This is a genomic window from Sphingomonas humi (genome assembly GCF_039536725.1).
Taxonomy (GTDB): domain Bacteria; phylum Pseudomonadota; class Alphaproteobacteria; order Sphingomonadales; family Sphingomonadaceae; genus Sphingomicrobium; species Sphingomicrobium humi.
On record NZ_BAAAZD010000002.1, the window covers coordinates 784,539 to 839,924 of the forward strand.

The window sequence follows — 55,386 nt, forward strand, 5'->3', positions numbered from 1 at the left end:
GGAAGGTTGGTCGCTGCACCGCCCGGATCGGCCTCAAGCGATTCCGCGCCTTTGTCGGGCATGATGAGAAGCGGAGGGCTGGAATATCCGTCGAGGATTTCATCGAGCCGCGCAGAGAGGGCTGCATCGACGATGATCGCGTCGAGATCGCTCGCCTCGATCATGGCGCGGGTACGGCCGGCCGGAAAATTCGGATTGAGCGGGACGAAGCTGCCGCCCGCGAACAGTGCTGCAAGAACGCCGACATAGGCTTCGCGGTTACGGGAAGCGAAAATGCCGATGCGCCGCGCCGGGCGTCCGAGCCGCGCGACGATGTTGGAGGCCAAGCAACGGGCGAGCCGTTCGACCTCGCCATACGTCAGCGTTTCGCCCTTGATGACGAGGCACGGCGCGCAGGGGGTTTGCGCGGCGGAACGCAGGAAGCCGCTGCGAAGCGACCGCCCGTCCTCGCGATCGATACGCGTCACCGCGCCTGGTTCTCGGTCACGTAATCGCGGATGTCCTGGACGCTGAGGAGACTGACCATCGTGTCTTCATCGATGGTCGTGCCGGTCTGCGCTTCGAGTGCCAGCATCAGATTGACGTGCGCCAGGCTGCTCCATTCGGGAATGTCGCCATAGGCCAGGTCGTCGGTGATGCTGGCCGGATCGATCTTCAGGACAGATGCGATCAAGGCGTCGACGGGCCGGTCCATTCTTCCAGATTCCTGTTCTTCAGTAGATGCAAGCAAGGTCGGTATCGAGATAGCTCATGCCCGTGAAGCCCGCGCTGCACGATGAGAGACTGTCGACCTTGTTGAGATAGAGCGGCCAGGGCACCGAACCGCGCAGATAGCCGGCCTTCTTGAGGGTCTGTGCCGGGCCGCGGTCGTGCGCCGCGATGATGGTGGTCACCAGCGTTCCGCCCTCGGCGAGGCAATGGCCTGCGACGGCGCGCGCCAGAATGGCAAGGTCGGCCGAGATGCTTGCGCGGTAGACGACCCGCCACCGCTGGCGATCGTCACGATTCCTCCACACGAGTGCGGCGGCGCGCCATTTCCCTTGCTCGCCGAGCAGCAGCGAGGTCGTCACGATGTCCGGACAGCGGCCGAGCAGCCAGTCCAGATGCTCCTGCGAATAGAGGACCGTGCAGCCCGTTGCCGACGGCGCTGCGAATAATGGTTCGAGGTCCGGCGCGACGCAGGGCACGATATGGACCTCGGAAGGGATAGTAGTCGTTGCCAACGCGATGCGCCCCACGATGCCGCGGCTGAGCCTGGGCAGGAAGCCGAGCCTTTCCTCGACCCGCTCCAGCAGCGCCGAGGTCCGCAGCGGCCGATGATAGAAGAGCGCGGCGTCGTCGACGGTCAAAGTGGTGGCAAGCGCCGGAAGGATGGCGTGCGTATCGTCGCTCCCTCCGACATTGCCCACCTGCGGAAAGAGCTTGCGGGCCTCGGCAAGGAGGCGGACCCCGACGCCTGGGCTGCGCTTGGGATCTTGAAGCAGCCAGTCACAAGTCCAGAAGAAATCGCTGGTGTCGCCGGCCGATTGCAATCGTGCGGGGATCAGTCCGATGAAGCCGCGGACTTCTCCCTTGTTCAGCCAAACGATCCCGCGTTCCTTGTCCTTTGCGAAGTCCGGATCGAAATACTTCCAGGCAATATGCGCGCGATCCTTGCCGAGCCTTGCGAAGAAAGCGTGGACGAGGTCGGGATCGACCTGGCTGAGCGGAAGGATGGCCATTCGCCTATCGAAGCCAGCGCAAGCCGAGCGCAAGCAGCTTGTTGACGAGATAGTCATATTGCAGCCCGTCCACCGCGACGACGTTGCGCCCTGCGAAGCGCGCGTGGCTGAGGTGATGCGCCCCTTGCGCGCGCCATGCCTTGCTTCGGTCGAACAACCTGTCGCGAACGAGTGTCTCACGATAGGTTTCGAGCGAGAGTTCCTCCACCCTTAGTGCCGCGAGATTGCTTCCGTAGGTCGTGCTTCCATCCTGCGCGAGCCGGTGGAGGTGCCCGTCGAGTTCAATGAAAGCGCCCCCGTTGCGCGCATATTTCGGATCACGCGATATCGGGTTGGCGGGATGTGTGACGAACGGGGAATCGAGGCTTTCCGCGCTGAAAAGATGAAGCTCTTGCGCATCGTTGCTGGTGAACAGCCACCAGCGGCCTTCGCGGCGGACGATCGTGCTGTCGTACCAGGCGCCTTCCAAAAGTAGCTTGTGCCTAGTGAGCCCGCCGGGGAAGCGATCGAAGCGGTAGAGCGCTACCTCCTTCTGGCTGCCGGTTTCCGGGAGCATGTAGAGGTCGTCGCCGTCGGCAAACACCTGCGGATAGGAAAGGTGATGCGGTGCGGAGAGGACCGGGCCGAGATCCTCGAACGCCGACAGATCGCGGGTGCGGCGGGCGGCGATGTGGCCCAGGCGTCCCGTCTCCTGCACCTCGTGGAAGAGGTAAAGCCAGCCATCGTGGACGAACAGGAAGGGGTCGGCCTGGGTATGGACAGAGCGGGGCCGCCAGCGGATCGTGCGGCTGCTGAACAGCGCCAGCTCCTTCGCCCCGGAGATGTGCAGCGGATCGTCACCGGTTTCGAGAACCGCCATGTTCCAGACCCTGCCGCGCATCTAGCGGAGCTTCCGTGCAGGCTGATGGTCAGGGCTCATCGGCGGCGTTCTGCGGCCTGCCAGCGCGGTCCGCAATGGCGAAAGTGAGCCGGGCCGATCGCTGCCTCCCCGCCGATGCCACCTGCCCAGCTTGCCCTTGTGCGGGGGTTGGGCCAGACGGCGCTGATGCACGTGCCTGCGGTGTCGGTCCTGATCATCGTCCACAACCGCGCCCATACGATCGGGGCGGCGGTGCGCAGTGTGCTGGGACAGACGTTCGGCGATTTCGAGCTGGTAGTGATCGACGATGGTTCGACCGACGGGACGGCGGCGACGGTGGAGCAGTTCGCCGATCCCCGGCTGCGGCTGGTGCGGGGGCCGCAAAACCAGGGCATTCCGCTCGCTCGCAACCGCGCGCTCGGCGCGGCGCGGGGACGCTATATCGCGTGGCTCGACAGCGACGACCTTTGTCATCCCGAGCGGCTGGCGGTGCAGTTCGATCATCTCGAGCGGCACCCCGCGACCGCCATGATTGGCAGCGCCGCGCGCAAGATCCGCGTCGACGGCAGCCTGATGAAAGGTGGCCGGGTGCCGTTTCGCACGCATGAGGAAATCCGTGCGCTGCTGCTGTTCCGGTCGGCGTTCCAGCAGAGCAGTATCTTCGGCCGGGCCGAGGCCTTGCGCGCGGTGCCCTACGATCCTGCTTTTCCGGTGTGCGAGGACGTCGACATGTTCGCGCGCTTCACCGAGCAGTATCGCGCGGAGAACCTTCCGCAATTCCTGATCGCGCGGCGGATCCATTCGGGCCAGACAATCCGCAGCAACGTTGCGCGGATCATCGACCGGCAGATGACGATCAGCGGCCGCGCGCTCGCCCGGCTCGGGCTCGAGCATGACGAGGAGGAACTGCGCCGCCACGTTATCCTCGGCGGGTCGTTCGACAACCAGATCAGCGATGCGCTGATCGACTGGTCGGAAGGCTGGTTCGAACGCATCCGCGCCGCCAACGCGCGCACCCGCCTCTATGACGAGCGGGCGCTGAAGGCGGTGTTCGACCTCATCGTCATGAAGGCCGCGTTGCGCCGGTTCGGCAAGGAGCCGGCAAGGATCGGACGCTTCGCCCGGTTCGTCGCGCGGCACCCGGGCGGGCTGCTGGCACTCGCCAAAGACGCCGCCCTCCCCTTCGTGCCGATCAAGGGCCGCCCCTCCGCCGCGGGCCTGCGCCCGCTGCTCAAGGCATGACGGACAGGCGCCGCATCGCCTTTCTGTACGTCGGGGGCGTGCACCACGTGTTTCACACCCTGCCCGTGGCCTGTGCGCTTGCCCGGCGCGAGAACGTCGAGATCACCGCTTTCTGCGCCGATGCGGCGATCGAGGCGACGGTGCGGCAGGTGCTGGACGACTTTCCGGGCGCGACGGTTCGTGTCGAACGGCTGAAGCGGCCCGCGCTGCTCGACCGGCTCGGCAAGCCGAGCCTCACCAAGCTGCCGATGCTGTGGCGCAGCCGGGGCATGCTGGCGGGCATGGACGCATTGGTCACGGCCGAATGCACGTCGATTGCGCTGAAGCGGATGGGGGTCACCCGTCCGTTGTTTGTCTGCCAGCCGCATGGCGCGGGGGACCGGGCCGTTTCGTTCGAGCCGCGCTTCCGCCGCTTCGACCGGGTGCTGGTCGCCGGGCCCAAGACGGCGCGGCGGATGGTCGACAGCGGGGTCGAAGCGCGCCGGGTGCGCGAGGTCGGTTATGCCAAGGCCGAATATCTCGCCGCCCGCGCCCGCCTGCTGCCCCGCCCGTTCGATAACGAGCGGCCAATCGTCCTCTACAATCCGCATTTCCGGTCCGCCTTGTCGTCGCTGGACCGGGCGGAGGAGATCGTCCGGGCGATCCGCGAGGGGACCGACCTCAACCTGATCGTCGCTCCGCACATCCGGGTGTTCGAAGGCGCTTCGGACAGTGAACTTCGGCGCTGGCAGTCGCTGGTCGTTCCGGGGCGGGTGCTGGTCGATACGGGCTCGCCGCGGATGATTGACATGAGCCACGTGGCGGTGGCCGACCTGTATCTCGGCGATGTGTCGAGCCAGGTTTACGAGTATCTCTTGCTGAAGCCCCGCCCCTGCCTGTTCGTCAACGCGCATGACGTCGCGTGGGAGGACGACCCCGATTATGCCTTCTGGTATTTGGGCGACGTGGTGCGTCCGGAGGAGGTCGTGCGCGGGATGGCCGATGCCCTCGCCCATCCCGATCGCTATCGGGAAAAGCAGGTCGCGGCCGTCGCGGAGACGTTCGGGCCGCTCGAGGGGTCGGCCGAGCGCGCTGCCGATGCCATCCTTGCCAGCCTTGGCGAGCCGCGATGAAGCGCTGGTTCGAAGACCAGGCGATGCGCTCCATCCTGCGCAACACCTCGTTTCTCGGCCTGTCCAAGGGCACAGCGGCGGTGGCGAGCCTGGCCGTGCTGGCGCTTGCCGCACGCGACCTTGGGCCCACCGGCGTCGGTTTCCTGCTGCTGGTGCACAGCTACGCGATGGCCGCGAGCAGCCTCACCCACTTCCAGTCGTGGCAAGTGATCGTCCGCTACGGCAGCCGCCCGCTTGCCGAGGGCGACTCCGAGCCGTTCCGCCGGGCGGTGTCCTTCGCGCTGGGGCTGGACCTGCTGACCGGGATCGGCGGCATGCTGCTGGCGATGGCGCTGCTGCCGTTGCTGGCCGGCTGGTTCGGAATCCCGGAGGACCTGCGCACGCCGGCGCTGATCTACTGCCTGCTGATCCCGACCATGGCGTCGGGCGCGGCCAATGGCGTGCTTCGCGCGCTGGACCGGTTCGACCTCATCGCGTGGCAGTCGCCGATCGATGCCTATGCCCGGCTGGTGCTGGTGGTCGGCGCCTACCTGATTGACGCGCCGCTGCTCGTCTATCTGGTGATCTGGGCGAGCACCGACCTGCTTGGCGACCTCTACCTGTGGAGCGCGGCCGTCCGCGAGCTGCGCAAGCGCGGGTTGCTGAAGGGGCTGTGGCCGACCCTCCGGCCAGCCGGGCTCGACGGGGGGTGGCGGTTCGCCGTTGCGGTGAACCTCACGGCGTCGGTCAACAGCGCCTGGGGGCCGGTCGCGCGCCTGCTGGTCGGCGGACTGCTGAGCCCCGCAGCAACCGGCCTCTACCGGGTCGCGAGCAGCCTGATCGACGCAGTACAGAGCCCGATCGACCTGATGGCCAAGGCGGTGCATCCCGAACTGATGCGGCAGGACCCTTCGTCGGCGCGGCCGTGGCGACTGATGCTCCGGACGATGGTGCTCGGCACCCTGGTGGCGCTGTTGGCGTGGGGGCTGATCAGCCTGTTCGGGAAGCAATTGCTGGTCCTGGTGTTCGGTCCGCAGTTCGCGCCGGCCGCGCCGTTGCTGTCGGTGCTGCTGATCCTGCCGGTGATCGCCACCCTCGCCTTCCCGTTGCCGGCGATGTTCTACAGCCTCGGCAGGCCGGGCGGGCCGCTGGTCGCCAATATCCTGGGCGCCCTGGTGTTCGTCGGAAGCCTGCCTTTCCTGACCGGGACCTATGACCTGATGGGCGCCGGCATGGCACTGGTGCTGGGACGGCTGGTATCCTTGCTGGTGATGGGTGCGCAGCTGTTTTTCCTTTATCATCAGCAGCCACGAGCCAAGGTCGGGGTGGAAGCGGAACGCCAGCTCGGCTAGGGGCGGCATCATGCTCAAGACCCCTGATCCCGCCCTCGCCCACGAGCCCAGGCTCAAACCCTTCGACTGGTCCGATCCGTTCGGGCTGGAGGAGCAACTGACCGAGGACGAGCGCCTCGTCCGCGACACCGCGGAAGGCTATGCCCAGGAAAAGCTGCAGCCGCGGGTGACCGAGGCCTATCTGAATGAAAGCTTCGACCGCGAGATCCTGCGCGAGATGGGCCAGCTCGGCCTCATCGGGGCGACCATTCCGCAGCAATATGGCGGCGCCGGCCTCGGCTATGTCGCTTATGGCCTGATTGCGCGGGCGGTGGAGCGGGTCGACAGCGGCTATCGTTCGGCGATGAGCGTGCAGAGCTCGCTCGTCATGTATCCGATCTTTGCCTACGGTTCCGAAGAACAGCGCCGCAAATATCTGCCGGGCCTGGCGTCGGGCGAACTGGTCGGCTGCTTCGGCCTGACCGAGCCGGACGCGGGCTCGGACCCGGGCGGGATGCGCACCACCGCGAAGAAGACCGACACCGGTTACTCGTTGTCGGGCGCCAAGATGTGGATCACCAACAGCCCGATCGCCGACGTCTTCGTGGTGTGGGCCAAGTCCGAAGCGCATGGCGGCAAGATCCGCGGCTTCGTGCTCGAAAAGGGCATGCCGGGCCTGTCGGCGCCGCAGGTGAAGCAGAAGCTGTCGCTACGCGCGTCGATCACCGGCGAGATCGTGATGGATGGGGTCGAGGTCGGCGAGGATGCGCTGCTTCCCAACGTCGAGGGGTTGAAGGGGCCGTTCGGCTGCCTCAACCGCGCCCGCTACGGCATCGGCTGGGGCTCGATGGGTGCGGCCGAGGCCTGCTTCCACGCCGCGCGGCAATATACGCTCGATCGCCACCAGTTCGGGCGGCCGCTGGCGGCGACCCAGCTGGTGCAGCTCAAGCTGGCCAACATGGTGACCGAGATCACGCTTGGCCTGCAGGCGGCGCTGCGCGTCGGACGGCGGCTGGAGGATGGCGAGCTGATCCCCGAGACGATCAGCCTGATCAAGCGCAACAATGTCGGCAAGGCGCTCGACATCGCCCGGATCGCCCGCGACATGCACGGCGGCAACGGGATCAGCGCCGAATATCAGGTCATCCGCCACGCGCTGAACCTGGAGACGGTCAACACCTACGAGGGCACGCACGACGTCCATGCGCTGATCCTCGGGCGGGCGATCACGGGGCTGAGCGCCTTCTGACGGGTCCCGGAAAGGCACAGGGCTGGCGTGTCGCGACCCGCCCCTGTTGCCTTTTCATGGCATCGCCACTCTTCTTGCCGGGGCGGCCCTGACTTCGCCGGCTGTAATCGATTCGGAAGAGTGGAAGCGTTCTATGCTGGTGCAGTCGAGTGCCGGAGATGAGAAGGATGACGGCTCGGCCTCGCAACTGACGCGGCGCGGACGCGACCTTGGCCCGCTTGAACTCGGGTTCGGGATCGCACTTGCCGTCGCCCTTCATGTCCTGGTCTTCCCCGTCGAGACCGCCGATGTCCGGGACTATCTGATCCCCTGGTTGCGGCACACCGATCAGGTCGGTCTCGATTACCTGCGTCAGCCGTTCACCGATTATGCTCCGTTCTACGAGCATCTGTACGCTTTGCTGTCGCTGTTTCCGGGCGACGCGGTGATCCGGGCCAAGATTTTCTACATCTGCTTCGAGGTGGCCGGTGCCTTCCTCGTGACGTTGGTCGTACCGCGGGACAGCCGGCGCCGAGCGTTCGTCGCTGCACTCCTGCTGCCGACGGTCATCCACAATGCGGCGGCGACCGGACAGTCGGACGCGATCTACACCGTTTTCCTGCTGCTATCGTTACTGGCGTCGATGCGCCGCCGGCCCGTCTTTGCCATGCTGGCCTTTTCTGTGGCGCTGAGCATCAAGTTCCAAAGCCTGCTCTACCTGCCGTTCCTTGCCCTGCTCTTCTTCAGGAAGCGGCAGCCCTGGTGGACCTTCAGCCTGCTGCCGGCGGGGTACGTCCTGTTCAGCATTCCGATGTTCCTTGCGTCGCGCCCAATCCAGGACCTGATCAACGTCTATACGAACCAGGCAGCCAAGAATGGCGGGCTTTCGTCCAACGCGCCCAATTTCTGGCTTCTAGGCAATGCGCTGCCCGACACCCAAATTGCGCTGCTGATCGGGCTTCCCGCGGCCGCGCTGACAGTCCTCGCGTGCGTCATCTGGATGTCTCGAAAGAGACTTGTCGACAGCAAGGAAGGGATGTTGCTCGCCGCGACGACGCTGATGTTCCTGTCGACGTGGATCGCGCCCAAGATGCTCGATCACTTCTTCTATCCGGCGCAGATACTGTTGCTGTGCCTGTGTTTCTACAACGGCCGCTATCTCGTCGTCCTCGGCCTGGCGCAACTGGCGTCGCTGCTTTCCTACGTTCCGTTTATCATGGTCAGCTACGACAGGTTCAATCCCTTCTTCGGCGAAACCGGTTACATGCAGAGCCATTTCGGCTTCGGTTGGGGAATCTTCGCGCTTGCCGGCGCGGTGCCGATGACGATGGTCGTCGTCATCTTGCTGCGCTGGTGCGCGAACTATCGCGGTGAAGGCGAACCGCAACTGTCCTGAAGCGGGGCCGTCGCGGGATGCCCTGTTGCATCCGCCAGGATAGTTTCGCATCCCCGGTGTCGCATGATTAGTGGGGGCGCGTAAACGAGATGGCCGTGATGACCTGGAGCCGTGGCCTGCTGGCCGAGCCGCGGCGTGCCCGCACCTTGCTGATCCTGTTCGTCCTGCTTGGCGTGTCGTTGCGGCTGGCGTGGGCGATCTTCCGCCCCGATAGCGGCGCGTCGGGAGAGGCAGCCTTCGTTGCCGAGGCGCTCGCCGACGGCCGCGGCTTTGCCGATGCGTATGCCCGGGGCCAAGGCCCGACTGCCCACCTTAGTCCGATCAGCCCGTTGATCGCCGGCGGGGTCTATGCGCTGTTCGGGGTGCGCAGCGCGCTGTCAGAATCGCTTCTGACCCTGTGGTCGGTCGGGCTGGTCTTTGGCGCTTTCCTGCTGCTGTATCGCGCGTTCGGCCGCATCGGCCTGTCGACGCGGGCGCGGCTGATCGCGATCCTGTTCCTGTGCGTGGCACCGACCTATATCGCGCAGGAGGCCGTCGACTTCCGGATCTGGGAAGGCGGTCTTGCCATTTTCCTGGCCGCCCTGTTCTTCGATCGGGCAATGAAGCTTGCCACGGGTCCCGTCGACCGGGGACAGTTGATCATTCTGGGCGCGGTTGCGGCGCTGCTGTTCTTCGTCAATCCGCCGCTCGGGCTTGGCGCCGGCCTGTGCGGCCTGGTGCTGGCGGTGCGGCGGTTCACCTTGCGCGACACGCTGCTGGTCTGCGTGTCGGGGCTGGTCTGCCTGGCAGCGCTGGTCGGGCCGTGGGCCTATCGCAATTATCAGGTGTTCGGCGAATTCGTGCCGCTTCGGAGCAATGCCGGGCTCGAACTCGCGCTGGCCAATCATCAGGCGGCGGTTGACGGCGCCGACCAGGGCCAGGTGTTCGAGCAGCGGCTGAAGGACATCCACCCGACGCAGACCGCCGCCGCCTTTGCCAAGATGAAGGCTGCCGGCGGCGAGGTGCCTTATGCCCGCAAGCTCGGGCAGGAAACCAAGGCATGGATGGCCAGCAACAAGGCTGGAGTGGCGAAGCTCGCGTTGCGGCACCTCAGGCAGATCGTCATTCCCGATCCCTGGCAGTTCGCGAACCGCGCCAAGACGTTGCGGGCGGCGGTTGCCGGGCTGGCGGGCGTGCTGGGGCTTATCGGGCTGGCGCTGGGGTTGCTGAGCGACCGGCGCGCCTGGCTTTATCCGGTGGCGCTGCTCGTGGTTCCGGCGCTTGCGCTGTCCTTCTTCCAGCCGGTGTCGCGCTACACCTACCTGTTCTTCCCGTTCTTCGCCTTTGCAGGCGGCTATCTGATCGATCGCTGTTGGTTGGCGGTGATGGGGCGGAGGTCCGGGCGGGAGAGCGGCAATCCGATGGACGCGCCGCTCTCCCCGGGGTCGGTCGCCTAGGCGTCCGGCGCGCCGCCGCTGCCCATTCCGAGCTGCTCCATGTCGGCGGCATCGGGACGCTTGTCGAAGACGGCGTCGATCAGGCCGAAGGCCTTGGCCTCGTCGGCCTCGAGGAAGCTGTCGCGGTCCATTGCCTTCTCGATGTCGGCAAGGTCCTTGCCGGTATACTTCGCATAGAGCGAGTTGAGGCGGGTGCGCATGCGCAGAATCTCGCGCGCCTGGATCTCGATGTCGGACGCCATGCCCTGCGCGCCGCCCGACGGCTGGTGGACCATGATCCGGCTGTTGGTCAGCGCCACGCGCATGCCGGGCTCTCCGGCGGCGAGCAGGAAGCTCCCCATCGAGGCGGCCTGGCCGATGCAGACGGTGCCGACGCGCGGACGGATGTACTGCATCGTGTCGTGGATCGCGAGGCCGCTGGTGACCACGCCGCCCGGCGAGTTGATGTACATGAAGATGTCCTTCTTCGGGTTCTCGGACTCGAGGAAGAGCAGCTGGGCGACGATCAGCGAGGACATGTGATCCTCGATCGGGCCGGTGATGAAGACGATCCGCTCCCGCAGCAGCCGCGAATAGATGTCGAAGCTGCGCTCGCCCCGGTTCGACTGCTCGATGACGATCGGTACGAGCCCGGAGATGATGTCCTGATGATCCATGGGAGAAACTTTTCGTCCTGTCGTTTGTGACTGCCGACTACATCGGCGGGTGGGCGGATAAGTTCAAGGCCGGACCTGCCCTGCCCCACGCACCACATATTTGAAGCTGGTGAGCTGCTCGGGCCCGACGGGGCCGCGGGCGTGGAGTTTGCCGGTGGCGATGCCGATCTCCGCGCCGAAGCCGAATTCGCCGCCGTCGGCATACTGGGTCGAGGCGTTCCACAGGACGATGGCGCTGTCGACCGTATCGAGAAAGGCTTCGGCGACGGCGCGATCCTCGGTGACGATCGCTTCGGTATGGCCGGTGCCGTAGCGGGCGATGTGCGAAGCTGCTTCGTGCCAGTCGCTTACGGTGCGGATGCTGAGGATTGGTGCGAGATATTCGGTGCGCCAGTCGTCCTCGGTCGCGAGGCGCATCGGGACGACTGCCGCGGCCTCGGCGTCGCCGCGCAGTTCGCATCCTTCGAGCGCCTCGGCGATGGCGGGGAGCATCGGCAGCGCGGCGCGATCGATGAGCAGGGTCTCGGTCGAGCCGCAGACCGACACCCGGCGCAGCTTGGCGTTGTGGACGATGGCGGCGGCCATGACGGGATCGGCCGCGTGATGCACATAGGTGTGACAGACGCCCTCGAGATGTCCGAGCACGGGCACCCGCGCCTCGGCCTGGATGCGCTCGACGAGACTGCGCCCGCCGCGGGGAATGAGGAGATCGAGCGTACCATCGAGGCCCGCGAGGAGGTCACCGACGAGGGCGCGGTCGGCCGTCGGCACGATCTGCACCGTGGCTGGCGGCAAGCCGGCTTCGGCAAGGCCGCGGACAAGCGCGGAGTGGATCGCCCGGCTGCTTGCGAAGCAGTCCGAGCCGGGGCGAAGGATCACCGCATTGCCAGAGCGGACGCAGATGGCGGCGGCGTCAGCGGTGACGTTGGGGCGGGCTTCGTAGATCATGCCGATGACCCCGATCGGGGTCCGCACGCGGGCGATGTCGAGACCGTTCGGCCGCTGCCAGCGCGCGATCTCGGCGCCTACCGGGTCGGGAAGGCCAGCCACCGCCTCGACCCCTGCGGCGATTGCCTCGACTCGTTCGGCGTCGAGGCGCAGCCGGTCGTGATGCTGCGTCGCGGCAGCGAGGTCGGAGGCATTTGCGGCGAGGATGGAGGACGAGTCCGCGCGAAGGTGCGTGGCCATCGCGCGGATGGCGGCGGTGCGCTGCTCGGCGCTGGCCGCGCGCAGGGCTTCGGCACCGTCGCGGGCCGCGCGGCCGAGGTGGTGCATGTCGGGCGAGAGGTTCATCGCAGCACCATGTCGTCGCGGTGGATCAGGGCATCGCCGCGCGAATAACCGAGCCGTGCGGTGATCTCATCCCCGCGCGCGCCGAGCAGTCGCCGCGCCTCGTCCGCGTCGTAGCGGCTGAGGCCACGTGCGATCTCCTCCCCATCCGGGTCACGGACGGAGAGGCAGTCGCCGCGGGCGAAAGCTCCCTCGGCGGCAGTGACGCCCGAGGGAAGGAGGCTGCTTCCGCGGCGGAGCGCGGCGGCGGCGCCGGCATCGATGACGAGCGAGCCGATCGGCGCAAGCGTTCCGGCGATCCACGCCTTGTAGGCGCGCGCGGGCGATCCATCGGCAGCGATACGGGTCCGGCGCGCTTCGCCCGAAAGGAGGCGGCGAAGGGCGCCAGGCTCGGTCCCGCTTCCGATCAGGGTGGCGCAGCCGGCGGCGGCGGCAATCCGCGCGGCCTCGAGCTTGGTGCGCATCCCGCCGGTCCCCGGCCCGCTGCCGGAGGCGCCGCCGGCGAGGGCAATGATCGCGGGCGTGACGGCGGCGACGTCGGGAACATGGGCCGCATCGGGATCGCGGCGAGGGTCGGCGGTATAGAGGCCATCGACGTCGGACAGCAAGACGAGCAGGTCGGCCCCGGCAAGCTGGGCGACGCGTGCGGACAGGCGGTCATTGTCGCCGACCCTGAGTTCGGCGGTGGCCGTGCTGTCATTTTCATTGATGATCGGAACCGCGCCCGCCTTCAGCAGCGCGGCGATGGTGGAGCGGGCATTTAGAAAGGCGCGGCGGTCTTCGGTGTCGTGAGCGGTCAGGAGCAGCTGGGCGGTGCAAAGGTCGTGAGATGCGAAGGCCGTTTCCCACGCCTGCATGAGGAAGGGCTGGCCGGCGGCGGCCGCAGCCTGTTTGTGATCGAGGCGGGGCGAGCGCGACAGGCCGAGCCGGCCAAGCCCCAGTGCGACCGCGCCCGAGCTGACGAGGATGACCTCGGTCCCGTCACGGCGAAGGGCGGCGACGTCGGCCGCAATATCGGACAGGAAGGCGGTGCGCGGCCCCTCCCCGCTCGTCACCAGTGCCGAGCCGAGCTTTATCACCAGCCGCCGGACGGGCGGCCCGGCCATCAGTCCCGTTCGCTCGGCGCCGGGTGGGACAGATAGGCAAGGCGGCGGATCTCGCGCCGTCCGTGAGTCACGGTGTCGAGGATCAGGCCGGCCAGGAAGGACAGCACCGCGATGATCACCATGCCGGTCACCAGGATCGCGGTCGGGAAGCGCGGCACCAGCCCGGTGTCGAGGTAGGTCAGGACCAGTGGCACCGACAGGATCAGCGCGGCGGCCAGCAGCAGCGCGCCGATCGAGCCGAAGAACAGCCACGGCTTTTCGGTCCGGAACAGGTTCAGCATGACCTTGAGGATGCGCCAGCCGTCGCGATAGGTCGACAGCTTGGACGTCGAGCCTTCGGGGCGGGCACCATAAGCGGTGGCCACTTCGCCCACCGGCATCCTCAGTTCGAGCGCGTGTACGCTCATCTCCGTCTCGATCTCGAACCCGGCGGAAAGCACCGGGAAGCTCTTCGCAAAACGGCGCGAGAAGACGCGGTAGCCGCTGAAGACGTCGGTGAAGCTGCGCCCGAACATGCTGGAGAGGAGGCCGGTGAAGAGGCGGTTGCCGAGCACGTGACCGCCGCGATACGCTTCGGCCGCCTCATGCTGGCGGGTGCCGACCACCATGTCGAGCTGCTCCCTGACGAGGAGGTCGACCATCGCGGGCGCGGCAAGCGGATCATAGGTGAGGTCGCCGTCGGCCATCACGTAGACGTCGGCTTCGATGTCGGCGAACATCCGGCGGACGACGTTGCCCTTGCCCTGCTGGCGTTCGGTCCGGACGACGGCGCCGGTCGCCCGGGCGATCTCTACCGTGCGATCCTTGCTGTTGTTGTCGTAGACGTAGATGGTCGCGTTCGGCAGCGCGGCGCGGAAACCGGCGATCGTCGGCGCGATGGCCGCTTCCTCATTGTAGCAGGGAAGCAGGACGGCGACGCGTACCCCGTCGCTGAAAGGGACGGAGCGCGGGGCGGAGATGGCTTCGCTGATCATGCCGCTTGTACAGGCGACTGAGCCCGTCTGGTCAATCTCCTTTCATCGCGCTTGTGTGCTTTCGGTACAGCCAAGCCGTTGCGCCCCCACCGGCCCCACCGTATGCCGGGCAGGTATGCGGAAGTTTAAGGGCGTCAGAAGCGATCATCCTGGGACTGCCGCCTCCTTCTGGGCGCAAGTGGCCTTTGTCGTCGCCACGCTGTCGCTGCTGTGGCCGGCGTTGCTGCACGGCAAGCCGTTCCTGTTCGCCGATTCCAGCGCCTATGTCCGGGTGGTCGATGCCGCGGTCTACAAGAGCATTGGCTATTCGAGCGCCTGGACCCGTTCGGGCGAGGTCGAGCGGCTGCAGGAGCAGGCTAAGCCCGGCGCTACCCAGCCCGCTAGGCCGGTAGCGGCAAGCGAAGAAGAGCAGCTCAACCAGAACCGCGTGCCGTTGCTGGGCAGGTCGGTCTATTACGGGATGCTCGCTTACGGCTCGGCGCTGACCGGGCAGTTCTGGCTGCTGGGCCTGATCCAGGCGGCGGCGATCGCGGCGGTCGTGCTGATGTTCCTGACCGACCTTGGCGCCGGGGAGAAGCGCAGGCGGTTATGGCTTGCCTCGCTGGTCCTGCTGTTGATCGCCGGCACGTCCACCCTGCCCTTCTTCACATCGTTCGTGATGCCCGACGTGTTTGCGGGCGTGGCCATCCTTGCGGCGACGATGCTGATCTTTTCGCCCAACCGGATGCGTGGGCGAACCCTGTTCTGGTTCCTTCTCGCGGCGGCGGCGGCGCTGTTTCATTCGAGCCATGTGCTGATCATCGGGGCGCTGGCAGTCGTCGGCGCGCTGATCACGCTCCAGCAGCGCCAGCGTAACTGGGGCCGCGTGGGCCTGGTCCTCGCTGCGGCGCTGACCGGGATCGTCGGGGAAATGATGTTCGCCAAGGGCGTCGAGGCGGCGCTCGGCACCCCGCCGATCCGGCCGCCCTTCCTCACCGCCCGGCTGATCGATGACGGTCCCGGGATGCGTTTCATCCAGGAACGGTGCGCGACCAGGCGCTTCTACGTCTGCGAATTCCGCGATCGTCTGCCGCAGGCGAGCGACATTTTCCTGTGGGATCCAGATCCGGCACGAGGGGTGTTCAATACGCTCGATCCCGCCGGCAAGCGCCGGATCGCCGAGGAGCAGGGCAGCTTCGTCCTTGCGGTCGTGCTGGCTTATCCGGGTGAGGTGCTGGCCAGCACCACGCGCTCGGCCGCCCACCAGCTCGGCCTCATGCGGCTTAGCGAATTTCGCGATATCGACCTTGGCCGCGGAGACGCGGTGTCGGCGCCGGACGCGGTGGTGACGGGCCTTCATGATGCAGGGCGGCTGGCGCCCTATGTCGACGCCTACGCCAATCTCAGCCTGGTCGTGGCGGTCCTGGCGCTGCTCGCGCTGCCGTTCCTGGTCAGGATGAAGCTGGTGGATGGCCGGGTCGCCATCATGATCGTTGCCGGCGTCCTGGTGAACGCGCTGGTGTGCGGCGGCCTGTCGACTCCGCACGACCGCTATGGTGCGCGCGTGCTGTGGGTCCTGCCGCTGCTCGCCGCTTCGGCAATGGCCAGACTGGCTCCGTCGCCACGCGGGTCACCGCGGTGGCGATCGGAGCCGATCAGCAGCCTTTAAAGGCTCAGGCCGAAGCCTTCTTCGACTTCTTGGCCGGGGCCTTCGCGCCCGCACCGTCCTTGACGGGCTCTGCCGCGACCGGGGTTTCCGGCTCGGCTTCGACCGCGCCCTTGGCGGGCTTGGCAGGCTTGGCCTTCTTGGCGGCGGGCTTCACTTCGGAAGCGGTCTCGGCAGCCTGCGCAGCGGGAGCTTCCTCGGTGGCGGCGGCAGCAGCCTTCTTGCCCTTCTTGGCCTTGGGAGCCGGAGCCGCCTCGCCATGGTCGTGGCCGCAGCCCGGACCGTGGACATGGCCTTCCTCGGCCTCGAGGTCGGCTTCGATCTCGGCGCGGGTCGCGGCGCGATCGGTGATCTCGGCCTTGGTGAAGAGGAAGTCGACGACCTTGTCCTCGTAGAGCGGGGCGCGCAGCTGGGCGGCGGCCATCGGCTCCTGCTGGATGTACTGGATGAACCGGTCGCGGTCGGCCGGGCCGTACTGCTGCGCGGCCTGGGCGATCAGGCGGTTCATCTCCTGCGAGGTGATCTCGACGCCATTGGCCTGGCCGATCTCGCTCAGCAGAAGGCCGAGGCGGACGCGGCGCTCCGCGATCTTGCGGTAATCGTCCTTGTCCTTTTCGATCTCGGCCTTGGCGGCTTCGGGATCGGCCTCGTGGCTCGCTTCATGCTCGAGCTGGGCCATGATGTTGGCGAACTCGGCTTCGACCATCGAGGGCGGAACCTCGAAGTCGTGGCTGGCGGCCAGCTGGTCGAGCAAGCGGCGCTTCATGTGGGTGCGGGTGAGGCCGTTCAGTTCCTGCGTCTGCTGGTCGCGGAGCAGGCCCTTCAGCTGGTCGAGGCTCTGGAGGCCGAGGGTCTTGGCGAACTCGTCGTCGATCACGGTTTCACCGGCGATCTTCACCGCCGTCACCTTTACGTCGAAGGTGGCGGGCTGACCCTTGAGGTTTGCGGCCGGATAATCGTCGGGGAACGAGACGTTGAGCGTGCGCTCCTCGCCGACCTTCGCGCCGATCAGCTGGTCCTCGAAGCCGGGGATCAGGGTGCCGGAGCCGATTTCGACCGCCATGTCAGTGCCGGTGCCGCCTTCGAAGGCGACGCCGTCAGCGGTCTTGCCGACGAAGTCGATCACGACCTGGTCGCCGGTTTCGGCGGCCTTGCCCTCGGGGGCATCTTCGAAGCGCTTGGCGTTGCGGGCGAACTGTTCGACCTGCGCGTCGACCGCGCTCTCGTCGGCTTCGGCGCTCAGGCGCTCGAGCTTCAGGCCGTCGAGCTGCGGGGCCGGAATGGCGGGCAGCGTCTCGAGGCGAACGGTCACCTCGGCATCCTTGCCGGCCTCATAGCCTTCCTTGAGCTCGATCGCCGGCTGCATCGCCGGGCGCAGGTTCTGTTCGGTCAGGAGCTGCTGGATGCCCTGCTGGATGGTGGTGTTGAGCGCGTCCTGGTGGAGCGCGTCGCCGTGCATCTTGCGGATGAGGTTGGCCGGAACCTTGCCGGGGCGGAAGCCGGGCATGCGCACCTGCGGGGCGATGCGCTTCACCTCGCCGGCGATCCGCTCGTCGATCTCGGCTGCCGTGAAGGTCAGCTGGTAGGCCCGCTTCAGGCCCTCATTCTCGATCTCGACATGCTGCATGGTGACGACAAATCCTGGATAAACAAGTTGAAAGGCACTTCGCCTTGGCCGGGCGGAAGTTGGTGCGGGCGAAGGGACTCGAACCCCCACATCTTGCGATACTGGTACCTAAAACCAGCGCGTCTACCAATTCCGCCACGCCCGCGCGAGCGTTCAGGGGCGGCCCTATAGCAGGCCAGCCCTGCGGGGCAAGACAGAGACAGGGACCCGAGGGCGCTCATCCGGCGTTTCACCGCACATGCAACAGCTTCCCCCCTTCCCCGACGACGCCCCCGGCTTCGAGCCGGCCCCGCCCGAGCAGCCGGCCCAGCCGAGCCAGCCCGGCCAGCCGAGCGAAACCCCGACCGAGGCTCCGCCCGCGGAAGCCCCGATCGACGTGCCGAGCCCGGCCAGCCCCGGAACCGAGACCCCGGCGACCCCGATCTCGCCCGTCTCTTAAGTCCGGGGCGCGACGCCCCCTCCGTTTCGAGCCGAGCAGGGTGGTCCATGTCGTCGAGCGCGGCATCGCTACGCTCGACCGGCCGTGACGAGCTAAATCAGTAGCGCTTCGCTCGTTCGATCAGCGCATCGACCAGCGCTTCAGCGGCGACGCCGATGATCGCGCCGGCGATGACGTCGGTCACATAATGTTTCGAGCGGATGACCTGCGCGGTGCTGGCGAGGCTTGCCAGGCCGAGCGCCGGCAGTCGCGCGCCGGGGTTGTCGCGGGCGACTGCCATGGCGACGGCGACGGCACCCGCGGTGTGTCCCGAGGGAAAGCTGTTGTAGTCGCTGTCGTGGCGCTGCCCTTCGCGAAGGACGTAGTCGCCGCGGCGCGCGGCAGCGTCTGGGCGGGTGCGATCGACCATCTGCTTGACGATGCCGCGAAGGCCCGTGGCCAGGAGATGGGCGGCAAGAATGCGGGTGCCGGTGCGCCAGAGCGGCCCATCGCGCATCACCGCGGCCGTGGCGAGGACACCGGCCGCGGCGGCATAGAGGGGCTCCTGGTCCGAGAGATCGCTGATCGCGCCGATCGCCCGGACGCCAAGCTCGCCGGTGTACGGCAGGAGAGCGTCCGCCACGGCCGCGTCCAGTTCCTCTCCCGGAGCGACGGGATCGATAGCGGGCAAGTTGTCATGATTGGTCACAGGACCGCTCAACGGTGCGGCACGTGACAATGTTGCATGAACCCTAGCGGCGGCGAACGGCGCTCCGCACCATTGCTTCGAAGTCGGGCAGCGCCTGCTGATAATAATGCGAGCGCGCGGCGTCATACATGATCATGTAAAGCTTGCCGTCGATCACCGCGCCGACCGCCCTTCCCTTGCGCCACACCTCGTCGCCATCAAGATGTTCGTAGTCCCACTGGAAGCCGCTGGTGCCGAGGAACGGGCGCGGGGCAAGGCCAAGCGTCTTGAAGTCGACCGCGCCGCCTTCGACGCGGTAAAGCGTTTCGAGCAGGCTGACGACTTCCGGTGCGGTCATGGTGGAGCGGAAGCGCGGGACCTGGCGATCGGCCTTATATTCCTGCCAGATCAGCCGCTTGTTGTCGGGCAGGCCGGTGATGAAGGTGACCCCATCAAGATACGGGCCGTTCAAAGTCCAGTCCTCTACCCAGCGCACGTCATTGAAGGAGAAGCCGCCCTGGCGGTTCCATTCGCGCGGGGAGATGACGCTCATCGCGCCGGATCCGACGTTGACCGTCTGCCCGGTGCGGACGAGGCCGTAGGGTGTCGCGAAGCCGCCAAGGCCCCCGCCCCCGGTCGAGCTGCAGGCTGACAGGCTGGCCGCGAGGGTGCCGGCGAGAAGGAAGTGTCGCATGGTGTTTCGCATCGTCGGTCAGCCCTGGATCATCTGGCGCACGAACGGCGCGTCGGGGGCGCCGGGCGCCATGGCGAGGTAGCGCTGGAGCGCGGTGCGGCCCTCGGCGGCCCTGCCCTGCTTCATCAGCATGACGCCGTGCCAGCGCCACGCATCGGCGGGGGCATCGGGATATTTGACCGCCTCTGCATAATTGAGGGCGGCCGCCTGCTGGTTCTGGATGCCGTCGCGCAGGCGGAAAATCTCACCGCGGTAGAAGAGCAGGGTGCCGTTCCAGCCGTCGCGGGCGAGGGTTTCGACGATATACTGGCTGGCGCCGGGGTCGTTCAGTTTCACCTGGTCGTCGAACAGGCTTGCGCGGATCGGGGCGATGGCCTGCAGATAGCGGTCACGCCCGCGGTCGTAGCTGCGGCCCGGGACCGTCAGTTCCTGCGCGGAGACGGCAAGGTCCTGCAGCCGTTCGCGCGGTGCGGGGTGGGTGGAGAACAGGCTGTAACCGCGGTCGACGCGCTTGCGCCGCTCCTTGGCGGACCATTCGAGCTCGGTGATGAGCTGACCCCAGGTGTCCGACATCGACATCGGCGCATAGCCTGCTTCGGCGATCAGCTTGACACCCATCGCGTCGGCCTCCGCCTCAAGCTGGCGGCTGTAGCGGAACAGGGTCAGCACCGTTCCCAGCTCGGCCAGGCGGACGAGGTCGCCCGTGTAGGTGCCGGTCGCGCCGCCCGCCATGCCCGCAACCATCGCGAGGCCGGCGAAGATGTTGGTCTTGCGCTTCATGTCACGCCAGCTGCGCAGCTGGTGCTTGAGGAGGAAGTGACTGCTTTCGTGCGCGATGACGCCGGCGAGCTGCGCTTCGTCTCGCATCCGCAGCAGAAGCCCGGAAAAGAAGACGGTGAACCCGGTCGGGAACATCATCGCGTTGAATTCGGGCACGCGCGCCAGATAGATGCGCATGTCCTTGGCCGCCGGGCCGCCGACCTTGCCGATCAGCCCCTGAAGATAGGTGTTGAGCGCGGGGTCGCGGATCAGGAGGTTGGAGCCGGCGACCTCCTCCTCCACCCGCTCCATCTGCTGCCACAGGCCCTTTTCGTCAGTGTCGACGGGCCGATATCCGGGACCGACCAGCGGCTTCAGACTGGAAGGCGCGATGCGGGCCGAGGCGGGACTGACGACGAGCGCGGCGGCACCGCCAGCTAGCATTGCCCTGCGGGAAAGATCGAGGCCGCTCATCGCGCTTTCTCCGCCGCGGCCTGCGCGCGCCTGACGTCGCGACCGGGCTTCATCCGGCCGAGCAGGCGGTCGACCAGCTGCGCGGCGCCTTCGGGCTTGCGCATGTCGCCAAGCTTGATCCCGGCCACCTGCGTTCCGGCCTGGACGACGTTGAACCACACCACTTCGCCGGTGCGCAGGTCGACGAGGCTGGCATAAGCGCTCTGTCCGCCGCCGCCGATGTTGGGCGCGCAAAAGCCGATGAAGCAGCCGGCGATCCCGAGCACCTGGAGCGCGACGCGCCCGCTGTCGGCGAAGCTGTCCTCGGCATGCATGAAGAGGGCATAGTCATAGCCCGTGGCGCGGCCGAGCTTCACCGCGTCTTCGCCAAGCGTGTAGTCGAGCCCCTTGCCCCGCTTGGTCGGAAGCTCGAGGCCGAGAAACTTGTGGAGGGCGATCGAATTGCCCACCGCCGAATGGAGCCGCTCAAGGTCGGCGACCACGTCCGGGGAGACGCCAGGAAGGGCGTTGCGGCGATCGAGCACGAGGGTCTGCCCGCCCCTTCCCGCCTGCTGCGCCTTTAGCGCGGTGATGAGGTTCGCGCGGGCCGCTTCGGTCCAGTCGGCGCGCGGCTCGGTCAGTCCGCCGGCCTTGATCGAACCGACGGTGACGTCGGGCCGCATGACCAGCAGCTTGTAGTCGCCTTGGGGCGGGGTGAACTGAAGATCGGCGATCTGGCGCGTCTGCACGCAGGCCGAAAGGCAGAGCGACATGGCGCCGAGCGCCGCCGCGAACCGCACTTGTCCTTTTTGCACTCGACCCCTCCTGGCGACACCTGCAGGTCTACGAAAAATTATCGCCTAATCAGATACTTGTATCCACTCTCGGCTAAATCGCCAGCACTTTCAACACGATGAACGCCTTATCACCCGAGGCGCTCCCGAACAGTTCCTGCCGCTTCCTTAAGGCCGCGCTAACCCTGTCTTTACGCGGTTTGGAATAGCTTGCTCCGATATGAGGCCGTTTCCGAATGGAAGTGGTGGGGAAAGGACAGTCAGATGGTGCAATCGGGAGTGGCTCGGCAAGCGGGTTCGGCAGTGGCCGATGCGCATGCCGCGCGTCTCGAAGCCGCGGGCAGTGCGACGCACGGTCATGCCGCCGATCTGGCCGGTCCGTTGGCGCCCTATCGCGCCCGCGACCTCGATGATTTCGTGCACCTGCTGTGCGCGGTCTACGGGCGCCAGCCGACCGTGGTCGAACTGGCCCTTGGCAGCGTGCCCCCGGCCGGCGTCCGCGCCTGGCTGGAAGGCGCGGCGTCGGCATTCGAGCGGGAGCGATTGTATCTCGTCCGGCTGACCGCCGCGGCCGGGCCGGTCCCGAGCACGCCGGGCGCCGCCGAGACTGAGGCGGCGCTGCTTGCCCAGCGCCATGCCCTCGAGACCCTCGCCCGCTCCGAGCGCAGCGGCTGCTCGCTGGGGGCCGCGACCGCGCTGGTCGGCGATTGGGTCAATCTTCGCCCCCTGCTCGACCGGGTCGCGCAGCGGGTCGGGGTCGACGTGCCGCCGTGCGCGCTGCCCGGCCCCGCGTCGATCGCCGAAGCCCTGGAAGCCGGCGCGTCGAGCCTGGCGGCGGAACGTGCGATCCGGTTCGGTGCCGAACAGCTGCTGCTGCAGCAGCGGGCCTTGTTCGACCTGCTCGAAGCGCGCAGCGAGGCCCGCGAAGGGCTTTAAGGTTCTTTCGCTCTTGGCGGGCTTGCTTTATCGCCGCGGGCCATGCGCTTCACCGGAACCTCCGATTACGTTGCCACCGACGACCTGAGGGTCGCGGTCAATGCCGCCGTGACCCTGCGGCGCCCCCTGCTGGTCAAGGGCGAACCCGGGACCGGCAAGACCGTCCTTGCCCACGAGATCGCCAAGGCGCTGAACGCGCCGCTGATCGAGTGGCACGTCAAGTCGACCACCCGCGCCCATCAGGGCCTCTACGAATATGATGCGGTGGCGCGGCTGCGCGACGGCCAGCTCGGTGAGGAGCGGGTCCATGACATCCGCAACTACATCAAGCGCGGCAAATTGTGGGATGCCTTCACCGCGCCGCAGCTGCCGGTGCTGCTGATCGACGAGATCGACAAGGCCGACATCGAGTTCCCGAACGACCTCCTCCAGGAGCTCGATCGGATGGAATTCCATGTCTACGAGACGGGCGAGACGGTGAAGGCCAAGGAGCGGCCGATCGTCGTCATCACGTCGAACAACGAAAAGGAACTGCCCGACGCGTTCCTTCGCCGCTGCTTCTTCCACTACATCGCCTTTCCCGACCGGGCGACGATGGAGAAGATCGTCGAGGTGCATTTCCCCGGGATCAGCAAGATCCTGCTGGGCAAGGCGCTGGAGCTGTTCTTCGACGTGCGCGACGTTCCGGGCATCAAGAAGAAGCCCTCGACCAGCGAATTGCTCGACTGGCTGAAACTGCTGCTACACGAGGACATGCCGCTCGACGTGCTGCAGGAGCGCGATCCCACCAAGGCGATCCCGCCGCTCCACGGCGCGCTGCTCAAGAACGAGCAGGACGTGATGCTGTTCGAACGCCTGGCCTTCATGGCGCGGCGCAAGGGGTAAGGCGCGCAGCCTTCGCCCTTTAGTCGTCGCGGTAGGCGATTTCGTAATTGCCCCAGCGGCGGCCGTTCACGAACAGCGGCACGAACACGTTCTTGACCGGGATGGTGCGCTCGCCCAGCTCCATGCGGTAGGTCATCAGCGTCGCCGGCTTGTCGCTTTCGATCGCCGCGCGGGTCTGTTCGTCCATGAAGATGCGGCGGTTGCGGCAATGGGCGTCGTTCCAGACGGGGTCGGGACCCGGAGCCTGGCAGCGTTCGGTCAGGTGGGTCGGAAGGAAGCCGTCCACGTTGGTGATGGCCGAACCGATGATCTTGGCATCCTTGAGCTTGAACCGATCGAGGATCGGGCGGACCTGCTCGTCGGCAAAGTCGCAGAAGCGGTTGTCATATTGCACCGGGTTGCTGCCCGGGATCGGCGTGTAGGTACGGTCGAACACGTCGTCCATGCCGATCGCCCCTTCGCGCACGCCGCGTTCCACCACTTCGGAAATCGCTCGCATCGCGTCCTGCGCGAGGATGATCATCGGCGTGTCGTCGATTTCGGCGCCGCTGTTGGCGAGCGTGTCGAGCATGGTCGCCGAGAGCATTTCGAGCTTGGACAAGCGCTGATGGGCGACGCCAAGCGCGCCGCCATTTTCGCGCGCATCCTCGGCAAAGTCGGTGAGGCTGGCCTTTACCCGGTCGACGCTGGACTGGATGAGGCTGGTCGAATGGGCGATGCCTTCGGTCTGGCGATCGACCATCCCGACGATCTCGCTCACTTCGCGCACCGTTTCGCTGATCTGGCCGAAGCCCTTCTGCGCCGCGCGGCTGCGTTCGACGCCGGTCTTGATCTCGGTCGTCACCGCGCCTGCCTCACGGGTCAGTTCGCTGATGGTGAGGCCGATCTGGCTGGTTGCCGCGCGGGTGTCGTGGGCGAGCTTCTTCACCTCGGCCGCGACCACCGCGAAGCTGCGCCCGGCGTCCCCTGCCCGCGCTGCTTCGATCGTGGCGTTGAGCGCCAGCATGTTGGTCTTGCGGGCGATCGCCTCGATGGTCGAGGAAACGCTCTGCACCTGGTTCATGGCGGACGCGAAGCCCGCCATCCGGTCACCCAGTTCGACGACCAGTTCGGTCAAGCCCTTGAAGCCGGCGATGGTCTGCTCGATCGCCTCGCGGCCGGCTTCGAGCTTGCCCTTGGCCTGTTCGGACAGAAGGCGCGCTTCGTCGGTCGAATCCGACACGCGGGCCTGGTCTGCGAGCAGCCGCGTGGTCACTTCCTCAAGGCCGTCGAGCGCCTTCAGATGGCCGCTGATACGCTGCGAGACGTCCGACACATAGCCGGCGACGTCAGAACATTCGATCGAGAGCGAACCGCAACTGCGCGCAACGGTACGGATCGCGTCTTCGGTTACCTGTTCAAGACCAGCGGTCGCCATGCGAACTCCAAGCGGTTACTTTCGTCCGCATCGGACTAGCGCCGAGGATTTACCGTTCAGTTAACCACTCCCAAAAGAAGGGCCCCCGCCTTGCAGCGAGAGCCCTTCCCTTTTGCCGAAAACGGCGAAGCTTAAGCGGCGGTCTGCAGATAGTAGAGCCACAGCTGCGCGATGCTGGCGCGCGAACCCTTGACGGCGTTCAGCGCGGCGGTGGCGCCCGCCTTGTCGCCGCTGCGGGCCAGCGCGATGCCGAGCCGCAGGTTGGCGAGATCGGCGTCGGCGCCGCCCTTGGCCAGCGCGGCACGGTAGAGGGTCACGGCCTTGGCATAATCGCCATAGCCCATGTACGCGTCACCGGTCGCCAGGGCCGGACGCGCGGTGGCTGCGCTCAGCGCGGCCTTTTCGCCGGCAGCGAGGCTGGCCTTGTCGCCCGCGACGCGGGCAGCCGCGGCGGCGGACATTTCCTTCCACTCGGTCTTGTTGCGATCGAGCTTGCCCGCGGCGAACGCTTCGTCGAGCACGGCCTTGGCCTCACCCGGAAGACCGCGGGTCAAGAGCGCGTCGACGTAGGGATAATAATCACCCTCGCCTTCGAAGCTGGACGTCGCGCGCTGGAGGCGGAACAGGTCGACCTTGTCCGGCGCGGCGAAATTGCTGCTCTGCTCGGTGATCTTGATCGCGGTGCGCCAGTTCTTGGGGCTGGGCGCGGACTTCAGGTTTTCGAACGCGAGGTCGCGGGCGATCGGCAGACGGGCCGCATAAGCGATCGACAGGGTCTGGTCGGCAACCGCCTGGTCCTTGGGCTTGCCCGCGGCCACCCACAGCTGCTGCGCCTTCTGCAGCGAAGCGACGGCTTCGGCCGACTTCTTCTGGCGGTTCTGGTTGAGGCCGAGGATGTAGAACGCCTCGCCGTCGGTCGGATTGAGCTGGACGGCTTCCTGCGCGCGGGTGGCGGCAAGCGTCGCCGCCGCCGGGTCGTTCGCACCCTTGTTGTAGCCGAGACGCCCGGCGAGCAGCGTCAAATTGGCAAGTTCGGGGCCAGTCGCGACGCCGGTGGACAGCACGCCCTCGATCGCGGTCAGCAGCGCGTCGTTGTTCTTTGCGGCGGCAAGCACCGGAAGCTGCAGGCGATAGGCGAAATAGCGATCGTTCGGCGTCTTCGCCGCGGCAAGGGCAGCCGCCGCGAGCGCCGGGACGTCGGCAGCGCGATTTTCCTTGGCTGCCTTGTCGAGCGCTGCAAGCGCCGGCTGCGCTTCCTTGGAAACGGTCACCTTGGCAGCGGGGGCGGCTTCGGCCTTCTTCTGCGCGGTGGCCACGGTCGGCATCGCCACCGCGGACAGGAGAAGAGCGGCAAACAGCGCGCGGGACTTGGTCGGCATCGTGGGGCAACTCCCTGGTTCTTGGTAGGCTTGCAACGAAGAGCGTTTAGACCGCCTCCGCCGCGCTCGCCAGCCTCAAGCCGATTCTCCGTGAACGACGTTTGAACCGGAACGATTTCAGCAAGTTAGGAGCCGGTATGGACGGGAGGCCACCCTCTTTGCTAGCCGCCCTCCACCGTGATCATCCTGCTTTCCCCCGCCAAGACCCTCGATTTCACCGCGCCGTTCGGCGAGGAACCCACCGTGCCGCGCTTCGAGCGGGAAGCAGGGAGCATCGCGCGGGCAGCGGCCAAGCTGTCCCCCGACGACCTAGCCGGCCTGATGCACATCTCCGACAAGCTCGCGGAGCTGAACGCGACGCGGTTCAAGACCTTTCGCAAGGCCGACAGCCGGCCGGCCATCCGCGCCTTCGCGGGCGATGTCTATCGCGGCTTCGACGCGGGCAGCGCGGACGAGGCCACCATCGGCTTTGCGCAGGACCACCTCCGGATCCTGTCCGGGCTTTACGGGGTGCTTCGCCCGCTTGATGCGATGAAGCCCTACCGGCTGGAAATGGGCACCGGCTGGAGCCCGAGCGGCGGGAAGCTGGTCGAGCATTGGGGACGCAAGGTCGCAAAGGCCGTGCTGGACGACGTCAAGGCGGACGGATCGGGCATTCTGATGAACCTTGCCAGCAACGAATATTTCGCGGTGGTGCAGCCGTTCGTGCCGAAGAAGGGCGTCACGCTGGTCAGCCCCGATTTCCGCGTGCGGACGGCCAAGGGCCTGCAGTTCCAGAGCTTCACCGCCAAGGTCGCGCGGGGTGCGCTGGCCCGCTGGCTGTGCGAGGAACGGATCGACAATCTTGCTGCGCTGCCGAGCTTCGACCGCGACGGCTGGGCCTATGACGAAGAGGGCAGCACGGCCGCGCGCCCGCTCTTCGTGAAGGGCTGAAGAACCCACAAATTCCTCGCGCGTATGCGCGCGCGCTGCTAGGCCTGTCGCCACAACGATAAGCACAAGCACAGGACAGCTTCTTGGCCACCTTGCCCCCGGCGGAAACCCCGCCCCAGCCGACCGACGCCATCGCCCCCATTTCGATCGTCGAGGAGATGAAGACCTCCTACCTCGACTATGCGATGTCGGTCATCGTCAGCCGCGCCTTGCCCGACGTGCGCGACGGCCTGAAGCCGGTTCACCGCCGCATCCTTTATTCGGCGAGCGAGAACGGCTTCTTCTACAACCGGCCCTACCGCAAGTCGGCGCGCATCGTCGGTGACGTGATCGGTAAATATCACCCGCACGGCGACACGGCGATCTACGATGCCCTCGCCCGGATGACTCAGGACTGGTCGATGCGCCTGCCGCTGATCGACGGCCAGGGCAACTTCGGCTCGATGGATCCCGATCCGCCCGCCGCGATGCGTTACACCGAGGCGCGGCTGGCGAAGGCGGCCGGGTTCCTGCTCGACGATCTCGACAAGGACACGGTCAACTTCCAGCCGAACTACGACGCGTCCGAGCGCGAGCCGCAGGTCCTCCCGGCGCGCTTCCCCAACCTCCTGGTCAACGGCGGCGGCGGCATCGCGGTCGGCATGGCGACCAACATTCCGCCGCACAACCTTGGCGAAGTGATCAGCGCCTGCCGCGCCTATATGGACGACCCGGCGGTCACGTCCGAACAGCTGATGGAGCATGTGAAGGGCCCGGACTTCCCGACCGGCGCCACCATCCTCGGCACCGCTGGCATCCGTTCGGCCTACACCACTGGCCGCGGATCGATCGTGGTCCGCTCCAAGTACAAGGTCGAGGAAGGCCGCGGCGACCGCAAGTCGATCGTGCTGACCGAAATCCCGTTCCAGCAGGGCAAGAATGCGCTGGTCGAGAAGATCGCCGAGGCCGCCAAGGAAAAGCGGATCGAAGGCGTTTCCGACATCCGCGACGAAAGCAATCGCGAGGGCGTCCGCGTCGTCATCGACCTGAAGCGCGACGCGACCCCGGAAGTCGTTTTGAACCAGTTGTGGCGGCATACCCCGGCGCAGGGGTCTTTCCCGGCCAACATGCTGGCGATCCGTTCGGGCCGGCCCGAGACGCTGACCCTCCGCGACTTCATCGAAAGCTTCATCCGCTTCCGCGAGGAGGTGATCACCCGCCGCTCCAAGTTCGAGCTGATGAAGGCGCGCGAGCGGGCCCATATCCTGCTCGGCCTGGTGGTCGCGGTCACCAACCTCGACGAGGTGGTGCGGATCATCCGCGGCTCCGCCTCTCCCGCCGAAGCGCGCGAGGCGCTGCTTGCGCGGGCCTGGCCGGGCGACGAGATCCGCCCCTACATCCAGCTGGTCGAAGCGGTCGAAGCGCAGGCGGTGGGCGAGGATTATCGCCTCAGCGAAGCGCAGGTGAAGGCGATTCTCGATCTGCGCCTGCACCGCCTCACCGCACTCGGCCGCGACGAGATCGGCAACGAGCTCGAGGGGCTGGCCAAGACGATCGGCGAACTGCTCGAGATCCTCGGCAACCGCGCGCGCCTCTACGAGGTGATGCGCGAGGAACTGGACGCGGTGGAGCGCGAGTTCGCGACCCCTCGCCGGACCGAGCTTGCGGCGGCGTTCGACGGGATCGACGACGAGGACCTGATCGAGCGCGAGGACATGGTCGTGACGGTGACCATGACCGGCTATATCAAGCGCACAGCGCTTTCGATCTTCCGCGAGCAGAAGCGCGGCGGCAAGGGCCGTTCGGGCATCGCCACCAAGGACGAGGATGCGGTCACCAACCTGTTCGTGACCTCGACCCACAATCCGGTGCTGTTCTTCTCGAACCTCGGCCGGGTCTACCGGATGAAGGTGTGGCGCCTGCCCGAAGGCGGACCGACCGCCAAGGGCCGCCCGATGATCAACCTCCTGCCACTGGCGGCGGGCGAGGTCATCACCACCGTTCTTCCGCTGCCCGAGAACGAGGACGACTGGAACGCGCTCCACCTGATGTTCGCGACCGCGCATGGCGCCGTCCGCCGCAACAGCATGGATGCCTTCAAGAACATCCCCACCGCCGGCAAGATCGCGATGAAGTTTGGGATCGCCGAGGAAGGCGAAGGCGAGGAAGAGGACGTATCCGACCGGCTGATCGGCGTCGCCCTCTGTTCGGAAGAGGATGACGTCCTTCTCGCGACCCGCAGTGGCAAGGCGATCCGGTTCATGTCGACTGCCATCCGCGAGTTCCAGTCGCGCTCGTCCACGGGCGTTCGCGGCGTCCGCCTGCTCGGCAACGACGAGGTCATCTCGATGTCGATCCTGCGCCGAGCAGGTACCACGCAGGAAGAGCGCGAGGCCTATCTGCGCAGTCCTAAGTGGCGCGACAACGAAGGCGCCGAGGGGATCGAGGCCGATCGCTATGCCTTCATTGCCGAGAACGAGCAGTTCATCCTGACCGTGACCGAGAATGGCTTTGGCAAACGCACCAGCGCGTACGAATATCGCCGCACCGGGCGTGGCGGCCAGGGCATCACCAACATCGACACCAGCGAGCGCAATGGCGGCGTGGTGGCGAGCTTCCCGGTCAAGCCGGGCGAGCAAATCATGCTGGCGACCGACCAGGGCAAGATGATCCGCACCACGGTGGGCTCGATCCGCATCGCCGGCCGCAACACGCAGGGCGTGATGATCTTCCGGGTCGACCCGTCCGAGCATGTCGTCTCGGTCGCCAAGATCGACGAGGAAGAGGAAGCGGTCGAACTCGAGGGTGAGACGGTTGAGCTCGCTCCCGACGACGGGGCGAACACCGCTGAGCAGGAACTCGACAAGCCGGTGGATCCGGGCGTCAGCGAGGAATGATAAGGGCGCCCCGGTGAATGCCGGGGCGCAACCCTCCCCTCGGCCATCCGTTCTCCTCCTGTCTTTCACGGAGGAGTATTCAATGCCCATTCCCAATCGTGCGCTTGTCCTGGTGGTCGACGGCCGCAAGATGCTGTTCTTCCGCAACGAAGGCGACACGAACCAGATCGACCTGCGCACCGAAGCGCATGAAGAGCGCGACGACGCCAATCACGATGGCGACCTCAAGACCGACGCGCCCGGCTCCTCGGCGAACAGCGTCGGAAGCGCCCGGTCGAGCATGGAAGAGACCGATTTCAAGCAGCAGGAAGAAGATAATTGGGTGAAGGACGTAGCCGAGAAGCTTCGCCTTCGCGCGCTCAAGGGTGATTTCGAACACCTCTGCATCGTCGCTCCGCCCAAGGCGCTCGGCGTGCTTCGCAAGGAACTCCACAAGGAGGTCGAGAAGCGCGTCGTCTGCACGATCAACAAGGAAATGAGCGGGCGTCCGATTCCCGATATCGAGGCGTTGATCGTCAATCATACCAAGGCGGAAGAACCCGCCGACGTCTGATGGCGTGAGGGTGGCCGGACGTTGCAAGTCGTTCGCAACAGGAACGGCTACCCTCCCCCGCCCGTTTGCGGGCCAAGCATTCACCCATGAGGGAGTAGACACATGGCCACGCGTAACGAGACCCGCGACCGCAGCCGTTCGACCGGCAAAAAGACCAATGGTTCGGCCAAGGATCGCAGCGCCTTCAGCTTTGGCGAGATCGAGACCGGCGCGATGCCGCTGCTCGGCGCTCTTGCTGCGGGCGCGGCGATCGGCATCGGTGCCAACTGGGCCCGCAAGTTCCTTCAGCAGACGTCCGAATCAATGATGGCCGGCAATGAATGGGATTCGATCCTGGCGCTCGAGCACAAGGCGACGCTTGCCAAGTTCGACCTGCTGCTGGCGACCGACGACGATGACATCGGAAAGCGTACCGCGCTGGTGAAGACTCTTCACTATGCGCTGAATAAGCATGCCCACCAGGAAGAGCAGGTGGTCTATCCGGCGCTGCGCCAGGCCAATGAGACGGTCGATGCCGACCATCTCGAGCATGAGCATGGCTATGTGAAGACCTACCTCTACCGGATCGAGAACATGGAAAAGGATTCGGCCGAGTTCCTGCCGACCGTGCGCGAATTCCGCCAGCTGATCGAAGAGCATGCGCGAATGGAGGAAGAGCAGGTCTATCCGCGCTTCAAGCAGTCGCTGACCGAGGAGCAGAACGCCAAGATCACCAGCCTGATGAACAAGGAAGGCATGAAAATGAACTGATCTGTTCCCGGCTGCGGCTGGGTATCAGTTCACTTCCGGAGAGCCTCGGCAGCGATGCCGGGGCTCTTCTCGTTCATGACGTCAGCCGACCAGTCGCAATTGCTCTGCAGCGGCAAGCGTGACGCCTTCTTCGCCGACGAAGCGCGCCAGCCGCGCCCCCAACTCGGCGTCGACCGCGAACCGGCCAGGCAGGAGCAAGGTCGCTTCCCGCCCCGCGCTGACCAGGACGATCAGGCGGACCACCCCGCTTCCGGTTTCGAGCCCCTTCAATTCGGCAAGGACCGGCGCGATCGCCTGTTCGTCAGGGCAGCGGATGGTCAGTTCGACGCGGCTGCGGCGGGCGAGTTCGTCGAGCGGCTGGAAGCGCTTCACGGTGACCCGCGGCTGTTCCTCGCCAGGGCGGCGGTCGAGCTCGACCGAGATCAGGCCCGACTGGCCCGCCTTGGCGGCGGCCTCTACCGCGGCGGCAGCTTCGTCGTCGAATACGGTGGCGTCATATTGCCCGCCGCCGTCGCTGAAGCGGGCCATCAGGAACCGGCGGCCTTTCTGCGAGGTGCGCCAGCGTGCTTCCTCGACGAGGCCCGCCATCAGCGCACTGCCGCGCCCGTCGGCAGGAATGACCACCGCGCCGAGATCATTCGACTGCCGCACGCGATGGGCCGCAAGCAGATGCTTGTGCTGATCGACAGGGTGGGCGGAGAAATAGAAGCCAAAGGCATCGCGCTCGGCCGCCATTCGCTCGGCCAGCGTCCAGCGTGCGTCGCGCGGCAGGCGGATCGGCACCACTTCCGCGGGGCCGTCGCCGCCGCCGCCGAACAGGCCGCCCTGCCCGCTGGTCTTTTCCTGGTGCGCGCTGGCGGCGTGGGCAAGGATGGTCTCGGCGCCGGCGTGCACCGCCGGCCGATCCGGGTTGAGGCTGTCGAGCGCACCCGCCGCCGCGAGGCTTTCAAGCTGGCGGCGGTTGAGAATCCTGGGATCGATGCGTGCAGCGAAATCCTCGAGGCTGGCGAAGGGCGCCTTGGTCCGTTCGGCGACCAGTTCCTCCATCGCCTTTTCGCCAACGCCTTTCAGCGCGCCGAGGGCGTAGCGGACCGCGCCGTCGGCCACGTCGAACGCGGCTTCGCTGGCGTTGACGTCAGGCGGCAGCAGGGTCTGCCCCATCCGCCGCAGGTCATCGACAAACAGGCAGAGCTTGTCGGTCTGGTGAATGTCGTAGCTCATCGAGGCGGCGTAGAATTCCGCCGGATGATGCGCCTTCAGCCAGGCGGTGTGATAGGCGACGAGGGCATACGCGGCGGCGTGACTCTTGTTGAAACCGTAACCGGCGAACTTGTCGATCAAGTCGAACAGTTCGTTGGCCTTTCCCGGCTTGATCGCCTGCCGCCCGCAGCCCTCGACGAAGCGGGCGCGCTGGGCGTCCATCTCGCTCTTGATCTTCTTGCCCATCGCGCGGCGCAGGAGGTCGGCTTCTCCGAGGCTGTAGCCGGCCAGCACCTGCGCGGCCTGCATCACCTGTTCCTGGTAGACGAAGATGCCGTAGGTTTCCTTCAGCACATCCTCAAGCAGGGCGTGGGGATACTGGATTTCCTGCCGGCCGTTCTTGCGGTCGCCGAACAGCGGGATGTTGTCCATCGGGCCCGGGCGGTAGAGCGACACGAGCGCGATGATGTCGCCGAAATTGGTCGGCCGCACCGCCGCGAGCGTCCGCCGCATGCCTTCGGATTCGAGCTGGAACACGCCCACGGTGTCGCCGCGCTGGAGAAGTTCGTAGACTGCGGGATCGTCCCACTTCAGCGCCGCATAATCGACCTCGATCCCGCGCTTGGCGAGGAGGCGCTGGCCTTCCTTCAGCACCGACAGGGTCTTGAGGCCGAGGAAGTCGAACTTCACCAGGCCCGCGCCCTCGACATATTTCATGTCGAACTGGGTGACCGGCATGTCCGAACGCGGATCGCGGTGAAGCGGGACCAGCTCCTGCAGCGGGCGGTCGCCGATCACCACGCCGGCGGCATGGGTCGAGCTGTGGCGCGGCAGGCCTTCGAGCTTCATCGCCAGGTCAAACAGCCGCTTGACCTGCGGCTCGTTCTTCACTTCGGCCGCCAACTCACTGACGCCGTTCAGGGAACGCTCCAGCGTCCAGGGGTCGGTGGGGTGGTTGGGGACCAGCTTCGCGAGCCGGTCGACCTGCCCGTAGCTCATCTGCAGGACGCGCCCGGTGTCCTTGAGCACGGCGCGGGCCTTGAGGCGTCCGAAGGTGATGATCTGCGCCACCTTGTCCCGGCCGTATTTGCCCTGGACGTAGCGGATGACCTTGTCGCGGTGGGTTTCGCAGAAGTCGATGTCGAAGTCGGGCATCGACACGCGTTCGGGATTGAGGAAGCGTTCAAACAGCAGGCCGAGCTCGAGCGGGTCGAGGTCAGTGATCAGCAGCGCCCAGGCGACCGCCGAGCCTGCGCCGGAACCACGCCCCGGGCCGACCGGGATGTCGTTGTTCTTCGCCCACTGGATGAAGTCGGCAACGATCAGGAAGTAACCGGCGAAACCCATGCGGGTGATGACGTCGAGTTCGAAGTCGAGCCGTTCGCGGTAGGTGGGTTTGAGATCGTCGGCATAGTCGGCGATGCGCCGTTCCAGGCCGGCGTGGGCGGCGGCGCGCAGTTCCTCGTCCTCATCCTCGCCCATGCGCGGCAGGATCGGGCGACGCTTGGGCGCGGCGACGGCGCAGCGGCGGGCGATCACGAGGGTGTTGGCAAGCGCTTCGGGCAGGTCCTCGAACAGGGTGGCCATTTCAGCCTCGCCCTTCAGCCAGGCATGCTCGCTCGAGCGCGGGCGCTCGGCCTCGTCGACATAGGCGCTGTTGGCGATGCACAGCATGGCGTCATGCGCGGCGTGGAAGCTCGGTTCGGCGTAGAGCGCCGGGTTCGTCGCGACGAGCGGGAGATCAAGGGCGTAGGCAAGATCAAGTAGCGCGCCCTCGGCCGCATCCTCGGCGGCATCGGAGCGGCGGCTGACCTCGACATAGAGGCGATCGGGGAACAGCGCTGCAAGCTTCTGGAGTGCGTCACGCGCCTTGCTCGCCTGCCCGTCGGCGAGCAGGCGGACGACCGCCCCTTCCCCGCCCGCGGTCAGCGCGATCAGTCCTTCGTGGTGACCGGCAAGGTCCGCGAGGCTGACGTGCGGGACCAGATGGTCGGGCCGCTCCATATGCGCCTTGCTGACCAAGCGGCAGAGGTTGGCGTAGCCCGCCTCGTCCTTGGCGAGGAGGACGAGCCAGTCGACGGTCTCGGCCTTGCCGCCCCATTCGGCGGGACGGGCAACGCCCAGCGTCGCGCCGACGATCGGCTGAACCCCGGCATCCATCGCCGCGTCGCTGAACGCCATGGCGGCGTAGAGGCCGTTGCGGTCGGTCAATGCCACCGCCGGAAAGCCGCGCTTCGCCGCCGTTTTCGCCAGCACCTTGGGCTCGATCGCCCCTTCCAGCATCGAGAAGGAGGAGAGGACACGAAGAGGAACGAAGACCATGGCGCGGGGTAGCAAATGGGGTGCGCCCAAGGGAAGCGGAAGGGCGCGACTTATCCCCAACTTGCTCCGCGGAAGTGGTTAGTTCGGTGCCCTCCAGCGGCCGTCCACGATGTCCCTGATTTCCGTGATCCGCCCGCGATAGGCGTCGGCGATGCAGCGATCGGTGCCGCAGCGGTCGCGGAAACCGAGGAAGCGGCTGCGGGTGCGCTCCAGCAGCGCGCGGGTCTGCCGGTCGGCGGCGCCGCGCATCGCACTACCATAAAAACCCGCCATCTGCCGGTCGAGGTCGGAAAGCTCGGTGCTGTTGCAAACCGCGATCTCCCCGCGGGTGCGGGCGCGCGCGCAGTTGAAGCTGGGACGCGGATGAGCCTCTGCCGCTGTCGCTGCTACCGGCCCGGGATCGGGTTGCGGTTCCGGTTCTGCGGGGCTGGCCGGAGCGACTGGCGGTGCCGGCGCGGGGGTGGGCTCCGGCTGCTGCCCGGCATCGGGCACCGGTGCGGCTGGCGCAGTGCTGCCGACGCGGGCGAGGGTTGCGAGCGGAACGACGATGCCCTCGGCGCCCGTCAGCGTCACTACCTGGCCGGTGCCGTCGGCGGCGGGCTGGATGCTGTAGCCGATGTTGGCGGTGAGCGTGCGGCGCCCACCGACGACGGCGAGGCCTGGCGGCAGGTCGAGCGCTGCGCTGCCGCCGCAAGTTACGCGCTCCAGCCCCGCATCCTGTTCGCGCAGGACGGGGTTGGTGACACGCAGGGTCGCGTAGCTCGGCATCTGCGCATAGGTCGCTTCGGCCGAACCGCGGGTCGCGGCGGCCTGGCGGAACAGTTCGCGCTTGATGAGGTCGTAGGTGGCGGGCGCAGCGCAGCGCGCTTCGGGTCCGCTCGCAGCGGCGGTTTCCTCCCCACCCTCATTGTCCGCGCTGTTGATGGCGTCGGACCCCGGGCCCGAGCGGGTCAACGACAGGCCGAACAGGATGGCGGCGAGAAGAACGAGACCGCCGACGATGAGTAGCCAGCGGTTCGGCCCGCTGCCGCCTGCGGAGGAATCTTGGAGCGGCCTCGAGTCGCGGCGATCGAACGGGTCCGGCCCCGCCTCGCCGCGATAACCGAGATCGGGACCACGATTTTCTTCATCCCTCGGGGAGAAGCGCGGGTCGGGACGGCGCTCGGCGCCATCGCCAGCTCCCAAGCGCGGGTTGAAGCCGCCTGGTGGCGGCGGCGAATTGGAATCGAACGGGGGACGCTGAACCATGGCCCCCGAACGCTTCAGTCGGACTTTGGTCCCAGCGGCGCGAGCCGTCCCTCGTGAAGGCGGATCACGCGGTCCATCTTCAGCGCTAGCCGCTCGTTATGCGTGGCGACCACTGCAGCGCTGCCTTCGCTGCGGACGAGGTTCAGGAATTCCGCCAGCACTACGTCGGCGGTATGCTCGTCGAGATTGCCGGTCGGCTCATCGGCGAGGATCAGGGGCGGACGATTGGCAAGCGCGCGGGCGACCGCCACCCGCTGCTGCTCGCCGCCGCTGAGCTTGGCCGGACGATGGCTGAGCCGGTGCCCGAGCCCCAGCGCCGTCAGCAAGGCGACCGCCCGCTCGCGTGCCGGTTCGGGCTCGGCGCCGCGGATCAGTTGCGGAAGGGTGACGTTCTCGATCGCGGTGAAGTCGGGCAGCAGGTGATGGAACTGGTAAACGAAGCCGAGCGCTTCCCGGCGCAGGTCGGTGCGGCCATCGGTATCGAGCGCTTCGGCCTGGCGGCCGTTGATCCGGATCGAACCCTCGAACCCGCCCTCGAGCAGGCCGACCGCCTGCAGCAGGGTCGATTTTCCTGAACCCGACGGCCCGAGCAGCGCGACGATCTCGCCCGGCTGAACGGCAAGATCGATCCCGCGCAGGACCTCGATGGTGACTTCGCCCTGCGTGAAGGAGCGCCGCAGGTCGGCGGTGGAGAGGACCGGCTCACTCATAGCGGAGCACCTGCACCGGATCGGTGCTGGCCGCTTTCCACGCGGGATAGAGCGTGGAAAGGAAGCTCAGCACGAAGGCGGTGACGACGATCACCGTGACCTCGACGGGATCGGTCTTGCTCGGGAGTTCGGACAGGAAGCGCACGCTCGGGTCCCACAGATTCTGGCCCGTCACCCACTGGATCACATTCACGATCGGCTGGCGGAAGAAGAGGAAGATCGCGCCGATGATGACCCCGAGGAGGATGCCCAGCGAGCCAATGGTGGTGCCGACGGTGACGAACACCTTCATCATGCCGCGCCGGCTGGCACCCATGGTGCGCAGGATGGCGATATCGCGGGTCTTGGCGCGGACCAGCATGATCAGGCTCGAAAGGATGTTGAACACCGCGACGAGGATGATCAGCGACAGGACGACGAACATCGCCACCCGTTCGACCTCGAGTGCTTCGAAGATGGCGGCGTTCATCTGGCGCCAGTCGACCGCCGCGCCCCTGCCCTGCACGATCTGGGAGAGCGGACCCATCTGCCGGTCGACCTTGTCGGGGTCGGCGACCTTGACCTCGACCATCCCGACCGAATCGCCGAGCATCAGCAGGGTCTGCGCATCCTCCATCGGCATGATCACGAAGGCGTTGTCGTAGTCGTATACGCCGACCTCGAAGGTGGCGGCCACGGTGTAGCTGACGATCCGGGGCACGGTTCCGACCGGAGTCGAGCGGCCTTCGGGGCTGATCAGGCTGATCTCGCCGCCCGGAAAGGTGCCGAGCTGGGTCGCGAGCCGGGTGCCGATGGCGACGCAGTTGCAGCCAGGCGTCAGGTTGGCGAGGCTGCCGCTCTTGATCCCGCCGGTGAGGACAGGGTTGGCGCGCATGTCCTCGATCCGCATCCCGCGGACCAGCACGCCTTCGACCCGGCCGTTGGCAGACGCCATCAAAGGCTGCTCGATCAGCGGCAGCGCCTGCGTGACGCCGGGGACCTTGCGGGCCCGGTCTGCGATCTGCTGCCAGCCTTCGAGCCGCCCATCATATCCCTGGAGGATAGCGTGGCCGTTGAGGCCCGCGGTCTTTTCGAACAGTTCGGCCCTGAACCCGTTCATCACGCTCATGACGATGATCAGCGCGGCAACGCCCAGCGCGACCGCGCCGAGGCTGATCATCGAGACGAGGAAGATGAACCGCTCGCCCTCGCCCTTGCCGGGAAGGAGGTAGCGCTTGGCAATGATCCGCTCATAGCGGGAGAGGATCATGCGGTCAGCCTCGAGAGCGCGCTTTCGATGCTGATCTCTTCCTTCTCGCCGGTGCGGCGGTCCTTGAGTTCGACCACGCCCGCGGCAAGTCCGCGCGGGCCCATGATGACCTGCTTTGGAAGCCCCATCAGATCCATGCCCGCAAGCTTGGCCCCGCCCCGCTCGTCGCGGTCGTCATAGAGCACCTCGACACCCGCGGCGGTGAGCTTGTCGTAAAGGTCGGAGGCGGCGGCCTGCGACGCGGCATCGTCGCCGCGCATGGTGACGAGGCCGACGGTCCACGGCGCCACCGCTTCGGGCCAAATGATCCCGGCATCGTCGTGGCTCGCTTCGATGATGGCGCCGACCAGCCGGCTGACGCCGACGCCATAGCTGCCCATGTGCGGGGCAACCGTGCCGCCATCAGGCCCGGAGACCTTGAGGCCCATGGCGTCGCTGTACTTGGTGCCGAAATAGAAAATGTGCCCGACCTCGATCCCGCGGCCGGTGCGGCGGCTGGCGTCGGGAAGCTTCGCCCAGGCATCCTCATCGTGGGTCTCGTCGGTCGCCGCGTAGGTAGTGTTGACCCGGTCGAACAGGCCTTTCAGCCCGGCCTCGTCAGCGTAGTTGAGGTCAGCCTGGCTCCAGTCGAACTGGTCGTAGGCGGCATCGTAGAAGACTTCGCTTTCGCCGGTCGGGGCAAGTACGATGAATTCGTGCGAAAGGTCGCCGCCGATCGGGCCGTTGGCCGCGCGCATCGGGACCGCCTGGATCCCCATCCGCTGGAAGGTGCGCAAATAGGCCAGCATCTGCTTGTAGTAGCTCAAACGCGCGCCCGCTTCGTCGAGGTCGAAGCTGTAGGCGTCCTTCATCAGGAATTCGCGCCCGCGCATCACGCCGAAGCGGGGGCGGACTTCGTCCCGGAACTTCCACTGGATGTGATAGAGCGTGCGCGGCAGGTCACGATAGGAACGCGTCTCAGCCGCGAACAAGGAAGTGATCATCTCCTCGTTGGTGGGGCCGTAGAGGATCTCGCGGTCGTGGCGGTCGCGGATCCGGAGCATCTCGGGGCCGTAGGCGTCATAGCGCCCGCTCTGCCGCCACAGGTCGGCGGACTGGAGCGTCGGCATCAGCAATTCGATCGCACCGGCGCGATCCTGCTCCTCGCGGACGATCTGCTCGATCTTTTTCAGGACCCGGTAGCCGAGCGGCAACCAGGCATAGATGCCGGCGGCAGTCTGGCGAACGAGCCCGGCGCGCAGCATCAGCTTGTGGCTGACGATCTGGGCGTCGGCGGGGCTCTCTTTCAGGACGGGCAGAAAGGCTTGGGAAAGACGCATGCCAGCGCCTCTAGAGGGGCCGAGATGAACAGGCAATCACAGCTCGCTGTTGCAGCTTCGACACAGGGGATGTGGAAAACCGGTCACGATGAATCGTAAGCTAATGACAAACAGCGTTAAAACAGGCAGCAATCGCCACTCCAAGCCGCGGCACTGTCCTGCCGCGTGAGGTCCAAGGGGGCTGACGAGCAATCGTCACGCGAAGGCGCCCGGGTTGCCGCAAGGTGGCCCGGGCGTTTTGCATTTCTGGCGCCAACGTCGGCCCCGCCCCAAGGCTCGACAGGCTGCATCGCCTCTGCTTGGCTGTGGTGATGCCATGGCGCCCCCGCTCCGATCCGCGCTCCCCCATCCAGGAGGGCCGCGCGAGCCTTCCGTTCTACCTTCTTGCGCCGCTGCTCGCGCTGGTGGTCTGGGGCTGGCAGCAGGATTCGACCGACGATGCGCCGCCCGAGGATTCGCCTGCCGCATCGGCGGCGGAAGCGCCCAGTTCCGATACGCCTCCGGCCGAACCCTCGGATGGACAGGCGACCGGCACCAGGGCACGCGCCAACCTCGCTTCCTATTTTTCCGATAGCGATTACCCGCCGTCCGCCATTCGCAACAACGAGCAAGGGACCGTGGCCTTCGTCCTGAGCGTCTCTCCGGCCGGGCGGGTAAGCGAATGCCGGATCGCGCAGGGCAGCGGGTCGCAGACGCTGGACATGGCGACATGCAGCATCCTGCAATCGCGGGCGCGCTTCGAACCGGCCCGCGACGACAGCGGCGAGGCCGTGGGCGACGAAGTTCGCGGACGCATCAAATGGGTACTTCCGGCCGGTTGACAGGCGGAGCAGCGGACCCTAGCTGCCGTTCCAGCGTATTAGCACGATGGAACAAAACGATCTCTCCCCCGCCCCGACTCGCGATGGCCCTGCACTCATTGCAGACCTTTGCCGCGCGCTGATGACGCCGGCGAATGCGGAGGAAATGCAGCGGCTCCTGACCGACCTGTGCACCCCGCAGGAAGTCCGCACCCTTGCCGAACGCTGGCACGTGGCGCGGCTGCTCGATGGGAGCGACCTGTCGTACCGCGACATCCACGATGCCACCGGCGTATCCACGACAACCATCGTCCGCGTCGCCCGCTTCCTCCGCCAGGAACCGCATCAGGGCTATCGCGCCGCCATCGACGCCATAGCCGGAGCCGACAGAAATGCTGATTGACGAAGACCGGCTGCACATCGCCATCCAGAAGAATGGCCGCCTCAGCGACACTAGCCGCGACCTGCTGAAGGGAGCGGGCCTGCGCCTGCAGAACGGCCGCAACGCGCTGACCGCCCGGGTCGAGAATTTCGCTGCGGACATCATGTTCGTGCGCGACGACGACATTCCGACCTTCGTCGCCGACGGTGTCTGCGAATTCGGGATCGTCGGCGGCAATGTCCTCGAGGAATTTCGCCTGAGCTCGGCCGAGCCGGCGGTCGAAGTGGTCGCCGAACTCGGCACCGCTCGCTGCTCGCTCAAGCTGGCCGCTCCCGAAGCCGCCGCCTGGGAGGGCGTGCAGAGCCTTGCCGGACAGCGCATCGCGACGTCCTATCCGCGGATCGTCGAACGCTGGCTCAAGGATCAGGGCGTGTCGGCGAGCGTGGTCAAGATGAACGGCGCGGTGGAGCTTGCGCCGCGGCTTCGGATCGCGCCGTTCATCTGCGACCTAGTGTCGACGGGCGCGACGCTCGAGGCCAATGGCCTGCGCGCGGTTGCCGACGTCTTCGACAGCGAGGCCGTGCTGATCCGCACCACGCGTGCGGTGCCCGCGGTTCGCCAGGAACTCGGCCAGGCGCTGCTCAGCCGGATCCAGGGCGTGCTGGAAACCAAGGATGCCAAGTACATCCTCCTCAACGCTGCGTCGGAATCCCTGCCTGCGATCACCAAGATCCTGCCCGGGGCCGATGCGCCGACGATCATCCCGCTGCACGGCCGGCCCGGCCACTTCGCGGTCCATGCCGTCGCCCGCGAGTCGGTTTTCTGGGAAACGCTTGAACAACTGAAGGCCGCAGGCGCTTCGGCGGTCCTGGTTCTTCCGATCGAAAAGATGATGCTGTGACTTCGCTCGTCTGGTCCGACCTCAGCGCTGCCGAGCAGGCGGCTGCCCTTGCCCGCCCGGCCGCGCGGCGCTCATCCGAGCTCGTCGCGGGCGTCGGCGCCATCATCGAGGAAGTCCGCAGCGACGGGTGGGAAGCGCTCGCCCGGATCGCCACCCGGATCGATGGCCGCCCTCCCGAGCGCGTCACGGTAGCGCCGCTCGCCTCTGCCGCGCGCTCTGCGCTCCCGAAGGAAAGCGTCGCGGCGATGGAGCTTGCCGCGCGCAACATCCGCGCCTTTCACGAAGCGAGCCGGCCGTCGGACGCCAGGGTCGAAACCATGCCCGGCCTGTCGGTCGAAAAGGCATGGCGGCCGATCGACCGTGTTGGGCTCTACGTTCCGGGTGGGGCGACCCCCCTGTTCTCGACCCTGCTGATGCTTGCGCTTCCGGCGCGGGCGGCAGGGGTGCGGGAAATCGTGGTCGTGACCCCGCCGAGCCCCGGCGGCCTTGATCCCGCCATCGCGCTTGCTGCCGAGCTGTGCGGGATCGACAGCATCTGGACCGTCGGCGGCGCTCAGGCGATCGCCGCTCTCGCCTTTGGGGCGGGCGATATCCCGGCCTGCCCCAAGATCTGCGGCCCGGGCAACGCCTGGGTGGCCGAAGCCAAGACGCAGGTCAGTGCCATGTCCGGCGGGCCGGCGATCGACATGCCGGCGGGGCCTTCGGAATTGATGGTCATCGCCGACGTCTCGGCCTCGCCTGTCACCGTGGCATCCGACCTCCTCAGCCAGGCCGAGCATGATGCCTCCGCGCAGGTGTTGCTGGTGACCGATGATCGCGGCTTCGCGTCGGCCGTGGCGGAGGAAGTGGAACGGCAGGTCGCCGCTTTGCCCCGCGCCGATCTTGCCCGCCGATCGCTCGATCATGGCCGAAGCATCATCGCCAGGGATCTTCGCGAAGCGGCTGCGATCGCCAACAGCTATGCGCCCGAGCATCTCTGCCTTGCCGTCGACGATCCCGAGCTCCTGGTCGCCGCCATCTCGAATGCCGGGGCGATCTTCGCCGGGCATGCTGCGGCAGAAAGCTTCGGCGATTATCTGGCCGGGTCCAGCCACGTGCTTCCGACCGACGGCGCGGCGCGGGCGTGGAGCGGGATCACCGTGCACAGCTTCATGAAGGCGATCAGCATCCAGCGCGTGTCGCCGGAGGCTGGTCGCGCGCTCGCCGCTCCTGCCGCCGCCCTGGCCCGGCTGGAGGCGCTCGAAGCGCACGCCCGCGCCGCCGAAGCGAGGGCAGCATGACCGATCTTGCTCGCCGACTCGCGCGTCCCGAAATCCTCGCGCTCGAACCGTTCGACCTGGGCGACCGGGAGGCGAACCCCGACGCGATCAAACTGGACGCCAATGAAAGCCCGTTCGGCCCTTTGTCCGGAGGAAGCATCGCGGCGGGGGTCAACCGCTATCCCGAGCCCCAACCGCAACGCCTGCGTGCCGCCATGGCGTCACTCTATGGCATGGAGCCCTCGCAGTTCCTCGTCACGCGCGGCGGCGACGATGCCATCGATCTCCTCTGCCGCACCTTCCTGCGCGGGCCGCAGGACAAGGTGGCGGTGACCAGCCCGAGCTTTTCCGCCTACGCCCACTTCGCCCGGCTGCAGGGGTCGGGCGTGTGCGACATCCCGCTCGATCCCGACGATTTCGGGCTCGATCCCGAGCGGGTCATCGCCGCGCTGGAGGCAGACAGGTCGGTCAAGCTGCTGTTCCTGTGCACGCCCAACAATCCGACCGGTACGGCGGTCGATCCGGCCGTCATCCTGCGGATCGTCGATGCGCTGCCGGACGTGCTGGTGCTTGCCGACGAGGCTTATCTGGAGTTCAGCGAGACGGCGAGCCTCGCCGCCGAGGCCGTGTCCCGCCCGAACCTCCTGGTCCTGAAGACCCTGTCCAAGGCCTTCGCACTGGCCGGTGCGCGGGTCGGCGGATTGATCGGCCCGGCGGAAACGCTCGAGATCATCGCTCGGGCGATGCCCCCCTACCCGCTTCCGACGCTCTCGATCGCCGCCGCGCTCGAAGCGTTGCAGCCGGCGCGCCGGGCGGTCCACCGCGAACGCATCGCCCAGCTGCTCGCCGAGCGCGAACGGGTGGCGCCACTGATCGCCTCAGCGACCCACGTGCGCAAAGTCTATCCAAGTGCGGGCAATTTTCTGTTCCTCGAGACCAGCGACACCGACCAGCTGGCGGCGCGGCTGCAGGCGGACGGCATCAAGGTGCGCTATCGCCCCAATGCGGCGCCGGGCGGCATCCGGTTGACCATCGGCACCCGCGAGGAAAATGACGCCGCGCTGGCCGCTTTCGGTGTCGCGGTGGCGAAGACGGCCGAACGCCGGGCCGAACTCGCCCGGGACACCAAGGAGACGCGGATCGCCCTTGCGATCGACCTCGACCGCGCCGAACCGCGGCGGATCGAGACCGGCATTCCCTATTACGATCACATGCTCGACCAGGTCGCGGCGCATGGCGGGTTCAGCCTCGTGCTGAACTGCGAGGGCGACCTCGAGATCGATCCGCACCACAGTATCGAGGACGTTGCGATCGCGCTCGGCCAAGGATTGAGAAACGCGCTCGGCGACAAGCGCGGGATCGGGCGCTTCGGTTTTGCGCTGCCGATGGACGAAACCGAGGCGCAGGTGCTGATCGACCTGTCGGGCCGCCCGTTCTGTAAGTTCGACGGACGCTTCGCCGCGACCCATATCGGCGATTATCCGACCGAGATGACCCCGCACGTCTTCCGTAGCCTCGCCGACAGCCTCGGTGCCGCGATCCATGTAAAGGTCGAGGGCGAGAACGACCACCACAAGGTCGAAGCCTGCTTCAAGGCGTTCGGGCGAGCCCTGCGCCAGGCGCTTGCGTTCGAGGGCAAGAGCGACGCGCTGCCAAGCACCAAGGGAATGCTGTGAGCAGCGTCACCCTGGTCGACCTTGGCTATGGCAATCTGGGTTCGCTCGAAACCGCGCTTCGCCGCCTCGGGGTCGAGGTCGGGCGAGCAAGCGACCCCGCCGCCATCGCCGCGGCCGACCGGCTCCTTCTGCCAGGCGTCGGCGCCGCCGGATTTGCGATGCAGCGGATCGCGGCGCTTGGGCTGAAGGACGCGCTGCAAGGCTTCGCGAGGCCAGCCCTCGGCATCTGCCTAGGCATGCACCTGTTGTTCGAACGCAGCGAGGAAGGCGACGTCGACGCGCTCGGTCTGCTCCCCGGCGAAGTCCGCAAGCTCCTGCCCCGCCCCTCCGTCACCGTACCGCACATGGGATGGAGCAGACTTGAGGTCACGGCGAAGGACATTGGACTAAACGACGGTGATTACGTCTATTTCGCCCACAGCTACGCCGCTCCCGACGGTCCCTCGACGATCGCGCGTGCGTTTCATGGCGAGACGGTCCCGGCGGTCGTGCGCTCGGACAACTGGACCGGCGCTCAGTTTCATCCGGAGCGGTCCGGTCCTGCGGGCGCCCGCTTCCTTTCGGCATGGCTGACATCATGATCCTTTATCCTGCGATGGACCTGATCGGCGGGCGCATCGTGCGCCTGCGCCAGGGACGCTTCGACGAGGTTACCTTCTTTGATCCGGCGCCCGCCGATGCGTTGCGCTCCTTCGCTGGTGCCGGCGCCGCCTGGGCGCATGTGGTCGACCTCGATGGCGCGAGGGTCGGCGCACCCGCACAACATGCCTTGCTTGCCGATCTCGCCCGATCGTCCCCGCTGAAGCTGCAGGTGGCGGGCGGTGTCAGAAGCGCCGACCATGTCCAGACCCTACTCGACGCCGGCGCCGCGCGGGTGGTGATCGGAAGCCTCGCGGTGCGCGATCCTGACGCCACTGCGGCGCTGCTCGAGCGCTTCGGGCCGGAACGGATCACACTAAGCCTTGATGTAAGGGTCGAGGTCGAGCCGATGGTTGCGACCCACGGCTGGCAGGAAGATAGCGGCCTCAGCCTGTGGGACGTCGCCATGCGCTACCCCGAGGCACGGCATCTATTGCTGACCGACATCGGCCGTGACGGCATGCTCGAAGGCCCCAACCATGCCCTGCTCGCGCAGGCTGTCGAGCGCCTGCCCCACCTGGCGATCCAGGCGAGCGGCGGCGTGACGTCGCTCGACGACCTGCACCAACTCACGACCGACGGCGCTATCCTCGGCCGCGCCATGTGGGAAGGCCGGCTGGACCTTGCGGAGGCGCTCGATGCCAGCCGCTAGGATCATCCCCTGCCTCGACGTCGCCGACGGCCGCGTGGTCAAGGGCGTGCAGTTTCGCGATCATCGCGACATTGGGGACATCGTCGAGCACGCCCTGCGCTACTCGGCGGAAGGCGCGGACGAGCTGGTCTTCTACGAGATCAGGGCAAGCGCGGAAGGGCGCAGCCTCGACCTGCAATGGGTCTGGGACATCGCCGACGTCATCGACATCCCCTTCTGCGTCGCCGGCGGGATCCGCGACCGCGCGACCGCCGCTGCCGTGCTGGAAGCGGGCGCAGACAAGGTCTCGGTAAACTCCCCGGCGCTGGAAAGTCCGTTGCTGATCAGTGAGCTGGCCGAGGATTTTGGCAGCCAGTGCGTGGTTGTCGGGATCGACAGCCTGAGGCACTCGGATGGCGTCTACCGGGTCAAGCAATATACCGGGGATCCTTCCGCCACGCGGGACAGTGGCCGGCTGACCGTCGATTGGGCGCGCGAGGCGGTGGAGCGCGGCGCGGGCGAGATCGTCCTCAACGCCATGGCCGAAGACGGCGTACGGCAGGGCTATGACCTCGCCCATGCCGTAGAGGTGATGGCGGCGGTCACCGTGCCGCTGATCGTCAGCGGCGGTGCGGGCAAGCCCGAGCATTTTCGCGATGCCTTTGTCACCGGGGCCAGCGGCGCGCTCGCTGCAACGGTCTTTCACGACCGGCTGATCGAGATCGGCGACCTCAAGGCGTGGCTCGTTGGCGAAGGCGTTGAGGTACGATTGTGAGCGACATCATCAATTTCGACCCAGGGGCGCTGGCCTGGGACAAGATGGACGGCCTCCTCCCCGCCGTGGTCCAGGATGCCGCCAGCGGCCAGCTATTGATGCTTGGCTACATGAACCGCGAAGCACTGGAAGCGACGTTGCGTGACCGCCTCGTCACCTTCTTCAGCCGCTCCAACCAGCGCTTGTGGCGCAAGGGCGAGACCAGTGGCAACACGCTGGCACTCGTCGGCATCGCCCGCGATTGCGACGGCGATGCGCTGCTGGTGCGTGCCACGCCTGCGGGGCCGACCTGCCACCTTGGTACCGACAGCTGTTTCGGCGACGTGCCTGCGGGCGCGGGCTGGCTTGGAACGCTGGAAGGAATCGTCGCCGCCAGGGCCGCGGCCAGTCCGGCGGAAAGCTACACCGCCATGTTGCTCAGCGAAGGGCCGTCCAAGGCCGCGCAGAAGGTGGGCGAGGAAGGCGTCGAAGTCGCGCTCGCCGCCGTCAGCCGCGACCAGCAAGGCCTGGCCGAGGAAGCCGCCGACCTCCTGTTCCACCTGCTCGTGACGCTGCGTTCGCGCGACGTTCCGCTTGCCCGGGTCGTCGAAATCCTACGCGATCGTCACGTAAGTCAATGAGAACGGGGGAAGAACAAATCCATTGACAGCGACGGAACGAAGAGAGAACACTGGCTCATAAGCGCGGTTTCGCGATCCATTTCGGAACGAAATGCGAATCACGTCGTTGCGCCCCATAAGAACAAGGGAAGAACGTGCCATGCTGGTTCTCGCCGTCCTCGCTTTCACTGCCATTCTGGGCCTCGGCCTGCTGACCATTGGCGAAACGCTCGCTGGCAACGAAGGCAAGATTCTCGCCGCTCTTCGCGGTCATTCCCTGCTCACCGAACCCGTGCTGACCACGCGGCCGGTCACCGTTCGGGTGACCTCGCGCCGGGTCAGCCAGCCGGTGTCGGCGATGCCCCGGCTGCGCGCCGCCGCTTGATGCGGCCATAGCTCAACAGGCTGAACGGGACGCTCGCCAGATAGGCGAACGATACCGCGAGGAGCGTGATCCACGGTTCGTTGATCAGTGCCGCGGCTAAAACGGCCACACCGGCGAGGCCCGCGATGCGCCAGCTGCGGCGGATCCGGAACGAGGTCCAGCTGAAGGTCGGAATGGCCGAAATCATCAGCACGGCGATGAAAAAGGTCCACGGCATCACGACCTGCCAGTCGCGGAACCATTCATTGCCGGTGATCAGCCACAGGTAGACGGGCGCGAACGCCAGTCCCGCCCCGACCGGGGCCGGAACCCCGGTATTGAAGCCGGCCGACTTGTGCGGCTGAACGTCGGCATCGATGCGGGCATTGAAGCGGGCAAGCCGAAGCGCGCAGCTGACCGCGAGGGCGAGCGCCACGGTCCAGCCGAACTTGGGCGCGTTCGCCAGGCTGAACTGAAACAGGATCAACGCCGGCGCGGTCCCGAACCCGATATTGTCGCACAGGGAATCGAGCTCGGCGCCGAACTTGCTGTTGGCCTTGAGCAGGCGGGCGATGTTGCCGTCCAGGCCGTCGAGCACACCAGCGACCACGATCGCGATCATCGCCTTTTCCCAGTCCTGGGCGAAGGCATAGCGAATGGCCGTCAGGCCCGCGCACAGCGCCAGCACCGTGACGGCATTGGGGATGAAGGCCCGGAGCGGAAGGCCGCGGCCCTCGCGATCCCTCACTGGCTGGTGCCCTTGAGCAGCGGGTCCTCACCAAGGACGGCGATTACCGTCTCGCCCGCGATCGCCCGCTGCCCGAGCAACAGCCGCGACCCCGTGCCGGCGGGAAGGTAGACGTCGACCCGGCTGCCGAAGCGGATCAGGCCGATGCGCTCGCCCGAGCCGACCCGCTGGCCTTCCTTGACGAAGCTCAGGATCCGGCGCGCGACCAGGCCGGCAATCTGGGTGAAGCCGATCTTCACGCCGCCCTCGCCCTCTACCACGAAATGCTGGCGTTCGTTGTCCTCGCTCGCCTTGTCGAGGTCGGCGTTCAGAAACTTGCCAGGAACATAGGCGATGCGGCGGATCACGCCCGCGATCGGGGTGCGATTGATGTGGACGTCGAACACGCTCATGAACACCGATACGCGGGTGAACTCACCCTCGCCAAGGTCCGCACGCAGTTCAGGTGGCGCCGGAACGCGAGTGATCATGGTGACGAGGCCGTCCGCTGGCGAGACGATCATCTTCGGATCGCTCGGCGTGGTGCGGATGGGATCGCGGAAGAAGGCCGCAACCCAGACGGTCACCCCGACCATCAGCCAGCCCAGCAGCTCGGCAAACTCGCTGTCCAGGATCAGCAGGAAGAAAGCGATTGCACCGGCAATGACCGCAAACTTGCGGCCTTCGGGGTGGACCGAGGGAAAACGCCACTTGACCGCGGTCAGCTGGCTATCGGGATTGTCGATATGCGCCATGCCCTCCCCTCTAACGAGGCATGCCGCGCGTTGCCAGAGCGACGCTCCGCCGCTACCTGCACGCCGGAAATCCCCAAGCAGGCAGGCAAATGACCAAGATCAAGGTGAAGAACCCGGTCGTCGAACTCGACGGCGACGAGATGACCCGCATCATCTGGCAGTGGATCCGCGAACAGCTGATCCTGCCCTATCTCGACGTTGACCTGCACTATTACGACCTGTCGATCGAGAATCGCGACGCGACTGAGGACAAGGTCACCGTCGAAGCGGCCAATGCGATCAAGCAGCATGGCGTTGGCGTCAAATGCGCCACCATCACCCCCGACGAGCAGCGCGTCGAGGAGTTCGGCCTCAAGAAGATGTGGAAGAGCCCGAACGGGACCATCCGCAACATCCTGGGCGGCGTGGTCTTCCGCGAGCCGATCGTGATCGCCAACGTGCCGCGGATCATTCCCGGCTGGACCGACCCGATCGTCATCGGCCGCCACGCTTTCGGCGACCAGTACAAGGCGACCGACTTCCGCGTTCCTGGCCCGGGCAAGCTCACCATCAAGTTCGAGGGTGAGGATGGCCAGGTCATCGAGCATGAAGTGTTCGAGTTCGAAAGCGCCGGCGTCGCCATGGGCATGTACAATGTCGACGAGAGCATCCGCGACTTCGCGCGCGCCTCTCTGAACTACGGCCTGCAGCGTAAGTGGCCGGTCTACCTCAGCACCAAGAACACCATCCTCAAGGCGTACGATGGCCGATTCAAGGACATCTTCGAGGAAGTTTACCAGAGCGAATTCAAGGCCAAGTTCGAAGAAGCTGGCATCGAATATCAGCATCGCCTGATCGACGACATGGTTGCGTCGGCCCTGAAGTGGAGCGGCAAGTTCGTCTGGGCCTGCAAGAATTACGACGGTGACGTCCAGTCGGACCAGGTCGCCCAGGGCTTCGGCTCGCTCGGCCTGATGACCAGCGTCCTGATGACCCCGGACGGACAGACCGTCGAGGCCGAAGCGGCGCACGGCACCGTCACCCGCCACTATCGCATGCACCAGCAGGGCAAGGCGACTTCGACCAACCCGATCGCCAGCATCTTCGCCTGGACCGGCGGCCTCAAGTTCCGCGGCCGGATCGACGACACCCCCGAGGTCGTCAAGTTCGCCGAAACCCTCGAGCGCGTCTGCGTCGAGACCGTGGAAAGCGGCAAGATGACCAAGGACCTCGCGATCCTGGTAGGCCCCGACCAGCCGTGGATGACCACCGAGCAGTTCTTCGAAGCGGTGGTCCAGAACCTCGAGCAGGCGATGGCGACCGCCTGAGCCTGAATGCGCCAGGCTTCCGGCACCCTTGGCATCACCGCGCCGCGGCAGGGCTTGCACCTGATCACGGACTCGGTGGCGTCGTGGGTGGCGGAGCAGGGCGTTGGCGAGGGATTGCTGACCCTCCTCATCCGGCACACGTCGGCGTCGCTTCTCATCCAGGAGAATGCGGCGCCGGCGGCCCGCCGCGACATCGAGCGCTGGCTGGCGCGGATCGCGCCTGAAAGTCCGGACTATGAGCATGACGACGAGGGGCCGGACGACATGCCCGCCCATCTGCGCTCGGCGCTGACCGCCACCAGCCTATCTATCCCGTTGCTGCACGGCCAGATGCGGCTCGGCACCTGGCAGGGCATTTACCTGTGCGAGCACCGCCGCCATCCCGGCCGGCGGGAAATCGCCCTCCACGTGGTGGGCGAATGAGCATCGAGAGCGTCAGGACGTGGGTCGCCGACCATGCGGCCGACCTTCATCTCATCGAAGGTCATGGCAGCACGGCGACTGTAGCTGAGGCCGCTCAGACCCTCGGGGTCGCGCCTGGCCGGATCGCCAAGACGATCGCGCTGCGGGTCGGCGACAGGATCCTTCTGCTGGTGACGCGCGGCGATGCGCGGCTCGACAATATCAAGTGCAAGGCGGCGTTCGGCGGCCGGATCCGCATGCTCGACCCGGAGCAGACCCTTGCGGCGACGGGTCACGTGGTGGGCGGCGTCTGCCCCTTCGGGCTCGCAACGCCCCTGCCCGTTTACGCCGACATCAGCCTTCGCGCGTTCGAAACCGTCTTTCCCGCCGCCGGCAGCCGCACCGCCTCGCTGGAAATCGCGCCCGAGCGGCTGGCGGCACTGACCCATGCTCAGTGGGTCGACTGCTGCACCCTTCCCTAGCGTAGCGCCGCAAGCGGGCTTTCGACTTGCTCGCGCCGGATCCCGAGCCCGATCAACCGTCCCGGGATGCGCCGCAACAGCGGGGACTTGTCGAGCAGCCTGATTAGCGCGGGCGCCTTGTCCAATGGCGGGCCGGGTTCGAGCAGGCGGCCGATGATGCGGTCCTGCGCCGTCTTCTGCGCGGACTGCACCAGCCGGGTGGGTAGCAGCCGCCGCTCCTCGACCTTGTGCAACAGCGGGTCGACGTTAGCGCCGCTGGCCAGGGGACCGGCCAACAGATTGGCGGCGGCGACCGCGTCCTGGATGGCAAGGTTGATCCCAACCCCGCCGATCGGGCTCATCGCATGCGCAGCGTCGCCGATCGCTAGCAGGCCAGGGCGATGCCAGCTCGTCAGCCGGTCGAGGGATACGCTGAGCAACTTCAAGTCCTCGACCGTCTCGAGACCGGCAAGATCGAGTTCGGGTGCGGCGGCGGCGATGGCAGCACGGATCGGCGCGATTCCTTCCGAGGTGATCTCGGCGGCCTTGCCCTTGGGAATGAGGAAGGCGCACTGCCAATAGTCGCCGCGGTCGATCATCACCAGGAACCGGCCACGCTCGATCGAGGCACGTAGCGCGCTTCCGGGCGCCGACTTGGCGACCCTGAACCAGAAGATGTCCATCGGCGCGCCGAAGGTCTCGAGCGGCAACATCGCGCGCTGGCGGACCAGCGAGCCGCGACCATCGGCGGCGATCACCAGTTTGGCGCGCCTTTCGCTTGCATCGGCGAGCCTTACCCCGGCCACGCGCCCGCGTTGCTCGATGAAGTCGGTGACCGGCGCGCTCATCTCAAGTTCGAAGCCGGGAAACGCCGCCGCCTTGTCGCGCAGGAAATCGAGGAATTCCCATTGCGGCATCATGGCAATGAAGGGCGCGGGCGTGGCGAGGTGCGAAAGGTCACCGATGGTCCAGTCCCGCCCGGCGATCCGGATCTCCGCATGATCGATCCGATTGTGCGGGCGGGTCAGAAATTCGCTCAGCCAGCCGAGCTGATCGAGGATCTCCATCGTCGAGGGGTGAATGGTGTCGCCACGGAAATCGCGAAAGAAGTCCGCATGCTTTTCGAGCACGCTGACCCGGCAACCGGCGCGGGCGAACAGCAGCCCCGTCATCACCCCAGCCGGTCCGCCGCCCACCACGATCAGGTCGCGATCACCCAACGCCGCCTCCTCCGTCGCTGCGCCGCCTGCGGTTCTAGCGCAATATTCCTCGCGCCAGCACCTGCTGGATCATGGCGAGATTGCTGCCGCGGCCGATCTTGATCTCGAGCGGCTGGGTTGTGCCGGTGAGCCAGAACACCATGTCGGCCTCGAGGTCGAACGTCCCCGCCGTTTCGAGGCTGAAGCGGGTGATCGAGCGGTAGGGAATCGACTGGATCGCCACCTTCTTGCCGACCCAGCCCTGAATGTTGACCAGGCAGAGGCGGCGGTCGGTCAGGAAGGCGATGTCGCGAACGGTCTTGAAGGCGATCAGCACTTCCTCGCCGTCCAGCAGCAGCGCGGCATAGCGGCGGGCGATCTCGTTGGTATCGACCTCGGTCGCGCTGAACAGGCCCATCAGTCGAGGTCCTTCAAGGCCCGCTCCAGCCGGTCGTTCGCGGCCTTCAGCTCGGTCGCGATCCGGTCGGGCCGGCACGTCATGCCTGTACCCGCTTGCACTTTCGCCCAAGCACGCTGGAGCGCCTGCCGCCCTGGGCCTAGCCCCTTGCGGTCGGCCTGGGCCAGCAGGCCGTCCAGGCGCGCAATCTCGCGGCCGACGGTGCCTGCGGCCCCGCGGCGAAAGTCGATGCATCCGGCGGGCGCCAGCGCTGCGACATAGGCGGCGCCGAATGCCGGTGGCACGCCCTGCGCCTTGTCCTCATCCCGGGACGAACACCCCGCCAGCAACAGGAGCAGCAGGATAGCCCGCTTCAAGCGAGCCGCTCGCTCACCACCGATCCGCCGCGAGTGAGGCGGACACCCCGCACGATCTCGTCCTCGTCGGGGAAGACCGGGCGTCCCTGCTCCTTGTCCCAGAATGCGGACAGGAAGTTGAACAGGTTGCGGGAATAAAGGGCGGAGGCGTCGGCGGGCAGCGAGCGCGACAGGTTGGTCGCCCCGATGATGGTGACGCCGTGCCGTACGACCTGTTCGCCAGCGACGCATCCCTCGACATTGCCGCCCGCTTCGGCGGCGAGGTCGACGATGACGCTTCCCGGGCGCATCGTCGAGACCTGCTCGTCGCTGATCAATCGGGGCGCAGGCTTGCCCGGGATCAGCGCGGTGGTGATCACGATGTCCTGCTTTGCAAGGTGGGTCGAAACGAGCTCGGACTGCGCCTTGCGATATTCCTCGCTGGTTTCACCGGCATAGCCGCCCTGCCCTTCGCCTTCGATCCCGGCGACGCCTTCGACGAAGATCGGCTTGGCGCCGAGGCTCTGGATTTGTTCCTTGGTGGCGGAACGGACGTCGGTGGCACTGACCTGTGCGCCAAGGCGGCGGGCGGTCGCAATCGCCTGGAGGCCGGCGACACCGACTCCCATGATGAAAGCGCGTGCCGGGCTGACGGTGCCCGCGGCGGTCATCATCATCGGAAATGCCCGGCCATAGGCCGAAGCGGCGTCGATCACCGCCTTGTAGCCCGCAAGGTTGGACTGCGAGGACAGGACGTCCATCGACTGTGCGCGGGTGATGCGCGGCATCCACTCCATCGCCAGGGCTTCGATCCCGGCGCTTGCATAGGCGTTCACCGCATCGCGGCGGCGGAAGGGATCGAGGATCCCGACCAGCAGCGCATTCGGCGCGGCGCCGGCGAGATCGCCGGCCTCGGGACCGCTGACGGCAAGCACGAGTTCGGCGCCGCTCAGCACGTCGGAACGCCCGGCGACCGAAGCGCCGGCGTCCGCATAATCCTGGTCACTGATCCCCGCAAAACGGCCCGCGCCGGTTTCGACCGCGACACTCGCGCCAAGCCCGGTGAGTTTCTTCACCGTTTCGGGAATGGCGGCGACGCGGGTTTCGCCCGGGGCCGTCTCGGCGAGGACAGCGACCTTCAAGGGATCAATTCGCCAGCAGGATCATGACGAGGAAGCCGAGCAAGAGCGCGATCACCGCACCCCACTTCAGCATCGTGATAAGAAGGCTGTAATCTTCCTTGGCGCGGTTGAAATCGACCGGGCTATCGGTGTCGGTCGTCGGTTCGGCGGCCATGTCTGCTCCCTTGAGTGGCTTGTTTTGCGAGCGTCATAGCCGCTGAACGCGCCGCTCCCAAGCCCCTTGGCGGCTCTCACCATTCCTTAACTTGGGCTCACTATACATTCGGCGCGAAGGAGCCTGAGACTTGCGCGCCGACACCGTCCGATTCCTGCTGCTGGTCGATGCCGACGCCGCCGAGCGTCGGCTGGTCGCCGCCATCGCCGCGCGTGCTGGCTGGAACACGCTTGGCAGTCCGTCGGGCGAGCAGGTCGAGGAGCTGCTCAGCGGTCCCAACGGCCATGAGATCAAGGCGGTGCTGGTGGGGCACTGGGATCCTGCCAGCGGTCCGGCACTGGTGCGCGCCCTGCGCGCCGACCGGCCCGGCCTTCCCATCATCGTTCTTGCCGAAGGCGGCTCGGTCGGACAGGCGGTCGATGCCATGCGCGCCGGCGCCAGCGATTTCCTGGTTCGCCCGGTCGCGCCGGAACGGCTCATGGAAGCCCTGGCGGTCAACGCCGATCGCCGCCGCGCCTCGGGCGAACTGGCGCCGCTGTCGGAAAAGCTTGCTCCCAGCCTCGCGCTCGAGGAACTGGTCGGCGCTGCGCCCGAACTGCGCGCCGCGCTGGCGGTGGCGGCCAAGGCGGCCCGCAGCCGCCTGCCCCTGCTGATCATCGGTGAGGCAGGATCGGGCAAGGAAACCATCGCCCGCGCCGTCCACGAGGCCAGCCCCCGCGGCAAGGCGCCGTTCGTCGCCCTCGATTGTCGCGCGGTGCCCTCCAATATCGTCGACAGCGAATTGTTCGGCCATGTCGCGGGTGCCTTTCCCGGTGCCTTTGCCGAACGCATCGGCAAGCTGGTCGAGGCTGACAGCGGGACATTGCTGCTCGACGAGATCGGCGATCTGCCCCCCGCGACGCAGGCCGCGCTCGACCGCGTTCTTGCGACCGGTGAGGTGCGCCCGGTCGGGTGCAACGGTTCGAACAGCATTGACGTCAGGCTGATCGCCACCTCGAGCAAGCCGCTTCCCGACAATTTCGACAGCGGCCTTGCCGAGCGTCTGGCGGGAACGGTGGTCAGCGTGCCTCCGCTGCGTGACCGGAGCGGCGACATTCCCGCCCTCGCCCGCCATCTTCTTTCCCGGCATACCGGCCAGCCCGGGATCCGGCCTCTCTCGATCGGCGAGGACGCGCTGCAGGTGCTGATGCGCTACGGCTGGCCGGGCAATGTCCGGCAGCTGTCGAACGTGCTGTTCCGCGCGGCGCTGCAGTCGCAGGGCGGAGCGCTGACGGC

General features: G+C 66.8%; 55 protein-coding genes and 1 tRNA gene (2 of these 56 running past the window's edge). 28 read left to right on the top strand and 28 right to left on the bottom strand.

What is annotated here, in order from left to right:
* The 4 genes in view from ABD729_RS11730 to ABD729_RS11745 are tightly spaced (at most 19 nt apart) and all read right to left on the bottom strand, a layout consistent with a single transcriptional unit that may run on beyond the window.
* On the bottom strand, positions 1-467 hold the 5' end (the start) of the coding sequence (locus ABD729_RS11730; protein ID WP_344710482.1) for an amino acid adenylation domain-containing protein. 1,099 nt of this gene lie to the left of the window's left edge; only the first 467 of its 1,566 coding nucleotides appear in the window; its start codon is at positions 465-467; its stop codon lies beyond the left edge, outside the window.
* Positions 464-694: an acyl carrier protein gene (locus ABD729_RS11735; protein ID WP_344710485.1), complete on the bottom strand. Its 231-nt coding sequence runs from the start codon at positions 692-694 to the stop codon at positions 464-466. Before ABD729_RS11735 ends, ABD729_RS11730 begins: the two co-directional genes overlap by 4 nt.
* 19 nt (positions 695-713) lie before the next feature.
* Positions 714-1,721: a hypothetical protein gene (locus ABD729_RS11740; RefSeq protein ID WP_344710487.1), complete on the bottom strand. Its 1,008-nt coding sequence runs from the start codon at positions 1,719-1,721 to the stop codon at positions 714-716.
* A 4-nt stretch (positions 1,722-1,725) separates the two neighbouring features.
* Positions 1,726-2,601, bottom strand: a complete 876-nt coding sequence (locus ABD729_RS11745) for a glucosamine inositolphosphorylceramide transferase family protein (RefSeq protein WP_344710489.1) — start codon at positions 2,599-2,601, stop codon at positions 1,726-1,728.
* A gap of 165 nt (positions 2,602-2,766) precedes the next feature.
* On the opposite strand from ABD729_RS11745, the gene ABD729_RS11750 reads away from it, so the two are divergent.
* The 6 genes from ABD729_RS11750 to ABD729_RS11775 all read left to right on the top strand — a co-directional run bounded on the left by ABD729_RS11750 (position 2,767) and on the right by ABD729_RS11775 (position 10,304).
* Entirely contained in the window at positions 2,767-3,822 is a 1,056-nt protein-coding gene (locus ABD729_RS11750) for a glycosyltransferase family 2 protein (RefSeq protein ID WP_344710491.1), read from the top strand.
* Positions 3,819-4,934 (top strand): hypothetical protein, encoded by a 1,116-nt coding sequence (locus tag ABD729_RS11755; protein WP_344710492.1) that lies wholly within the window; start codon positions 3,819-3,821, stop codon positions 4,932-4,934. The genes ABD729_RS11750 and ABD729_RS11755 overlap by 4 nt, the downstream gene beginning before the upstream one ends.
* A complete protein-coding gene (locus ABD729_RS11760) occupies positions 4,931-6,265 on the top strand; it encodes a lipopolysaccharide biosynthesis protein (protein ID WP_344710494.1) in 1,335 nt (444 codons plus the stop codon). The genes ABD729_RS11755 and ABD729_RS11760 overlap by 4 nt, the downstream gene beginning before the upstream one ends.
* 10 nt (positions 6,266-6,275) lie before the next feature.
* On the top strand, positions 6,276-7,493 hold the full coding sequence (locus ABD729_RS11765; protein WP_344710496.1) for an acyl-CoA dehydrogenase: 1,218 nt from the start codon (positions 6,276-6,278) through the stop codon (positions 7,491-7,493).
* Positions 7,494-7,626: 133 nt separating this feature from the next.
* On the top strand, positions 7,627-8,868 hold the full coding sequence (locus tag ABD729_RS11770; RefSeq protein WP_344710498.1) for a glycosyltransferase 87 family protein: 1,242 nt from the start codon (positions 7,627-7,629) through the stop codon (positions 8,866-8,868).
* A 98-nt stretch (positions 8,869-8,966) separates the two neighbouring features.
* Positions 8,967-10,304 (top strand): hypothetical protein, encoded by a 1,338-nt coding sequence (locus ABD729_RS11775; protein ID WP_344710500.1) that lies wholly within the window; start codon positions 8,967-8,969, stop codon positions 10,302-10,304.
* On the opposite strand, the gene ABD729_RS11780 is transcribed toward ABD729_RS11775, so the two are convergent.
* The 4 genes from ABD729_RS11780 to ABD729_RS11795 all read right to left on the bottom strand — a co-directional run bounded on the left by ABD729_RS11780 (position 10,301) and on the right by ABD729_RS11795 (position 14,330).
* On the bottom strand, positions 10,301-10,960 hold the full coding sequence (locus ABD729_RS11780) for an ATP-dependent Clp protease proteolytic subunit (RefSeq protein WP_344710502.1): 660 nt from the start codon (positions 10,958-10,960) through the stop codon (positions 10,301-10,303). The two genes, ABD729_RS11775 and ABD729_RS11780, sit on opposite strands and share 4 nt — an antisense overlap.
* A gap of 63 nt (positions 10,961-11,023) precedes the next feature.
* A complete protein-coding gene (locus ABD729_RS11785) occupies positions 11,024-12,253 on the bottom strand; it encodes a glutamate-5-semialdehyde dehydrogenase (RefSeq protein ID WP_344710504.1) in 1,230 nt (409 codons plus the stop codon).
* Positions 12,250-13,356 carry a glutamate 5-kinase gene (proB, locus tag ABD729_RS11790; RefSeq protein WP_344710506.1) on the bottom strand — a complete coding sequence of 369 codons (1,107 nt, stop codon included), beginning with the start codon at positions 13,354-13,356 and terminating at the stop codon, positions 12,250-12,252. Before proB ends, ABD729_RS11785 begins: the two co-directional genes overlap by 4 nt.
* Complete coding sequence (locus ABD729_RS11795) at positions 13,356-14,330, bottom strand: glycosyltransferase family 2 protein (protein WP_344710507.1); 975 nt, start codon at positions 14,328-14,330, stop codon at positions 13,356-13,358. Before ABD729_RS11795 ends, proB begins: the two co-directional genes overlap by 1 nt.
* Before the next feature lie 115 nt (positions 14,331-14,445).
* Here ABD729_RS11795 and ABD729_RS11800 point away from each other — a divergent pair, with 115 nt between their 5' ends.
* Positions 14,446-15,978: a hypothetical protein gene (locus tag ABD729_RS11800; protein WP_344710509.1), complete on the top strand. Its 1,533-nt coding sequence runs from the start codon at positions 14,446-14,448 to the stop codon at positions 15,976-15,978.
* Between the two features lie 4 nt (positions 15,979-15,982).
* Here the strand turns inward: ABD729_RS11800 and tig are convergent, their stop codons facing one another.
* Positions 15,983-17,602 carry a trigger factor gene (gene tig / locus ABD729_RS11805; RefSeq protein WP_344710511.1) on the bottom strand — a complete coding sequence of 540 codons (1,620 nt, stop codon included), beginning with the start codon at positions 17,600-17,602 and terminating at the stop codon, positions 15,983-15,985.
* A gap of 60 nt (positions 17,603-17,662) precedes the next feature.
* Positions 17,663-17,747, bottom strand: a tRNA-Leu gene (locus tag ABD729_RS11810).
* 93 nt (positions 17,748-17,840) lie between these two features.
* On the opposite strand from ABD729_RS11810, the gene ABD729_RS11815 reads away from it, so the two are divergent.
* A complete protein-coding gene (locus ABD729_RS11815) occupies positions 17,841-18,041 on the top strand; it encodes a hypothetical protein (RefSeq protein WP_344710513.1) in 201 nt (66 codons plus the stop codon).
* A gap of 97 nt (positions 18,042-18,138) precedes the next feature.
* Here the strand turns inward: ABD729_RS11815 and ABD729_RS11820 are convergent, their stop codons facing one another.
* From ABD729_RS11820 to ABD729_RS11835, 4 genes are all read right to left on the bottom strand, one after another.
* A complete protein-coding gene (locus tag ABD729_RS11820; protein WP_344710515.1) occupies positions 18,139-18,663 on the bottom strand; it encodes a phosphatase PAP2 family protein in 525 nt (174 codons plus the stop codon).
* Between the two features lie 109 nt (positions 18,664-18,772).
* Entirely contained in the window at positions 18,773-19,402 is a 630-nt protein-coding gene (locus tag ABD729_RS11825; RefSeq protein ID WP_344710517.1) for a hypothetical protein, read from the bottom strand.
* 18 nt (positions 19,403-19,420) lie between these two features.
* Positions 19,421-20,635, bottom strand: coding sequence for a M48 family metallopeptidase (locus ABD729_RS11830; protein WP_344710519.1), 1,215 nt, complete (start codon positions 20,633-20,635; stop codon positions 19,421-19,423).
* Positions 20,632-21,429, bottom strand: coding sequence for a hypothetical protein (locus tag ABD729_RS11835; RefSeq protein ID WP_344710521.1), 798 nt, complete (start codon positions 21,427-21,429; stop codon positions 20,632-20,634). Before ABD729_RS11835 ends, ABD729_RS11830 begins: the two co-directional genes overlap by 4 nt.
* A gap of 258 nt (positions 21,430-21,687) precedes the next feature.
* On the opposite strand from ABD729_RS11835, the gene ABD729_RS11840 reads away from it, so the two are divergent.
* Together ABD729_RS11840 and ABD729_RS11845 are read left to right on the top strand one after the other, a co-directional pair.
* The gene (locus ABD729_RS11840) at positions 21,688-22,344 is read left to right on the top strand and encodes a DUF6975 family protein (RefSeq protein WP_344710523.1); all 657 of its coding nucleotides are present in this window, start codon (positions 21,688-21,690) and stop codon (positions 22,342-22,344) included.
* A 42-nt stretch (positions 22,345-22,386) separates the two neighbouring features.
* Entirely contained in the window at positions 22,387-23,229 is an 843-nt protein-coding gene (locus ABD729_RS11845; RefSeq protein ID WP_344710525.1) for an AAA family ATPase, read from the top strand.
* Positions 23,230-23,248: 19 nt separating this feature from the next.
* On the opposite strand, the gene ABD729_RS11850 is transcribed toward ABD729_RS11845, so the two are convergent.
* Positions 23,249-24,646 (bottom strand): methyl-accepting chemotaxis protein, encoded by a 1,398-nt coding sequence (locus ABD729_RS11850; protein WP_344710527.1) that lies wholly within the window; start codon positions 24,644-24,646, stop codon positions 23,249-23,251.
* A 131-nt stretch (positions 24,647-24,777) separates the two neighbouring features.
* Positions 24,778-26,025 carry a hypothetical protein gene (locus ABD729_RS11855; protein ID WP_344710529.1) on the bottom strand — a complete coding sequence of 416 codons (1,248 nt, stop codon included), beginning with the start codon at positions 26,023-26,025 and terminating at the stop codon, positions 24,778-24,780.
* Between the two features lie 177 nt (positions 26,026-26,202).
* Here ABD729_RS11855 and ABD729_RS11860 point away from each other — a divergent pair, with 177 nt between their 5' ends.
* From ABD729_RS11860 to ABD729_RS11875, 4 genes are all read left to right on the top strand, one after another.
* Positions 26,203-26,958, top strand: coding sequence for a YaaA family protein (locus ABD729_RS11860; RefSeq protein WP_344710531.1), 756 nt, complete (start codon positions 26,203-26,205; stop codon positions 26,956-26,958).
* A gap of 92 nt (positions 26,959-27,050) precedes the next feature.
* Complete coding sequence (gene gyrA, locus ABD729_RS11865; RefSeq protein WP_344711437.1) at positions 27,051-29,834, top strand: DNA gyrase subunit A; 2,784 nt, start codon at positions 27,051-27,053, stop codon at positions 29,832-29,834.
* Positions 29,835-29,916: 82 nt separating this feature from the next.
* Positions 29,917-30,387 carry a host attachment family protein gene (locus tag ABD729_RS11870; protein WP_344710533.1) on the top strand — a complete coding sequence of 157 codons (471 nt, stop codon included), beginning with the start codon at positions 29,917-29,919 and terminating at the stop codon, positions 30,385-30,387.
* Between the two features lie 102 nt (positions 30,388-30,489).
* Positions 30,490-31,137 carry a hemerythrin domain-containing protein gene (locus ABD729_RS11875; RefSeq protein ID WP_344710535.1) on the top strand — a complete coding sequence of 216 codons (648 nt, stop codon included), beginning with the start codon at positions 30,490-30,492 and terminating at the stop codon, positions 31,135-31,137.
* Between the two features lie 81 nt (positions 31,138-31,218).
* On the opposite strand, the gene dnaE is transcribed toward ABD729_RS11875, so the two are convergent.
* The 5 genes from dnaE to proS all read right to left on the bottom strand — a co-directional run bounded on the left by dnaE (position 31,219) and on the right by proS (position 39,185).
* Positions 31,219-34,659: a DNA polymerase III subunit alpha gene (dnaE, locus tag ABD729_RS11880; RefSeq protein WP_344710537.1), complete on the bottom strand. Its 3,441-nt coding sequence runs from the start codon at positions 34,657-34,659 to the stop codon at positions 31,219-31,221.
* A gap of 78 nt (positions 34,660-34,737) precedes the next feature.
* A complete protein-coding gene (locus ABD729_RS11885) occupies positions 34,738-35,907 on the bottom strand; it encodes a lysozyme inhibitor LprI family protein (protein WP_344710539.1) in 1,170 nt (389 codons plus the stop codon).
* A gap of 14 nt (positions 35,908-35,921) precedes the next feature.
* Positions 35,922-36,617: an ABC transporter ATP-binding protein gene (locus ABD729_RS11890; RefSeq protein ID WP_344710541.1), complete on the bottom strand. Its 696-nt coding sequence runs from the start codon at positions 36,615-36,617 to the stop codon at positions 35,922-35,924.
* Positions 36,610-37,866, bottom strand: a complete 1,257-nt coding sequence (locus tag ABD729_RS11895) for a lipoprotein-releasing ABC transporter permease subunit (RefSeq protein ID WP_344710543.1) — start codon at positions 37,864-37,866, stop codon at positions 36,610-36,612. The genes ABD729_RS11890 and ABD729_RS11895 overlap by 8 nt, the downstream gene beginning before the upstream one ends.
* Positions 37,863-39,185 (bottom strand): proline--tRNA ligase, encoded by a 1,323-nt coding sequence (gene proS, locus ABD729_RS11900; RefSeq protein ID WP_344710545.1) that lies wholly within the window; start codon positions 39,183-39,185, stop codon positions 37,863-37,865. Before proS ends, ABD729_RS11895 begins: the two co-directional genes overlap by 4 nt.
* Before the next feature lie 311 nt (positions 39,186-39,496).
* On the opposite strand from proS, the gene ABD729_RS11905 reads away from it, so the two are divergent.
* From ABD729_RS11905 to ABD729_RS11950, 10 genes are all read left to right on the top strand, one after another.
* Positions 39,497-40,006, top strand: coding sequence for an energy transducer TonB (locus tag ABD729_RS11905; protein ID WP_344710547.1), 510 nt, complete (start codon positions 39,497-39,499; stop codon positions 40,004-40,006).
* A gap of 46 nt (positions 40,007-40,052) precedes the next feature.
* Positions 40,053-40,388 carry a YerC/YecD family TrpR-related protein gene (locus ABD729_RS11910; RefSeq protein ID WP_344710549.1) on the top strand — a complete coding sequence of 112 codons (336 nt, stop codon included), beginning with the start codon at positions 40,053-40,055 and terminating at the stop codon, positions 40,386-40,388.
* Positions 40,378-41,268, top strand: a complete 891-nt coding sequence (gene hisG / locus ABD729_RS11915; RefSeq protein ID WP_344710551.1) for an ATP phosphoribosyltransferase — start codon at positions 40,378-40,380, stop codon at positions 41,266-41,268. The genes ABD729_RS11910 and hisG overlap by 11 nt, the downstream gene beginning before the upstream one ends.
* Positions 41,265-42,548, top strand: a complete 1,284-nt coding sequence (hisD, locus tag ABD729_RS11920; RefSeq protein WP_344710553.1) for a histidinol dehydrogenase — start codon at positions 41,265-41,267, stop codon at positions 42,546-42,548. The genes hisG and hisD overlap by 4 nt, the downstream gene beginning before the upstream one ends.
* Complete coding sequence (gene hisC, locus ABD729_RS11925; RefSeq protein WP_344710555.1) at positions 42,545-44,203, top strand: histidinol-phosphate transaminase; 1,659 nt, start codon at positions 42,545-42,547, stop codon at positions 44,201-44,203. Before hisD ends, hisC begins: the two co-directional genes overlap by 4 nt.
* The gene (gene hisH / locus ABD729_RS11930) at positions 44,200-44,784 is read left to right on the top strand and encodes an imidazole glycerol phosphate synthase subunit HisH (RefSeq protein WP_344710557.1); all 585 of its coding nucleotides are present in this window, start codon (positions 44,200-44,202) and stop codon (positions 44,782-44,784) included. The genes hisC and hisH overlap by 4 nt, the downstream gene beginning before the upstream one ends.
* A complete protein-coding gene (locus tag ABD729_RS11935; RefSeq protein WP_344710559.1) occupies positions 44,769-45,494 on the top strand; it encodes a 1-(5-phosphoribosyl)-5-[(5-phosphoribosylamino)methylideneamino]imidazole-4-carboxamide isomerase in 726 nt (241 codons plus the stop codon). Before hisH ends, ABD729_RS11935 begins: the two co-directional genes overlap by 16 nt.
* On the top strand, positions 45,481-46,248 hold the full coding sequence (gene hisF / locus ABD729_RS11940) for an imidazole glycerol phosphate synthase subunit HisF (RefSeq protein WP_344710561.1): 768 nt from the start codon (positions 45,481-45,483) through the stop codon (positions 46,246-46,248). Before ABD729_RS11935 ends, hisF begins: the two co-directional genes overlap by 14 nt.
* Complete coding sequence (gene hisIE / locus ABD729_RS11945; protein WP_344710563.1) at positions 46,245-46,868, top strand: bifunctional phosphoribosyl-AMP cyclohydrolase/phosphoribosyl-ATP diphosphatase HisIE; 624 nt, start codon at positions 46,245-46,247, stop codon at positions 46,866-46,868. Before hisF ends, hisIE begins: the two co-directional genes overlap by 4 nt.
* Positions 46,869-47,007: 139 nt before the next feature.
* On the top strand, positions 47,008-47,232 hold the full coding sequence (locus ABD729_RS11950; protein ID WP_344710565.1) for a hypothetical protein: 225 nt from the start codon (positions 47,008-47,010) through the stop codon (positions 47,230-47,232).
* On the opposite strand, the gene ABD729_RS11955 is transcribed toward ABD729_RS11950, so the two are convergent.
* Entirely contained in the window at positions 47,186-47,959 is a 774-nt protein-coding gene (locus ABD729_RS11955) for a CDP-alcohol phosphatidyltransferase family protein (protein WP_344710567.1), read from the bottom strand. The two genes, ABD729_RS11950 and ABD729_RS11955, sit on opposite strands and share 47 nt — an antisense overlap.
* Positions 47,956-48,693 (bottom strand): phosphatidylserine decarboxylase, encoded by a 738-nt coding sequence (locus tag ABD729_RS11960; RefSeq protein WP_344710569.1) that lies wholly within the window; start codon positions 48,691-48,693, stop codon positions 47,956-47,958. The genes ABD729_RS11955 and ABD729_RS11960 overlap by 4 nt, the downstream gene beginning before the upstream one ends.
* Before the next feature lie 89 nt (positions 48,694-48,782).
* On the opposite strand from ABD729_RS11960, the gene ABD729_RS11965 reads away from it, so the two are divergent.
* From ABD729_RS11965 to ABD729_RS11975, 3 genes are read left to right on the top strand one after another with little or no spacing between them, the layout of a single operon-like run.
* A complete protein-coding gene (locus tag ABD729_RS11965; RefSeq protein ID WP_344710570.1) occupies positions 48,783-50,000 on the top strand; it encodes an NADP-dependent isocitrate dehydrogenase in 1,218 nt (405 codons plus the stop codon).
* A 6-nt stretch (positions 50,001-50,006) separates the two neighbouring features.
* A complete protein-coding gene (locus ABD729_RS11970) occupies positions 50,007-50,423 on the top strand; it encodes a secondary thiamine-phosphate synthase enzyme YjbQ (protein ID WP_344710571.1) in 417 nt (138 codons plus the stop codon).
* Positions 50,420-50,884: a YbaK/EbsC family protein gene (locus ABD729_RS11975; protein WP_344710572.1), complete on the top strand. Its 465-nt coding sequence runs from the start codon at positions 50,420-50,422 to the stop codon at positions 50,882-50,884. Before ABD729_RS11970 ends, ABD729_RS11975 begins: the two co-directional genes overlap by 4 nt.
* Here the strand turns inward: ABD729_RS11975 and ABD729_RS11980 are convergent.
* The 5 genes from ABD729_RS11980 to ABD729_RS12000 all read right to left on the bottom strand — a co-directional run bounded on the left by ABD729_RS11980 (position 50,881) and on the right by ABD729_RS12000 (position 54,111).
* Complete coding sequence (locus tag ABD729_RS11980; protein ID WP_344710574.1) at positions 50,881-52,083, bottom strand: FAD-dependent oxidoreductase; 1,203 nt, start codon at positions 52,081-52,083, stop codon at positions 50,881-50,883. The two genes, ABD729_RS11975 and ABD729_RS11980, sit on opposite strands and share 4 nt — an antisense overlap.
* A gap of 34 nt (positions 52,084-52,117) precedes the next feature.
* Positions 52,118-52,480, bottom strand: coding sequence for a PH domain-containing protein (locus ABD729_RS11985; protein ID WP_344710576.1), 363 nt, complete (start codon positions 52,478-52,480; stop codon positions 52,118-52,120).
* The gene (locus ABD729_RS11990) at positions 52,480-52,764 is read right to left on the bottom strand and encodes a hypothetical protein (RefSeq protein ID WP_344710578.1); all 285 of its coding nucleotides are present in this window, start codon (positions 52,762-52,764) and stop codon (positions 52,480-52,482) included. The genes ABD729_RS11985 and ABD729_RS11990 overlap by 1 nt, the downstream gene beginning before the upstream one ends.
* Before the next feature lie 68 nt (positions 52,765-52,832).
* Positions 52,833-53,957 (bottom strand): Re/Si-specific NAD(P)(+) transhydrogenase subunit alpha, encoded by a 1,125-nt coding sequence (locus ABD729_RS11995; RefSeq protein WP_344710580.1) that lies wholly within the window; start codon positions 53,955-53,957, stop codon positions 52,833-52,835.
* Positions 53,958-53,961: 4 nt separating this feature from the next.
* Positions 53,962-54,111, bottom strand: coding sequence for a hypothetical protein (locus ABD729_RS12000; RefSeq protein ID WP_344710582.1), 150 nt, complete (start codon positions 54,109-54,111; stop codon positions 53,962-53,964).
* A 130-nt stretch (positions 54,112-54,241) separates the two neighbouring features.
* Here ABD729_RS12000 and ABD729_RS12005 point away from each other — a divergent pair, with 130 nt between their 5' ends.
* Positions 54,242-55,386, top strand: partial view of a sigma-54-dependent transcriptional regulator gene (locus ABD729_RS12005; protein ID WP_344710584.1) — the 5' portion only. It continues 292 nt past the right edge of the window; 1,145 of the gene's 1,437 nt are visible here — the first part of the coding sequence; the start codon lies at positions 54,242-54,244; its stop codon lies off the right edge, out of view.

Excerpts from the sequence above, each read along its gene's own strand:
- ABD729_RS11735 (WP_344710485.1), bottom strand. The coding sequence starts at position 694 with ATGGACCGGCCCGTCGACGCCTTGATCGCATCTGTCCTGAAGATCGAT.
- ABD729_RS11740 (WP_344710487.1), bottom strand. The coding sequence starts at position 1,721 with ATGGCCATCCTTCCGCTCAGCCAGGTCGATCCCGACCTCGTCCACGCT.
- ABD729_RS11745 (WP_344710489.1), bottom strand. The coding sequence starts at position 2,601 with ATGCGCGGCAGGGTCTGGAACATGGCGGTTCTCGAAACCGGTGACGAT.
- ABD729_RS11750 (WP_344710491.1), top strand. The coding sequence starts at position 2,767 with ATGCACGTGCCTGCGGTGTCGGTCCTGATCATCGTCCACAACCGCGCC.
- ABD729_RS11755 (WP_344710492.1), top strand. The coding sequence starts at position 3,819 with ATGACGGACAGGCGCCGCATCGCCTTTCTGTACGTCGGGGGCGTGCAC.
- ABD729_RS11760 (WP_344710494.1), top strand. The coding sequence starts at position 4,931 with ATGAAGCGCTGGTTCGAAGACCAGGCGATGCGCTCCATCCTGCGCAAC.
- ABD729_RS11765 (WP_344710496.1), top strand. The coding sequence starts at position 6,276 with ATGCTCAAGACCCCTGATCCCGCCCTCGCCCACGAGCCCAGGCTCAAA.
- ABD729_RS11770 (WP_344710498.1), top strand. The coding sequence starts at position 7,627 with ATGCTGGTGCAGTCGAGTGCCGGAGATGAGAAGGATGACGGCTCGGCC.
- ABD729_RS11775 (WP_344710500.1), top strand. The coding sequence starts at position 8,967 with ATGACCTGGAGCCGTGGCCTGCTGGCCGAGCCGCGGCGTGCCCGCACC.
- ABD729_RS11780 (WP_344710502.1), bottom strand. The coding sequence starts at position 10,960 with ATGGATCATCAGGACATCATCTCCGGGCTCGTACCGATCGTCATCGAG.
- ABD729_RS11785 (WP_344710504.1), bottom strand. The coding sequence starts at position 12,253 with ATGAACCTCTCGCCCGACATGCACCACCTCGGCCGCGCGGCCCGCGAC.
- proB (WP_344710506.1), bottom strand. The coding sequence starts at position 13,356 with ATGGCCGGGCCGCCCGTCCGGCGGCTGGTGATAAAGCTCGGCTCGGCA.
- ABD729_RS11795 (WP_344710507.1), bottom strand. The coding sequence starts at position 14,330 with ATGATCAGCGAAGCCATCTCCGCCCCGCGCTCCGTCCCTTTCAGCGAC.
- ABD729_RS11800 (WP_344710509.1), top strand. The coding sequence starts at position 14,446 with ATGCGGAAGTTTAAGGGCGTCAGAAGCGATCATCCTGGGACTGCCGCC.
- tig (WP_344710511.1), bottom strand. The coding sequence starts at position 17,602 with ATGCAGCATGTCGAGATCGAGAATGAGGGCCTGAAGCGGGCCTACCAG.
- ABD729_RS11815 (WP_344710513.1), top strand. The coding sequence starts at position 17,841 with ATGCAACAGCTTCCCCCCTTCCCCGACGACGCCCCCGGCTTCGAGCCG.
- ABD729_RS11825 (WP_344710517.1), bottom strand. The coding sequence starts at position 19,402 with ATGCGACACTTCCTTCTCGCCGGCACCCTCGCGGCCAGCCTGTCAGCC.
- ABD729_RS11830 (WP_344710519.1), bottom strand. The coding sequence starts at position 20,635 with ATGAGCGGCCTCGATCTTTCCCGCAGGGCAATGCTAGCTGGCGGTGCC.
- ABD729_RS11845 (WP_344710525.1), top strand. The coding sequence starts at position 22,387 with ATGCGCTTCACCGGAACCTCCGATTACGTTGCCACCGACGACCTGAGG.
- ABD729_RS11850 (WP_344710527.1), bottom strand. The coding sequence starts at position 24,646 with ATGGCGACCGCTGGTCTTGAACAGGTAACCGAAGACGCGATCCGTACC.
- ABD729_RS11855 (WP_344710529.1), bottom strand. The coding sequence starts at position 26,025 with ATGCCGACCAAGTCCCGCGCGCTGTTTGCCGCTCTTCTCCTGTCCGCG.
- ABD729_RS11870 (WP_344710533.1), top strand. The coding sequence starts at position 29,917 with ATGCCCATTCCCAATCGTGCGCTTGTCCTGGTGGTCGACGGCCGCAAG.
- ABD729_RS11875 (WP_344710535.1), top strand. The coding sequence starts at position 30,490 with ATGGCCACGCGTAACGAGACCCGCGACCGCAGCCGTTCGACCGGCAAA.
- dnaE (WP_344710537.1), bottom strand. The coding sequence starts at position 34,659 with ATGGTCTTCGTTCCTCTTCGTGTCCTCTCCTCCTTCTCGATGCTGGAA.
- ABD729_RS11885 (WP_344710539.1), bottom strand. The coding sequence starts at position 35,907 with ATGGTTCAGCGTCCCCCGTTCGATTCCAATTCGCCGCCGCCACCAGGC.
- ABD729_RS11890 (WP_344710541.1), bottom strand. The coding sequence starts at position 36,617 with ATGAGTGAGCCGGTCCTCTCCACCGCCGACCTGCGGCGCTCCTTCACG.
- ABD729_RS11895 (WP_344710543.1), bottom strand. The coding sequence starts at position 37,866 with ATGATCCTCTCCCGCTATGAGCGGATCATTGCCAAGCGCTACCTCCTT.
- proS (WP_344710545.1), bottom strand. The coding sequence starts at position 39,185 with ATGCGTCTTTCCCAAGCCTTTCTGCCCGTCCTGAAAGAGAGCCCCGCC.
- ABD729_RS11905 (WP_344710547.1), top strand. The coding sequence starts at position 39,497 with ATGCCATGGCGCCCCCGCTCCGATCCGCGCTCCCCCATCCAGGAGGGC.
- ABD729_RS11910 (WP_344710549.1), top strand. The coding sequence starts at position 40,053 with ATGGAACAAAACGATCTCTCCCCCGCCCCGACTCGCGATGGCCCTGCA.
- hisG (WP_344710551.1), top strand. The coding sequence starts at position 40,378 with ATGCTGATTGACGAAGACCGGCTGCACATCGCCATCCAGAAGAATGGC.
- hisC (WP_344710555.1), top strand. The coding sequence starts at position 42,545 with ATGACCGATCTTGCTCGCCGACTCGCGCGTCCCGAAATCCTCGCGCTC.
- ABD729_RS11935 (WP_344710559.1), top strand. The coding sequence starts at position 44,769 with ATGGCTGACATCATGATCCTTTATCCTGCGATGGACCTGATCGGCGGG.
- hisF (WP_344710561.1), top strand. The coding sequence starts at position 45,481 with ATGCCAGCCGCTAGGATCATCCCCTGCCTCGACGTCGCCGACGGCCGC.
- ABD729_RS11950 (WP_344710565.1), top strand. The coding sequence starts at position 47,008 with ATGCTGGTTCTCGCCGTCCTCGCTTTCACTGCCATTCTGGGCCTCGGC.
- ABD729_RS11960 (WP_344710569.1), bottom strand. The coding sequence starts at position 48,693 with ATGGCGCATATCGACAATCCCGATAGCCAGCTGACCGCGGTCAAGTGG.
- ABD729_RS11965 (WP_344710570.1), top strand. The coding sequence starts at position 48,783 with ATGACCAAGATCAAGGTGAAGAACCCGGTCGTCGAACTCGACGGCGAC.
- ABD729_RS11970 (WP_344710571.1), top strand. The coding sequence starts at position 50,007 with ATGCGCCAGGCTTCCGGCACCCTTGGCATCACCGCGCCGCGGCAGGGC.
- ABD729_RS11975 (WP_344710572.1), top strand. The coding sequence starts at position 50,420 with ATGAGCATCGAGAGCGTCAGGACGTGGGTCGCCGACCATGCGGCCGAC.
- ABD729_RS11985 (WP_344710576.1), bottom strand. The coding sequence starts at position 52,480 with ATGGGCCTGTTCAGCGCGACCGAGGTCGATACCAACGAGATCGCCCGC.
- ABD729_RS12000 (WP_344710582.1), bottom strand. The coding sequence starts at position 54,111 with ATGGCCGCCGAACCGACGACCGACACCGATAGCCCGGTCGATTTCAAC.